Here is a 55,448-nt window from a genome sequence, read left to right as displayed (position 1 = left end):
CTACGTCGCCGCGTGGATGCTGAAGCGCAAGATGGTCCGCTACGGGAACACCTGGCAGGCGATCGGTGCGTATCACTCGGAAACGCCGCGCTTGCGGGACGAGTACGCGCGAAACATCCATGCGGTGCTCGTGTCGTGGGGCGTGCACGAGTGAGCCGCGCACGTTCGTATGCGTTGAAGGCTGGGAGTAAGGATTGCCGCGGGCGTGGGCGATCCGCCGGACATGCGGCGGTTTGTCGTTTTCCCTGATGCGTCGCGTCGTATCCGCCACGCAAACGTTTCGCTGCCGATGACGTGTCCGGAGCCCATGCGATGACGTTAAAGAACCCCTCAGCTCGTGTCGTAAACGGGAGCACGGGGAACGGCGATGATCGCGCATGAAGCGCGGCGCAGCCGGACAAAAAAAGTCAGCGCAGCAGGGGAATCGACTTGAATCGTCAGCAATCGTGGACGCGTACGGCGGCGCCAGGAGAAATCATTTACGCCGAGGGTTTCGCGGGTGAGCCCGTGATCTTTCTGATCACCGACGGCAAGGTCGAGCTCTCCACGCGATGCGAAGACAAGCGCGTCGTCGTCGCGACGCTCGGCCGTGGCGAGTTCTTCGGGGAATCCGCCTTGCTCGCCGCCGAGCCGCGTGCGCATACCGCGAAGGCGCTTTCATTCTGTCAGCTCACGGTCGTGCCGGCCGGCATCCTCGACGATGAAATCGAGCGCGTGTCGGCGCTGCTGCGCCATATCGTGCGGACCATGATCCGGCGCGTGAAGCGCAAGGACGATCAGCTCGCGACCTATACGCATGCCGACTTCATGCCGGGCGTGCTGTCGTATGCGCATGTGCTCGCGCTGATGGCGGGCGCCGATGCGCGCGAATCCGGCGATTCGTGGGCACGCCGGCCGATGCAGGCCCATGCGGCCGAGACCTCGGTGCCGCTCGCGGAAGTGATCCGCAAGTGCCGCGCGATTGCCGGCCATTCGCGGCCGCACGTGCTCGCGATGCTGCGACGCATGGAGAAGCTCAACCTCGTCACGATCGAATCCGCGCAGGCCGACCTGGCCGGCGGGGCATCCGACTATGCGGCTTCATCGGACGCGCGCCAGGTCGTCACGTTCGATGCCGCGCGCGTGATCGACCGCGCGCAGCAGGTTGCCGATCACGATCTCGACGTGTCGATCAACAGTGAACTCGAACTCATCGAGCTGGCCGATCTCGAATCGCTGATCGGCGTCGAGAAGACGCTGTTGCTCAACAAGCTGTCGAACGGCGAGATTGCCGAAGAAGTGTTCGCGTTCCGCAAATCGAAGGTGCTCAGCTACGTCGAGCAAAAAGGCGTCGCGTACTTCTCGAGGCGCGCGCGCCGCGGCGGCGACGTGCAGGCGCTGGAGGATCTCGTGTGGGTCGACCAGCGCACGTTGTTCGACGTGATCAGCGGGTTCGATACGTACGATCTCGCGAAGCTGATCGCGAACCTCGACGATCGCGCGGTGGCCGACAAGCTGTTTTCCGTGATGACCGAGGCGCGGCGCAACGAGGTGTCGTGGGTGATGCGCCGCGAACTCAAGCTCGACCCGATCGAGATCGAGGACATCGAGCGACGTGTGCTGGATGCCGTTCGTGCGGCCAAGGCACCTGCGACGGGCACCGTGTCCGTCGCATCGGCATCGGATGCATGACACGGAGGCGCGTATGGATCTGTTGACCCTGGCCGGTGTGCTGCTCGGCGGCGCGGCGATCGTGTTCGGATTTTCGCTGGAAGGCGGGCATTTCTCGATGCTGTTCCAGTTCGAAGCGCTCGTCATCGTGCTCGGCGGCACGCTCGGCGCGGTGATGATCCAGAACACCTGGGCGCGCTTCTTCGATGCTGTGAAGCAGTTGCGGCTCGCGTTCGTGCGTGCGCGCGAGGTCGATCGCAAGAACCTGTCCGACCTGCTCGAATGGGGCGACCGCGCGAAGCTCGACGGGCTGCTCGCATTTGAATCGATGGACGTCAGCGGCATTCATCCGTTCGCGCGCCGCGGGCTCGAATTGCTGGCCAATGGTGTGTCGACCGCCGTGCTCGAGGATGCACTGCAGCGCGAGCTCGACGCGTACGAGCGCAGCCGCCTGGCCGCCGTGCGCGTGTGGCAGCAGGCCGGCGGATATGCGCCGACGTTCGGCATTCTCGGCTCGGTGCTCGGGCTCGTGCAGGTGACGAGCCATATTCTCGAACCCGCGCAGCTCGGGCCGGGCATCGCGGTCGCGTTCGTCGCGACGCTGTACGGGCTGGCGTTCGCGAACCTCGTGTTTCTGCCGCTCTACGGCAAGCTGCGCGCACAGATCGATAGCGAGCTGCGGTTCCGCAAGCTGTATCTCGACGGCTTGCTGGCGATTTCGCGCAAGGAGTCGCCGCATACGATCGAAACGCGCCTCACCGGCGACGTGCGCGGACGCGCGGCGGAATCGCTCGCGTGATGGGCTGCGTATGCGGGTCGACGAACAGGGATCTTCGGCATGACAGCCCGAACTGATGGTGCGACCGCCGCCGATCGCGACGGCGATGAACTCGACGGCGCGCAGTCCGGACGCTGGCTGATTTCGTACGCGGATCTCATCACGACGCTGATGGTGCTGTTTCTCGCGCTGTACGTGCTCCAGCTCGCGAAATACAACGCGCTCGACGCGCGATATCAGACGCTTGCGCGGCACGCCGGTGGTGCGGCGAGTAGTGCCGTGCCCGAACGCGCGCCGGCCTGGCTCGCGTCGCTCGATTCGTTGAAGACCAACGGGCGGATATCGCTGGTGAAAGCGCCGCACGGTGTCGAGATCGGCATCGACGCGAAGATCCTGTTCAACGTCGGCGATGCGCGCTTGCTGCCCGATGCGTCGCCCGTGCTGAACCAGATCGCGCAGGCACTGAGCGCGCATGCGACGGGCGACATCCTCGTCGAGGGACACACGGACAGCGTGCCGATCGCGAATGCGAAATACGAATCGAACTGGGAGCTTTCGTCGGCGCGGGCGGGGAGCGTCGTGCGCTACCTGACCGAACGCGGCGTGGCGCCGCACCGGCTTGCTGCGATCGGGCGGGCCGATACGCAGCCGCTCGTGACGGGCGACGATGCCGCCGCGCGGGCGCGGAATCGCCGCGTGACGATCTTCGTTGCGTACTGATTTGCACTGATCCTGCGCGTATAGGCGGCCGCATATGCCCGCCTGTCAACGACATAACGAATCTCGAATGATCGATATCTGAAATCAGCGATGCGCTTCCGCGCGTGCATGCCGATATCCCAAACTGGCTCAGACCGAGCGGTTATCGAGGGTTCCCCATGCATTTCTGGCGCAAGCTTTCCATTCAGAACAAGCTGATTCTCAGCATGACGAGTTGCCTGCTCGTGTTCGTCGCGATTTCGAGCGGACTCAGCATCCGTCTGATCGGCAACGCGGTGCGCGACCGCGTCGTGCGCGAAGAGTTGCCGACGGCAGTGAACGGCATTCGCGCCGACGTGCAGCGGCAGATGGCCGGGCCGATCGCCGCGTCGCGCATTCTCGCACGCGATGCGTTCCTGCTGCAGTGGGAAGCCGACGGTGAACCTGATGCCGGCACGCGCAACTGGATCCAGCTCGCGAAGAACGTCAAGGACGAGCAGAAGGCGGCGTCCGTGCAGTGGGTGTCCGTGAAGAGCGGCAACTACTACAACGAAGCCGGCCTGCAGCGGAAGGTCACCGACAAGGATCAGTGGCTGACCAGCTTCCTGTCGTCCGGCAAGGCGTTCGACGTGAACATGGATCGCGAGGTGACGCTCGGCGGCTACATGATGTTCATCAACAGCCGCGTCGAAATCGACGGCGTACCGATCGGCGCGGCCTGCATGAGCTTGTCCGTCGATGCGCTCGCGAAGGGCATTGCCGCTTACCGGATCGGCGAGACCGGGTTCGCGTATCTCGTGCGACCCGACGGCGCGATCATGATGCATCGCGATACGTCGCTGATCGACGGCAAGCATTTCATGAAGGACCAGCCGGGCCTGCCGGGCGATGCGTCGTCGACGCTGCTCGCCGGCAAGCCGTACGCGTACCTCAGCTACAACGGCGACGGCGGCGCGCGCTTCATCGCGACGTCGTTCATTCCCGAACTGAATGCGTATGTCGTCGTCGAGGTGCCGGAGGCGGAACTGCTTGGGCCCGTGACGCGCGCGATCCGCAGTGCGGCGCTGGTCGCGGCGGTGGTCGGCCTTGGTGTCGCGCTGCTCGTGATCTGGCTCGTCGGGCGCGCGATTGCCGCGCCGATCCGGCGTGCGGCGACGCTGCTGTCGGAGATCGCCAGCGGCCAGGGTGACCTGACACGCCGCATGACGGTCGAGAGCCAGGACGAGATCGGGCAGCTGTCGGACGCGTTCAATCGGTTCGTGTCGTCGCTGTCGACGCTGGTTCACCGGATTCGCGCGGCGTCCGCGTCGATTGCGACCGGCTCCGCGCAGATCGCGTCGGGGAATGCCGATCTCAGCGAACGCACCGAAGGGCAGTCGAGCAACCTCGAGCGCACGGCTTCGTCGATGGAAGAGATCACGGCCGTGGTGCGGAACAACACCGAGACGGCGACGACCGCCGCGAAGATGATCAACGGCGCGTCGGATACCGCGGCGCGCGGTGGGCAGGTGGTGGGCGAAGTGGTGAGCACGATGGAGCAGATCAGCAACGCGTCGCAGCGGATCTCCGAGATCATCGTGATGATCGACAGTATTTCGTTTCAGACGAACATTCTTGCGTTGAATGCGGCGGTGGAAGCGGCGCGGGCAGGGGAGCAGGGGCGCGGGTTTGCTGTCGTTGCTTCGGAGGTGCGGAATCTGGCGCAGCGTAGTGCGCAAGCGGCTAAGGAGATCAAGGCGCTGATCGAGCATAGCGCGGGGACGGTGAATACCGGGTCGCGGTTGGTCAGCGAAGCCGGGAAGGTGATGAGTGATGTCGTTTCGCAGGTTCAAGGCGTCAGCGCGATGATGAGCGAGATTGCCGAGGCTAGTCTGGAGCAGAGTGCCGGGATCGATCAGATTGGGGATGCGGTGCAGTCGCTCGATCAGATGACGCAGCAGAATGCGGCGCTGGTGGAAGAAAGCGCGGCGGCGGCGGCGAGTTTGAAACAGCAGGCGGCGGAATTGACCAAACTGGTGTCGGCTTTCAAGGTGGATGAATAAAGTCTGTTTGGCGTTTTAGAATGAGGCGTTTGTGAGGGACGGCTGCCGTGGGGTCACGGCAGCCGTTTTTGCATATCGGCGCGGGATTCGGTGACGTCAATAAAAATGAAACGCATTTCCAGATTGAAGATTGGGGTGGGGGCGATGGTGCTCGTCGCGGTGATTGCTGCGGTGGGGGCGAAGGTGATTGTGTCGCCGACTGATTCTTATCTTGCTTATCGGAAGAAGGTTGCTGCGGAGGTTAGTGCGGCCAGGATGGAAGATCAGGCGGATCTGAATAAGAAGTATGCGGCTGAGGTGAATGCGCGGCTCGTAAAGCTTGTCGGGACGGTCAAGGTGAAAGGGTTTTCCGGGAAAGCGGGGAGTACCGTGCAAAGCGTTGTGGCCGATGACGGGATGACGCCGGGGCCGGATGGACTGTTCCTCAAGTCGGATGACGGGAAGGTGAAGCTTGTTGTCACGACGGTTCCGCTTTTGAAGGCTTGGGCGAAGACGGCGGATGCGGGGCTTAAGTCGACGGATGATGTTGCCGTTATCTTCGATAACGAGACGCTTTATACGGATGTGTTTGGTGACGACGCTGCGGCGTTTCGGTTCGCCGAGTTGCCGGTGAAGCGGAAGCCGGGTGATATGGTGGTGAAGGCGCTGCTGCTGGGGGAAAGCCAGGATGGGGTGCCGGATGGGCCGAATACGTTGGCGGTGTCGGTCAGGCAGGGGGAGCGGGTTTATATCCTCTGGAGGAATGTGACGGTTCGTGATATTGCGGCTTGCCGTTTGAGATCTGTCCCCGAGGAGCATCGGCGAGCTTGTTACGAGACGCACTTACCGGCACAAGGGAACTATGCGCAGCTAGTGTCAGAAGCTCAAGCTACAGTTGCGGCGGTTGTCTTATGATCGAGACATTGCTGTCAAGCGGCTGATTCGTCCGCAATATTCCGCAGCGAGTGACATGATAGATTGCCTGCTCTCTTTCAGTTGACGAGTTTAGGCAATTGCCCGATGGTAGCCTCATCTAAGGCGTCTTGCAGTTGTTTGAGCTATCAATTGCCGATCACGCCCGAGGTTCGCTTGTGGCGTGATGGCGGGTGTAATTTTTCCAATTGATTTTTCAATTGTGAGATAATGTGGTAGTTGTGACTGCAGGTGGTTGCGTATGTCGAGAAATCGATGAAGATTGATCAAAGTTCGTTAAGATCAAAATAATATGACCAGAATTACCGAAAGCGAACTCTTGCTTATCTCTAAAGCTAAGATCGAGAAGCTCAGGAATTTTGCGGATGGAGTTTCTCTTTCTCGTCGGGCACGGTCCTCGATTGAGCGCCTGCGAGCACGAGTGGCTAAAGATCGATTGGTGCTAGCGAAATCGAAGCTGAGGGATGCGACTCAAGCGGCAAATTCGACGCCAGCACTTTGGCGTACGGCGGTTAGTAGGGCATATTATGCAATGTATCATGCAGCCCGTGCCGCGACATATTTGTCTTATGGCGGCGACGATCATGAGGAACATTCAGCTCTCCCGGGTAAGTTGCCGGCGGATTTTCCTGATTTCGAACAGTGGCGAAATAAGCTAAAGAATGCACGATACGAACGAAATCGTGCGGACTATGACCCTTATCCGGTTGATGAGGGGGAATTTATGGATATTTGCCTAGCTCTGATTCAAGATGCAAAGGATTTTGTTCGGGCTTCGCAGAGATATATTAACCAAAAAATAAGGTTGCAAAATGGTTCTTGAATCTGATCTTAAGGGAATCATTGAGTCTGAAATGAGAAGGGCAGGAGTTTCGCCTGTTTCTGTTCAGATTAGAACTTTTCCTGGTGAGGTGATTGCGATTGTCGAGGTTGATCGCAATTATCAGAGGGCACTTATTGTTGCTCAAGAGCTCGATTCAAAAATTGAGAATGGATTTGTCACTGTCCGTCAAATTAAGTCAAATGGAAATAAACGGGCTTATAAATCTATTTCGGGTGTGCATGACGAAAGAGTCGGTGATTTGCTCGGGTTGTTAAGCACTCGCTCTAGAACATCGGAAAGCCAACCGAGTCTCCGGTACATTCAAGACGTCCAAGAAAGACTTAGTGTTGCAGTTACGCCGCGTCATCATCTTATATTCGGCCGGCGTGGCGTAGGAAAAACATCTCTCTTATTGGAGGCGAGGAGGCTGCTAGAGAACCAAGGTGCTTATGTTCTTTGGGTAAATGTGCAATCGTTACGTAGTCTAGGCGTGGGGCACGCGTTCCTAACGGTGGCTTTGAAGCTTTGCGATTTGCTTTTGGCTTCGCAGGAGGCTATTCGCTCGTCTCAAACCGGACTTGATGCGCTGAGAGCGTTGCGAGCAAGCATTGAGCAACGCTTCGTAGCCAATGGTTCAACATTGCAGGAAGTCGCAATTTTGGTTCCGCTACTTCAGCAAGAGTGCTCGCGATTTACCCTGCAAGCTCAACGCACTATTTATTTGTTTGTGGATGATATTCATTATCTTCCTAGTTCGGAGGTTCCGCATTTTCTCGACCTTCTGCATGGCGTTACTCGGGATAATTTGGTTTGGTTGAAGATTGCTGGTATCCAGCATCAAACTCGCTGGTTTATTCCGGTGCCGCCGACTGGACTTCAGACGGGGCACGACGCAACAATTATTAATTTGGATGTCACTCTCGAGCATCCGGAGCGAGCGAAGGAATTTCTTGAGAATGTGCTCCGTGGCTATGTGGAGGAGTGCAGCGCATTACCATTGAGTAATGTGTTAAGTGCCGCGGCGCTGGATCGACTTGTTTTGGCATCGGGCGGTGTGCCTCGCGACTTTTTGACATTGTGTGCGGCATCTATTCAAACCGCTCGTCAGCGACCAAACGCGAAGACGGTAGGGGTGCAGGATGTAAATAATGCAGCCGGCGTTGCAGGACAAACGAAGCTTCAAGAGCTCGAGGACGATGCGGCCGCGACATCTGGCCGTTCGGGTGTTCTGATTGCTTCGTTGAATTCGGTGAGAGAGTTTTTGCTCACGGATGAAGAGATTACATACTTTAGAATTGATTTTCGTGATAAAGAATCCCGTTCTCAGGAGTATCGTGTGTTGCAAGCGCTGGCGGATCTGCGCATGCTTCACCTGATTAATCCCAGTCTTTCCGATCAGCATCAAGCGGGGCAAAGGGCCGAGGTGTATTTGCTCGATTTGAGCCAATACTCAGGATCTCGTTTCAAGCAAGGTATTCATGTATTGGATTTTGAGCGCGGTCATATGGTGTTGAAGAGAACGCGCAGTTTGGAGCCGGCGCGAATAGGTGATACGGTGTTGAAGTTGGTTTCGCTCCTGCGTCGAGCTCCAACATTTGAGCTTTCTAAGTTAACTGATAGCGCAAAATCATCAGATCTATGAGAATGTAATGTAAAATCTACGTGCGTTACCCAAGTTTTTTATGAGTAACGCACGTGAGTGGTATTTTTTAGATTCAATTGCTCGCGCTGCGATGTGATGAAAATAAGTGGCGAAATTATAAAATAATCCGGGGATTTTGTGATCTGCGGATGAGATGTCAACGCATATCAGTCCGTGCCTTTACGACTCTCCCTCGCTGTAACACACATTCGATTGCTTTATTTTTCTCAGCCACGAGCCCGATATCTTCCAGTGGATTCCCTTCCAATACAATCAAATCTGCAATCGCCCCTACGGCAACCACCCCAAGCTCCCCCGTCATATTCACAATCTCCGCCGCCACCGTCGTAGCCGACCTGAGCGCTTCCAGATTCCCGAGCACTTCCGCCCGAATCCGAAACTCGCCCGACTGAAACGCGTGCATCTCGCCAAGCAGATCCGACCCGAATCCCATCTTCACACCGGCCTTTGCATAGATCTCCAGTGACTCGCGACCTTTCTGCTGCACGGAAGCCACCTTCGCAACGGAGTCGGCAGGCATCCCGAACTCCGCCCCATGTTTCGCAAGCGCGTCATAAGTCACCAGCGTCGGCACGACAAACGCCCCATGCTCATGCATGATCTTCGCCGCCGCTTCATCCACCAGATTCCCGTGCTCGATCGTCCGCACGCCACACCGCACAGCCCGCGCAATCGCCCGCCCCGTATACGCGTGCGCCATCACATAAGTATTCGCGGCCTCGGCCTCATCGACGATGGCCCGAATCTCGTCCTCCGAATACTGCGTGTTCGCGATCGGATCAGTCGGCGAAGCAACCCCACCAGAAGCCATGATCTTGATCTGCGTCGCGCCTTTCTGAATCTCCTCACGCACCGCGAGCCTTACCCCTTCAACCCCATCCACCACCCGCGCAATCGCCCCCGTCCGAAAGCAACAAGAGCAGGGCTCCAGCAAATCCCCCCGAGGCCGAAAATCCCCATGCCCGCCGGTCTGCGACAACGCTTTCCCTGACGGAAAAATCCTCGGCCCCGAAACCAGCCCCGTCTCGACCGCCTGCATCAAACTCCAGTCCGCGCCCCCCGCATCCCGCACGCTGGTAAACCCACGGGACAACATCGCATCGAGAATCGGCAACGACCGAATCGCCGCGAGAATATTCGGCTGCGTCGCATTGGCACCGAGATTCGCATTCGAAGCCAGCACATGCACATGGCAATCGATGAACCCTGGCATCACGGTCTTGCCGCGCACGTCGATCACCTGCGCATTCGGCAAATCCACCGGCCGATCGGTGACTTCGACAATCCGTTCGCCATCGATCACGACATGATGATGTTCGAGCAACACACCTCGCTCGAGGTCGAGTACGTTGCCGCCTTGAAGCACGGTAATGGTCATGGGGAAATTTCCTTATCGAGTCGTGGAGGCAGGCCGCTTCGCATCCTTCACGAACCGCGTCCCGACGAAGCTGACTGCCGCCGCGAGGGTCACGTAGAAGGCGGGCGCCATGTTGCTGCCCGTGCGGGCGATGAGCCACGTAATCAGGAACGGTGCAAACCCACCGAAGATCGTGACTGCGAAGTTGTACGCAACGGAAAGCCCGGTCGACAGCACCTTGGTCGGGAACAGTTCCGCGAACGCCGCAAGGATCGGCCCCGTATAGACAGCGATCAACACACCGAACACGGCCTGGAACACGATCAGCGACGCGAACCCGGGCGCATGGTTGATCCACGCGAACATCGGCCACGCGAGCACGAAGACCGCGAGCGCCGAGCCGGACAGGAACACGCGTCGTCCCCACACGTCGGCGAGCCGGCCGACGATCGGCGAGCAGCACATGATCATCATCCCGCCGACCATGCCGGCCGCGAAACCGGTCGACTGCGGAAGATGCAGCGTGCGCGCGGAATAGGTCGGCATGTAGAAGAGCAGCACGTAGGTGCAGACGGTCCACAGGATGACCATTGAAAAGCTCGCGAACGTCTCGCGCGGGTAGGTGGACAGCACTTCCTTCAGCGGTGAACTCTCCTTCACCTGCGCTTCGACGGCGCTGAAAGCGGGCGTTTCGTCGATATGGCTGCGGATGAAATAACCGACGGGCCCGACGATGATCCCGAGCAGGAATGGCAACCGCCAGCCCCAGCTATGCAGCGCCTGTGCGTCGAGCGACGTCGTGACGAACGTGCCGGTTGCCGCACCGAGCAGCACCGCGAAGCCGATGCTCGACTGGATCCAGCTCGAGTAATACGCGCGCTTCTCCGGCGGTGCGTATTCGGTGAGGAATGCGGTGGCGCCGCCCATCTCGCCGCCGGCCGAGAAGCCTTGCAGCAATCGCGCGACGACGATCAGCAGCGGTGCGGCGATGCCAGCCTGCTCATAGGTCGGCGCGATCCCGATGAGCGCGGTGCCGGCCGCCATCAGCAGGATCGTGAGCGACAGCGCGGCCTTGCGTCCGGCCTTGTCGGCATAAACGCCGAGCACGATGCCGCCTACCGGCCGCATGAAGAAGCCGACGCCGAACGTCGCGACGGTCAGCAGCACGGACGTCAGTTCGTTGCCGGTCGGAAAGAACAGCTTCGCGATGATCACCGCGAAGAAACTGTAGACGGTGAAGTCGAACCATTCGAGGCCGTTGCCGATCACGGTCGCGACGATGGCGCGGCGGCGTTGCTGCACTGCCGCATCGACGGAAGGCGCGGCGCGCGGGGAAAGCGTTCCTTGCATGGTCTCTTCCTTTGTCAGAAGACGGGACGGCTGCCCCGCGTGAATCCCATGCTACGGACAGCCAGATTTTTTTCTGAAACGAAAGATTCGCATGCACGCATGCGCTGCACGCATGCATCGCGCTCAGGGTGCGGTCTGCTTCTCCGCCTGTTCGAACAGCCAGCGCGTGAAGAGGCGGGCGGCCTGATTCTGTGCGCGGTCGTTCGGCGAGATCACGTAATAACCGCCGCCGTGGCTCGCGGTCGCTTCCGTCACGCGCACGAGCAGGCCGGCCTCGATGCATGCGTCGATCATGTAGCGCCAGCCGAGCGACACGCCCTGGCCGAGAATGGTCATCTGCACGATCTGTGGATACGAATTGATCATGATGTCCTGCGGCTGTGCCTTCTGGCGGTCGACGTCATTCATGCCGAACCATTCGGACCACGACATCCATTGGCGCTGCCCGTCCTCGAGGCGCAGCAGCGTTTCGTTCGCGAGATCGGCCGCGTTCAGCGTTCGGCCGGCCAGATAACCGGGCGAGCAGACGGGAAACACTTCCTCGTCGAACAACCGGCGCGCGGTGTACTCGGCCGGCGCCTGCTGGCGCACGTAGTAGACGCCGACATCGAATTCCGCCGGCGACATCGACGCAAGGCCGTCGCGCACGATCAGGCGCAGCTTGATGTTCGGATACGCGGTGCGAAAGTCCGGCAGCCGAGGCGTAAGCCACAGCAGCGCAACACCGGACGAGCAAGCGATCGTCAGTTCGAGATCGCCGTACGGCTTCATCACGTCGTGCGTGGCTTCCGCGCATTGCGTGAGCAGGTGGTGCACCTGCGCCGCGTATTGTTCGCCGGCGATCGTCAGGCGCAACGAACGATGCTCGCGGACGAACAGCGAGCGGCCGAGGAATTCCTCGAGCTGCTGGATCTGGCGGCTGATCGCGCTTTGGGTGAGATGCAGTTCGGCGGCGGCTTTCGTGAAGCTCGCGTGCCGCACGGCGGCTTCGAACGCGACGAGGCACTGAAGGGGCGGCAGGGGTGTGATGCGCATGGCGGGGCAGGGAGTCGATGGCGCTGCAGACATGATACGGGTGGACCACACGAAGATCGCAAGCCGCGAAGGGCGCTGTCGATTTGCCATTCGCTTGACGTGTTTCTGCTGCATGCTCCGCCCCACCTATTTGGGCTGGCCTGCGACCTGCGCGCCACGGTCAAGCCAACACGCTAGGCCCATACTCTCGATCCTCTCGATGAGCACCCGAGAAACTGCCTCGCTGTGGTTTTTATAGCGCTGCGGCTGCGAGTCGTTCTGATGGGGGACGAGAGAGCAGTCCAGGTCGCACCTGGAATCACTTGTCCTGTTCGATCAATTTCCTCGCGAAGAATGAGCCGCGATCCGGGCAGCCGCCGATGTTTCGGGCAATCTCCCGACGGCGCTGCTTTGAACACATCGCCTTTGAGGCAACGTCGTATGCGCAATCAGTGCGCCCGCTCTTTCGAAGGAGCGGGCCAACGCACTGCAGAAGATGCGCTGCCTGATGATTCAGGAGCGATTCAGGAGCGGCGTGACGATACGCTCGAGGCGATCGGCGGTCCATGAGGGTTTCGGATCGTCCCAGCCATTGTCGACGAGGAGCCCGTTCCGGTCGATCGTGAAGTTCACCGGGATGCGCCAGATTCGGCCATAGCCTCCGGCGTATGCGCTGCCCAGGAGGCCGACCGGAAAGCTCAAACTGGCCGCCACTTGCCGGACGGCCGCGAGATCGTCCGGTCCGTCCAGACTGAAACCGAGCACACGCAAGCCGTTTGCCGCATGGCGCGCGGCGTACGCGGACAACAGTGGCAGTTCGGTCCGACAAGGCTCGCACCATGTGGCCCAGAAAGTCAGAATGACCACGTTCCCACGCAAATCCTCGCTGGCGACGCTTTGCCCGTCGAGCGTGTGCAGGATCAGGCCGGGCGCGGGACGACCGACTGCCAGGCCGCCGGCCTGCGCGGCCGGCAGCCATCCTCCGAGGCTGGCTCCCAGCACCACCCCGCCGGCCTTGCGCAGCCAGTCGCGCCTCGTCCCATTGAGTCCTGCGCGCGGCGATTCGTCGGCGTCAGAAAGCATAGTTTGCCCCCACCGTGCCCGACCAGCGCGGAAACAACTGATAGCCGCTGAGCCGGCTATACAGAGACTTCTGGACGAATGCGTAGACGTTCAGATTCTTCACCACGTTCACCGTCACGCCAGGCGACAGGTAGACGACCGTGCCGGCTGTGTTGCTGGTGTCGGCGAGCGCGCCTTGGTCCGCGCTCTTGCGAGTCACGTTGATCTGGAGCTGCGGGACGACCCTCGGGTTCGCCTCATAGCGCAGGCCGACGCTTACCGTCGCGAGATTGCCCGGCCGGTAGTCCTGACCGAGGCCGTGAAGATTCTCGACCACGGCCGACTGGAATTGACCGTTGATGAACGCGTCGAAGTTCTGGCTGACGGGCTGGTAGTAATAAGCACCGACGATCAGGTCCGTGCTGCCGGTGCCGGGCTGCAGGCTGGTATCCAGGGCCTGACCGTTGGCGCCGTTCGGACCTGACGAGAAGAACACCGGGCTGCGGCCGACGGTGGCGCCCGTCAGCACGTTCTGGCCGCCGTATTTTCCAGTAGGCAGCTTGACGCCGAGCTGTACGCCGAGATTGTGGGTTGGCAAGAAACCCTGATAGCTGGCGATCAGTTTGATGTCGCCCAGCCCCTTGCTCGTGACGCCGCTCAGGTTGTCGGGCGTGAGCTGATCCGGCGTGGCGTTGCCGTAGGTCGAGTGGCCGCGATCGATGAACGGAACGATCGCACCGAAGTTCCACTTGGGGTTCGGACTGTAGTTGATGCCGAGATTCCAGTAGCGGTTGATCGTCTGGTGTTCGACTTCCTGGCTACCGCCCGCTGCATTGATCGCCGCCGGCACGGTGGGCGATACCGCGCTCGTTCCGCTACGCAACTGGTTCTGTGGAAGGAAAGTGTAATCCAGGCTGATGCGCCAGCCCGGCGTGGCCGAATAACCCGCTGCGGCATCCGTGCTCAGCGAGCAGCCGCAGGTCGCGCAGGCGTGGGCTGCCACGGGCAGGGTCAGGCCGGTCAGGCAAGCAAGCGCGGCGAGTGAAACGTCAATCGTTCTCTTCGATTCGATTCGCATGTCATTCCTCGTTCATGTCTCGTGGGTGCACGCGAGCGTGCCCGCGGCGTCGCGGACGCACGGTGCGAAGTGCCCCAATTGCAGACTCGCAGCGGCGAGAGTCCCGCGTGATTCGGCGGGGCCTCTTCGCATGGCTGCGAATGATCGATTCAGACGAGGAGCGGCGAATCCCGGGGGCGTGCTGCCGGGAATATGTCTCGCCAGATGAACGTCGGCGAAGCTGAAGGTTGTTCGGCGCTGTAGTGCGCTGTCGCCTGCAGTTGCAGCAAGGCGGACGGCGGCGCAGGCGTGTGATGCGCGAGCAGGTTGCAATACCCGCAAGCATCGAGGTGGACTGCGAGCGCTTGATCGCCGGCATCCGGCTGACCCTCGGCCGAGCAGATCGATGCGAACGGCGTATTCCGATCGAGAGACATCAGGCCCTGACTCACGATCGGTGCAAAGACAATGAGCCACATGGCGAACATGCCAAGCCATGCAGTCATTCGATTGCGGTGGTGAGTGGTCATGATGTCGGGTGTATGCGAGCGCCAGGATTCTAGCTTAGACCGGTTGCGACGCAGAAGAAATACTCGGCATACCTGAGCACAAAACTCGAACATCGATCGCATCGCGCTTGACCGCCGGCGACGCGTGCCGGATCTTCGAACATAGCCGCGGTGGAGCGGACGTACCTGTCAAACAGGTCGGTCGCGGCGGCATCGACGTTCCGCTAGCGAATACCGTGTGCTGCGTACGTTCGATGTGTCGACAAGCGGGCTGCGACGGTGCGGCGGGATTGTCCCCATGAAGCTGTGGGGCATGGTCCGACTGCGCCAATAAAAACGTTGCACTAAGATCGTCCTGATGGTGGCAGGATCGTGCAAACGGTGTTGCACCAGTCCAGCGCCCTGCGCGTGCAGGGTTCCTGAGCGTGCATGGCGCAGCACCGGCGACTGTCGTTTGCCGCCCCTATCCTGGAGAAGCACATGAAACCGAATCTTGGCCGGCAGGCCCTGCTTGCCCTGACACTCGCCGGCGTGGCCGCCGCAGCCGTCGCGGCGACGGAGGAGGAAGCGAAGGTGCAGTGCTATGGCGTCGCCAAGGCCGGCCAGAACGACTGCGGGAGCAAGACCGGCGTGCATGATTGCGCGAGCAAGGCGAAGGTCGACAACGACCGAGGCGACTTCAAGATCGTGCCGATCGGTACCTGCGAAAAACTGGGCGGCACGACCGAATCCTGATGCCACGAAGCGATTGTCGCAGCACGCCGGGGTTCTCATGACCGCGACCCGTCCGGGTGCCGGCGCGCCATCCGGTATCGGTATCGGGCTTCGCCAGGTTCACTACGCCGACTTCGTCGAAGCACCGCCCGCGGTGGACTGGGTGGAAGTGCACAGCGAGAACTATTTCGGTGACGGCGGCTACGACCTGCACGTGCTCGGCATCGTGCGATGCGATTTCCCGGTCAGTCTGCATGGCGTCGGCCTCGGGCTCGGCTCGGGCGTCCCGCTCGACGCGGGTCATCTGGACAGGCTCAAGCGCCTGGTCGAGCGGATCGAACCGGCAGTCGTCTCCGAACATCTGTGCTGGGGTGCGACGGCCGCCGGCAGTTTGAACGACCTGTTGCCAATGCCGCTGACCGACGCGGCGCTCGCTCACCTCACGGTGCGAGTCAACGAAGTGCAGGAGGCACTGGGTCGGCCGATCCTGCTCGAAAACGTTTCTACCTGGCTTCGGTTCAACGACGACCGGTACGGTGAAACGGCATTCCTTTCCGAGCTGGCTCGGCGCACCGGATGCGGCGTGCTGCTCGACGTCAACAATCTGTACGTGAATCAGTGCAATCACGGCGAGGACGCGATGTCGGCGATGGATGCGTTGCCGCCCGGCGTGGTCGGCGAAATCCACCTGGCCGGCCATCGTGTGACCGGCGCGGCCGTCATCGATGACCACGGCTCCCGGGTTGCGCCTGCTGTCTGGGCGCTCCATGAACATGCGCTGCGCCGCTTCGGCGACGTGCCGACGCTGATCGAATGGGACACGGCCATTCCGCCGTTGAGCGTGCTGGTCGACGAAGCCCGTCTTGCGCGTGTTGCACAGGTCCGGGTGCGACAGGACGCGCGGCAGCTATCGAGCGCTATAGCGGGTGGGGTGAGTGATGGCGATGCCGCTTGAATCGCTCCAGCGAATCTTCGCGAGCGCCCTTGGCGATCCGGAGCAGGAGAAACTGCTGCTCGAATTCGTGAAGCCGCCGTCGCAGGTCACCGGCGACGCACCCGGTCGAGCCGGTGAAAATGATGTGCATGAATCGCCGCTGGTGGCCACCGCAGAACCCGACGAGGTTTTGCATCAGCGCGTGGGACTTTATCGCGGTAACGTCCGTTCGCACTGGCGTGGCGCGCTCGCGAACGCCTATCCGGTGTTGCTGGCGCTGGTTGGCGATGCATATTTTGATGCGTTGTCGCTTGCGTACGCTCGCGCGCATCCGTCCCGAAGCGGCGACCTCAATCGCTTTGGCGATGCGTTGCCGGTCTTCATTGGAGAATACGAGCGAGATTCGCGCTTTCGATATTTTGCAGATGTTGCGCGCCTTGAATGGGCGCTGCACGTTGCCTGCTTCGCCGCTGACGTATCGGTATTCACGGCGCAGCAATGGCTCGAACTCGGTGACGAGCGTCTGCTGGATGCGCAACTCGCGATACATCCGGCCTGCACGGCTATCGCCTCCGATTTCGCCATTGCCGACATCTGGCGGGGACATCAACCGGGAGGCAACTTCCCACAACGGCCCGACGGCCCCACCTGGACGCTCGTCGTGCGTCCAGCGTGGCACCCCACGGTATGCGTTCACACCGAGGCTGCTCACGCGGCCTTCATCGCGCTGCAAAACGGAACAACCCTGGCCGATGCGCTCGACGCTGCGTTTGCGATCGATCCGGCGTTCGATTTCGCGACGCAATGGCACGCGTGGATCACCGCATCGGCGATTACCGGCGCAACTGCTGGCACGGTGTCATGATCGGCTTGACGGGTGTTTGCGTGTCGGCGTACCGATTGCCGCGACTTTTTCCTTTTCCGCAACTGTACGCCCCGGCGTATATGAGTCGATGCGTTACGCATCTATTGCCGGCCGGATCGAGTTTTTTCGGTTCCCTGATGTTAGGATTCGACGATTCCAGCCCCTTGCTCCAGCGGCTGCGAATGCGTGCTTTCAAACGTATTGTCATTGCAGTGAATTTTTTCGGAGATTCTCACATGGACAGACGTGACGCACTATTCGGTACCGGGCTGCTCGCGCTTTCCGCACTCGCGACAATTGAACGGGCCTCGGCCCAGGAAAGCTCGCCTGCGGAAACCTCTCATCAGCATCATGGCGGTCAATACGGCGCGCTCGCCAATGCGGCGGGCGAGTGTGTGTCGACCGGGCAGGTCTGCGTGAGCCATTGCATCGGTCTTTTGGGCAAGGGAAACCAGGACCTTGCCGCCTGTGCAACCAGCGTGTCGCAAATGCTTTCCATTTGCGGCGCCCTGCAAGGTCTAGCCAACCAGAATTCGCACTATCTTCCGGCGTTAGCCAAGGTCGCCCTGGATGCCTGCCGCGATTGCGAGGCGGAGTGCAAAAAGCACGCTGACAGGCACGCGCCGTGCAAGGCGTGCATGGAGTCGTGTCGCGCGTGTGCCAACGAGTGCCGCGCCGCGCTGGCAACCTGAATCGCGCTGCGGGTTCGTCCTTTCATTCCATCCACGGTCGAACCGCTTCCGCCTGGCGGCCACAGCCGGTGGCCGCCGTCTCCGATTCCGAGCTGTGCTGGTCTACGAGCGCGAGACCGATGCGTCCGCCAAACTCCGCGCGTGCATCGCGTTCGCGCTGGATCATTTCCCACCGCGAGTGGGGAATACATGAGGGATCGACCATTCGTCCAGTGCCGGCTTCCCGTTGGCGTTCGTCGTTACGCGGCATTCATGCGAAAATTGACCACAAATCGCACTCGCCCGAGAACGACGTGACCCGATTGAACCCTGAGAGCAAACCGAAAGCCGGACATCCGCCGTGGATGGCCGTCGCGCTGGCCGAACTCGGCATCCGCCGCCATCCGCCCGGCAGCATCAACCCGCGCATCGTCGAGTACAACAACCAGACGAACCTGGTCGGTTACGACGACAAAATTTCCTGGTGCTCGTCCTTCGTCAACTGGTGCATGACGCACGCCGGCATTCGCGGCACTGGCTCCGCACTCGCGCGTTCGTGGCTCGAATGGGGCCGCCCGCTGGAGCGCCCGGTCTACGGCTGCATCGCGATCCTGACGCGCGACGATCCCGCGAGCTGGAAAGGTCACGTCGGTTTCTACCTGCGTCACGACGATGAACACGTCCACCTGTTCGGCGGCAACCAACTGGAAGAAGTGCGCGAACTCGCGTACCCGTTGAACGAAGTGATCGGCTACCGCTGGCCCGACGCAGTATGTGTATAAGGCTAGACTGGACCAAACAGACAGCGTCAGATCGTCTGACTCAGTTCGGCCACATTGAGACGTTCGACAGTGCGGCTTGAATCGCTGACAATCGACGCGTTGACGCCGGAAGCCGCGATGCCAGGACGTAATATGCCAAACGATCTGAACCAGGCAGCCTATTGGGTTTCGTTTATACATGAGCACTGCCCGTTTCCAAATCGAGACGCGCTTGCGGCGCAGTTCGCGAATGCAGAGATACTCAGACTCTGTGCTTATAACGTCTTCGTCAGCGAATCGCTCACTGAGAATTAAGCGGGAATTGCGCATGCCGGTCCGGGCGGTGAATGACCGCTATTGAGCAGATCGAGTGGCTGCAATGGGTCCGGGAAGCGCCATTCGCTGGCGCGAGATGGCACGGCGACCAAGGTAGCCGCTTTACACTGCGACAAATGAGCGACCCTTCCCTGCAACCCCAGCCCCAAAACGGGCTCACCTCCTATTTCTGGAGCGGCGACGCCATCCGCAGTCGGCGCGTAAGTGACATCGTGCTGTCCGGCACGGTCGACGTGCCAGAGCCGCCGGCGCGTCTGCTCGCGGATTGGGCTAGGGAGATTTCGTCCCGCATGACCCTGGAACCTGGGGATGTTGAGGCGTTACCTCTGGCACGAGCACGAGCGCGCTGGCCGGACTACTCGCACTGCGTGCAGGCAGTGGCTGATTGGGCGAGCAAGCTTGGACTGCCCGGCGTACTTGCCTCCAGTGACGTCGCTCTCATGGCTTGCCGCGGCGCGAGGTATCACCACGACGGAGAGCAGTATGGCGGCGCGGCCTTCTGCAATCTCTTCCTGAGCGAGGATAAGGGTCAGGACGTACACTTTCCATCGTTGGGTCTTCGAATCCCCCTGACCCGGGGTTCGGTTCTGATATTCGATACCTGCCAGTCTCATGGCGTCATTCGGCGCGGCAGCAGCGGTTTTGATGTGGACGACTTCCCGCCCGACCAGGATTGCACTCAGGTATTCCTGACCTGGGAGCTTCCCGTTGAGGCTATCCATGTCAGGCAGGCGCTCAATGTCGCCTTTGACATTGATCTTTCGACCTCGCTGAAGGTCAATGAGGAGCAAGTCCGGCTGAATGATGAAAGAGTCAGCGTGTGTGACAAGTCAGGTCGGTGGCACCGAGCTGACTAATCGCCAGGACTCGTCACGATCCCACCTGGTCGGCTGCATCGATCTTGCCGTCGCCTGCCGGCCATGAAGAGACGTTCGCCGACACCTTCATCCCGACATTCAGGCGTCCCCTTCGCCCAGACCGCGGACCCCCATTAGCCTGCCGATCGCTCACAGGTCATTCTTCGTGCTTTCAGGTCGCTGTCCGTCGCCTATGCTTGGCTAGGGTTGCCGTCACACAGACGGGGCCTCCACGTCATGGCAAAACGGAGGAGTCTCATGCGAACAACGCTGCTGGCCTTGATGTTTCTATGCCTGGCCGCTTGCCGGTCTCCACTGCCAACCGCCTCGGCTACGGCGCCCACCGCACGTACCTGGGACCTCCCACCCGGCGTGAAATCGATGCCGGTGAATGGCTACGACATGGCCTACATAGAGCAGGGCTCCGGCGTCCCGGTGGTGCTGATCCCAGGAGCAGGATCCGACTACCGCTACTTTGGCGCCCAGATGGGCCCGTTTGCCCAGAAGTACCGGGTTATCTCCGTCAGCCTACGGCATTTCTATCCGGAGCCTTGGAACGGTGAAGGTGAGTTCAGCCTGGAGCAGCACGCCGATGATCTGGTCACGTTCATCCGTCAACTCAAGGCCGGACCGGTGCATTTGGTCGGCCATTCGCGCGGTGGCACCCTGGCACTGTATGTCGCCAAGGCCGCGCCTGAGCTGGTCCGTAGTCTCTCGCTGAGCGAGCCCGCGTCGGGCATGCGCGCCTTTATGCCTGCGAGTTCGACTTCTTCTGCCGGCGAAGAACGGCGGGCGCTGTACCGCGAGATGGCCGAGAAATTCAAGCAGGGCGACAAGGATGCCGGCCTGATCGCCTTTGCGACATTCGTCAACGGCCCAGGCGCCTGGGATGCAATGTCGGAGAGCGCCAGGCAGTGGTACCGGGACAATGCGTGGACTTTCATTGCCCCCGATAACGAAGGCAACCACTGGGCGCCGTACACCTGTGAGGACGCCCGGCACATCGAAGCACCGGTTCTGCTGCTGCGTTCCGAGAAGATCACACCCGCGATGAGTCAGGTCCAGGCCAACCTCCTGCCCTGCCTGAAGCATGCAGAGCAGGTGCGCATCATGAACTCCAGTCACTCCATGCCGCGGATCAATCCAACCGCGTTTAACGCTGCGGTATTGGCGTTCATCGATGCGCATTGAGTTGTCGTTCGCGTAGGAGCGCGCAATGGCCGGATTCCGCGAGGGCACCGATGGGGTGTTCAAATGACATCTGCTCACCGATCGGCGCGACCCGGCCCGCCTCGGACGTCGACTCAAGCCTGTGCAAACGGCCGGTTGAATCCGCCGGCCGAACCGGCCGCTCGCCTCGAAGCAGCCGAATGTCTCAGAAGGGTCGATCACGACCCTCGATGAAGCGACGGCCCATCGAGCTCGGGTCTGATCTGACACTGACTGAGAGATCAGGTGTCGACTTACGCGCAGTATGACCAAACGGCCACAACGCGCATGAAACCACCAACACCGCCTTTCCCACTGCTAATCTGTCGCACACGCCGCATTGATCCACCCGGAGCCCGTCGGCGGACCGCCCCGCAGTCGCCGACCTCCACCCCCAAAAGGAGCCTGCAGTGCAAACCGGTAATCTCCGTCTCTACGCGGATGCGCAATACACGAGCCCTTACGCGATGTCGGTCTTCGTCGCCCTCGAGGAAAAAGCGCTGCCTTACGAACTGGTGACTGTCGATCTCGGCAACCGCGCGCATTTCGCGCCCGACTATGCGGCGACGTCGCTGACGCAACGCGTGCCGACGCTCGTGCACGACGATTTCGCGCTGTCGGAATCGTCGGCGATTACCGAGTATCTCGACGAGACATTCCCGGGCACGCGGCTCTATCCGGTCGATTCGCGCCAGCGTGCACGTGCGCGACAAGTGCAGGCGTGGCTGCGCAGCGACCTGATGCCGATCCGCACGGAGCGGTCGACCGAAGTGCTGTTCTACGGCCCGACGAGCGAGCCGCTGTCGAATCTGGCGCAGGCTGCCGCGCAGAAGCTGTTCGTGGCCGCCGACAAGCTGCTCGCGCCGGGCGCGGCAAACCTGTTCGGCGAGTGGAGCATTGCGGATGTCGATCTGGCGGTGATGCTGAACCGTCTGGTGCTGAATGACGATCCGGTGCCGCAGCGTCTTGCCGACTATGCGCGCGCGCAGTGGGAGCGGCCGTCGGTGCAGCGCTGGGTGAAGCTGAAGCGGCCGTCGCTGTAATTCGCGGGTGCGTGGGGCGTGTCGGTGGCGCGGGCATTTGCGCCGCCCGCCGATGCGTCGTATGCCCGCGCGGGGTGGCATGCAGCATCGCTTCGTTCAACCCACCGAATCCGTGTGGGAGCGAATACCAATGAAGAAAATATGTTCGGCAGTGGTGGTCATGGCTGCCTCCATCACCGGATGGGCGGCGCCTCCGGGCGAGGCTTTGGTCAAGAGCTGCCTTCTGGCGCAGTCCGTCTCACCCTCCATCGTCATCCGTGACATCAACACGCACGAAGTGTCGCAAGAGGACGACTACGCTGACGGCTTCAACGCGAGTTACCTCGTCAGACACGAAGGTGCCGACGTGGGTTACGCCGAAGGAAAGTCGACGCAGGCGTTGATCTATTCCGGAAAGCTCTACCGATTGTCCGCGGCCATCTCCGTTGGAAACAACCGCGGAATCAAGCCCACTGCGTTCAATCCCGCGCTGGCGCAGTGGAGCATCGCAGGAGATGGCCGTCAGCGCTACCTATGCGTGAGCTTCAATTTCGACGGGCTGGGGCGAAGCGGGTCGTTTCAAAATGTTCACGGTGGGTATCTCGTGAATGCGAAAACCAAGGACCTGTACTTTGTCGTACGTGACGTCAGGAAGTGAGTGACCTTTCCTTTTGCGGAGCACGCATCGTGCAGGGGCAGCGAAGGTATTCGACGATCGGCTAACCCTGCACACCCCGGCGCTCAATTCTTCGCCACAGCCTCCGCCGCCGCGTTCCTGCTCCACCCACCTCCAAGCGATCGATAAAGCGCGACTGCCGCCAGCGCATGCTCGCGCTTGACCTGATTGAGCGAATCCGAATCCCGCAGATACACCTCCTGCGCCGACAGCACATCCAGAAAATCCGTCGCACCGCCCTTATAGAGCTGATTCGCCAACCCGAGCGCCTTGTCCGAAGCAGTCAACGCGCTATCGAGCTTCCGCGTCGCTTCATCGGAACTGACGAGATTCGCACGCGCATCCTCGACTTCCCGCAACGCCTGCAGCATCGTCTGCCTTAACCCGAGTTCCGACTCGCGCATCCGGCTTTCGCTCTGCGAGATATCGGCTGTAATACGCCCCGCGTTGAAGATCGGACTTGTCGCGCTCAACGCCGCGCTGAACAGGTTGTCGGTCAACGTAGGCAACCCGAGATACGACGCCGCCAGAATCCCGTCCGTCAAATTCAGCGAAAACTTCGGATACCGCTCGGCCTTCGCAGCACCCACTTGCGCCGCACGCCGCTCGACCTGCGCATATGCAGTCAACACATCGGGACGTCGCAGCAACGCCTGCGAAGGTAACGTACCCGGCGCACCAACCGGCGGCGCGGGAATCTCGCCCGCCTGCACCAACACGAGCCGATCGACCGATTCCGGCGTGCGCCCCGAATACACGGCAATCAGATTGAGCTGATGCGAAATCTGCGCCTGCGTCGGCGGAATCCGCGCTTCGAGCGCATCGAGCTGGTTCTGCGCGCGCGTGACGTCGAGTTCCGTTGACAGCCCGAACGCCTGCCGCTTGCGCGTGAGTTCGAGCGCATGCTGCCGGATCTTCGCGTTGTCTTGCAGGATCTTCAGTTCCTGTTGCGCCCAACGCAGATCGACATACGCGGATGCCGCATCGGCCGCGAGCGCGAGCCGCATTGCATCTTCCGCATGCTTCTGCCCGACGAGCTCGGCCTGTGCGGCGAGCAAATCGAGCCGTTCGCCGCCGAACACATCGGGTGACCAGCTCAGCGCGAGCCCCGCGCCGGCCTGCCGCACATAACCGAGCGGCGGCGGCGTGTTCTGGCGCGCGTCGGACGCATGCGCGGTCGCGTCGAGTTCGGGCAGCAGCACCGCGCGCTTCTGCACGGTCAGCGCCTGCGCCTGCTTCACGCGTTCGGCGGCGGCCTGCAGGTCGAGGTTGCCGTCGAGCACGGTCGCGATCAGCCGGTCGAGCACGGGATCGTGGAATTGCGCCCACCACGCGGCGGCGTCGATGTCCGCACGCGGCACGTCGGTATCCCATGCAGTGGGCGCGAGCGTCTGAACCGAATCGTGCAGCGCCGGATGCTGCGCGGGTTGCACCGCACACCCTGCGGCGAACGCGCTGACGGCGAGGGCGACGAGTAGCTTTTTCATGATGGGATTCTCAGTGCGCGTCCGGCGGCGGCGCGTTCAAGGTGATGGGTTTGGAAAACGCGACGGCAAGCAGCGCGACGACGAAGCACAGCGACAGCGCGTAGTACGCATCCGCGTAGGTCAGCGTCAACGCTTCGCGATAGATCAGGTGATGCAGGTTCGCGAGCCCCGCTTGCGCGGTGTTCAGCGTATTGCCTGCCACGGACGTCCAGTACGCGGCCTGGTGGTCGAGCAACGACGCGATCTGCGGTTCGCCGGCACTCACGTGCTCGTTCAGGCGCAGGTAGTGGAAGTTCAGCCGGTCGTTGAGCATCGTCGCGCTCACCGCGATGCCGATCGCACCGCCGAGATTGCGCATCAGGTTGAACAGGCCGCTCGCCGATTTGAGTCGCGACTGCGGCAACGAGCCGAGCGCCATCGTCACGATCGGCGGCACGCTGAACTGCTGGCCGATGCCGCGCAGCGCCTGCGGCAGCAGCAGTTCCCGCCAGCCCCAGTCGTGCGTGATCGGCGTGTACAGGTAGCAGCCGAGGCCGAAGCAGATCAGCCCGAACACGAGCAGCGCGCGCATGCTGACGTAGCGTGCGGCGAACGCATACGCGCACAGCGCGAGCAACTGGAACGCGCCGACCGACAGCAGCGCGATGCCGATCTGCAGCGAGCTGAACGCCCGCACCTGCGCGAGAAACAGCGGCGTCAGGAACACGGTCACGAAGATCCCGATGCCGGTCACGAACGACAGCAGGCTGCCGATCCCGAAGTTGCGCACGGCGAGCGCGCGCAGGTCGACGATCGGATCCTTGGCGGTCAGCGCATGCACGATGAACAGGAAACCGCAGATGCCGGAGATCCACGCGCAGATGACGATCGCGTCGTCGCCGAACCAGTTCTTGCGCGGGCCTTCCTCCAGCACGTATTCGAGGCAGCCGAGGAAGCCGGACATCAGCACGATGCCGAGATAGTCGCCGCGCTTGATGAGGCCGGGATCGGGTTCGTCGATGTGCACGTAGCGCGGCACGAGCGCGGCCACGGCGATGCCGGGCACGAGGTTCAGGTAGAACAGCCAGTGCCACGACCATTGGTCGGTGATCCAGCCGCCGATCACGGGGCCGATCGCCGGCGCGAGCGACGCGAGCGCGCCGATGGTCGTCGACGCGATCAGCCGCTGCTTGCCGGGGAACAGCACGAACGCGGTGGTGAACACGGTCGGGATCATCGCGGCGCCGAGCGCGCCCTGCAGCCCGCGAAACAGGATCATCGAGTTGATGTCCCATGCGAGCCCGCACAGCATGCTCGTGATCGTGAAGCCGACGGCCGAGGCGACGAACAGCCAGCGCGTCGACATCACCTTCGACAGCCAGCCCGACATCGGGATCACGATGATCTCGGCGATCAGGTAGGCCGTCTGCACCCACGACAGCTCGTCCTGGCTCGCGGACAAACCGCCGCCGATGTCGCGCAGCGACGACGCGACGATCTGGATGTCGAGCGTCGCCATGAAGAAGCCGACGCACATCAGCGCGAACGCGAAGACGCGCTGCTTCGTCGGTTGCGACGCGGGGTCGCCGGAAAACGCGGTGGTCATCGTCGGCTCCCGCTCAGCTCGCGTGGTCGGTATGCACGGTCACGACCGCGGACAAGCCGGGGCGCAGCACGTGCTCGAGGCCCGGCTGCGGATCGAGATGCACGCGCACGGGCACGCGCTGCACGATCTTCGTGAAGTTGCCGGTCGCGTTCTCGGGCGGCAGCACGCTGAAGGTCGCGCCGGTCGCGGGCGCGACGCTGTCGACGCGGCCGTGCAGGCGCGTGCTCGACGCATCGAGCGACACGTCGACACGATCGCCCGCGCGCATCTTGCGAAGCTGGTCTTCCTTGAAGTTCGCATCGATCCACAGCCCCGACGCGGGCACGACCGTCAGCAGCGGCACGCCGACGTTCGCGAGCATGCCGACGCGGCCCGTGCGGTTGCCGACGTAACCGTCGACCGGCGAGCGGATCGTCGTGTATTCGACGTTGAGCGCCGCGACGCGCTGCGCGGCCAGCGCGGTGTTCACGCGGGCGTGCGCATCGGCGAGCTGCGCGCCGAGCACGTCGAGTTGCCGCTTCGACGCGAGCAGCGCGGCATCGCTGCGTTCGACGGCCGCGCCTGCCTTCGAATAGTCGGCGTCCGCGCGCTCGACGATCTGGTTCGACACGGCGTCGGATTTCACGAGCTCGCGGTAGCGCACGCGGTCGGACGCGGCACGCGTCAGTTCGGCCGACGACGCGTTCTTGTCCGCCGCTTGCTGGCCGATCACCGCGTATTGCAGTTGCTGCTTCGCTTCGAGTTCGGTCACGGCGGAGCGCGCGCTGTCGACTTCGGCGCTGGCCTGCGCGAGCTTCGCATCGTAGTCGCGCGCATCGAGCTGCACGAGCACGTCGCCGGCCTTCACGCGCTGGTTGTCGGTCACGAGAATCCGGTCGACGAAGCCGTTGACCTTCGGCGCAAGCACCGTCACGTCACCGCCGACATACGCATCGTCGGTGCTTTCCTGGAAGCGCAGCACGAACAGCCAGTCGAGCGTGGCCGCGACAACCACGACGACGACGGCGCCCACCGCGATGCGCATCCACGGCACGCGGCGTTGCTGCTTCGCGGGCCGGTCGATTGTGGCTGCTTCGCGGGAGGCAGCGGCTTGGGTCGTATCCATCGATTCACCTATGTATATGCACTTATTGAGACGGTCGACGACGCGTCGTCGATCGGGAAAGGGGTTAACGTTCCGGCAGGTTGTGCGTGATCCGGAACAATTCGTCTCTCAGCCGGGCCGCCTGCGTCGGGCCGAAGCGCCGTTCGAACGCTTCCTGGGCGGCGAGCCAGTGCACGTGCGCGTCGGCGATCTTCGTTTCGCCGTGCGCGGTCAGCGCGAACGTCTGGCGGCGGTACGGCGGCTCGATCCGTCCCGTTACCAGCGCCGCGCCGACGAGCGGCTTGAGCGCGCGCAGCAGCGCGGTGCGCTCGATCACCAGCACGGACGACAGCGCCGACATCGTCAGGTCCGGCCGGTCGCGCAGCAACGCGAGAATGCTGTACTGCGACGGCGTGACGCCCGCCCGCGACAGGTAACGCTCGTAGAACTGCGAGATCCGGCGGGCGGCTTGCCGGACCGCGAAGCAATCGTCATCGGTGAGCGTAGTGTTGTGCATGTGCACATGTTAGGGGCTGCGGTGGCGCGAAGCGATGGCCGGGGCTGGATCAAATTGGTGTCGTGGCTGTACCAATCGGCGGCAGGCCGGCGCGTCCGGGCGCCGGATCAGGCGGCCGCGGGAACGATCCCGCCTTCGCGGTCGCAATAGGCGGCCGTGTAGTCGATGAACGCCTTGACCTTCGCGGGCAGCAGCGCGCGGTTCGCGTACGCGAGCTTGATCTCGACGAACGCATCGACGAGATCGGCGTTCGCGAGCAACTGCACGAGCGCGCCCGACGCGAGTTCGGCTTCGACGAGCGTTTTCGGGACGACGCCGATGCCGAAGTCGTGCTTCACCATTTCGCGGTTGAAGACAGGGCTGTTCGACGAGATGTCGAAGCGGTACGGCAGGGTCAGCGTGTCGCCGTCGACGCGGAACGACAGCGCGGGCCGGCGCAGCGACGGCGACAGCGGCACGAACGGATGATCGGCCAGGTCGGCCGGCGTCTCGGGGCGCGCATGCGCGCGCAGATACGCGGGCGTCGCGACGATCACGACCGGAATGCGCTCGACCAGCCGCACGACGGTCGTTTCGCTCGTCAGCATGTACGGCACGACGATGCCGATGTCGTAGCCTTCGCCGACGAGATCGACCGGGCGCTCGGTCAGCGTGACGTCGAGACGGATCTTCGGATGCGCGCTCTTGAAGCCGGCGATCAGCGGCACGAGCCGGTTCAGCGCGGCGGTGGTATGCGCGACGAGGCGCAGCAGGCCTTCGGGCTCGCGGGTCTGCGACTGCGCTTCCACTTCGAGCGCGTCGAGCTCGTCGAGCACGGCCGCGCAGCGCTCGTAGATACGCTCGGCCGTTTCGGTCAGCGACACCTGACGCGTGGTCCGGTGCAGCAGCCGGCTGCCGAAGCGCGCCTCCAGATCCGCGACCGCACGCGACACGACAGGCCGCGCGAGGCCGTGCATGTCGGCGGCGCGCGTGAAGCTGCGCATCTCGACCACCGACCGGAAGATCCGCAGCTTGTCGATGTAGTCCATGTCCGTCTCCTTGACGCGATGGCGGGGCGCCGGATGCGTTCGGCCGGCCGCCGGCCCTGTTACGGCGGAGTGTACATTGACTTTATGCATATGCACATATAAATTGCGAAGCATGAACGACATCAAGATTGCCCAAGCGTGCAACTGCCTCGCGCTGCGTCAGGCGGCGCGTTTCGTCACGCAGCTGTACGAACGCCATCTGGCCCCGGTCGGCGTCACGCCCGCGCAGTTCTCGATCATGGTGAACCTCACGCATCGGCCCGGCCTGTTGATGAGCGAACTCGCCGAGGCGCTCGTGATGGATCGCACGACGCTGCTGCGCGCGCTGAAGCCGCTGCAGCGCGATGGTTTTGTCGCGACGGCCGCGTCCGAACACGATGCGCGCGCGCATGCGTTGAGCCTCACGAAGCTCGGCGAGCGCACGTTCGCGCAAGCGAAGGTCGCGTGGCAGGCCGCGCAGGACGAATTCGAGACGCAGTTCGGTCAGGGCCGCGCGAAGGCGCTGCGCGACGAACTGTTCAGCCTCACCGCGCAACGCTAGACGGGCAGGCTGCTGCATCCGGCGCCGCACGTTGCAGAGAACTGGAGCGGAATTCGAGCCATCCGCCGCTTTGAGCAGGCCGGAGTGTGGAGGTCAACGCCTTCTGGATCGTAAATTGGTTTCGAATCTGCCCGGATTGATGGTGATCTGGACAGGTTTTATTTCCAGTTGTAGAGTCCTCTGACGGATTTCACGGGCCGGCGCCGCCGGTACGAGTCACGAGGAGCAATCGATGCTGCAGTTGAGTGACCGCGACGACGCGATGTTGCGCGGGGATTTCGGCGACGGCGTCGCCCGCGCGATGCGGATCGTCGCGCGCACGGCGCACGTGATGTCCGCGCCGCACCTGATCGACATCACGTCCGCGCATATCGACGGCTGTCTTTACCACGGCCAGACCAGCCTCGATTTCGTCGAATATTTCGTCGACACGGGCGCGAAGGTCGCGGTGCCGACCACCTTGAACGTCGGGTCGCTCGACCTGATCCATCCCGAGCTGTACCACGGCGACCGCACGATCCAGCGCGACGCGCAGCGCCTGATGGACGCGCATCTGCAGCTCGGCTGCGAATCGAGCTTCACGTGCGCGCCGTATCAGTTGAAGCATCGTCCCGCGAAAGGCGAGCAGATCGCGTGGGCGGAATCCAATGCGATCGTGTTCGCGAACTCGGTGCTCGGCGCGCGCACGAGCCGGTATGGCGATTTCCTCGATCTGGCCGCCGCGATCACCGGGCGGGCACCGTATGCGGGGCTGCACGTCGAAGCGAACCGCGCCGCGCGGATCGTGTTCAACGCGCCGGATTTCAGCCACCTGCCGTCGCGCGATATCCATTTCGCCGCTCTCGGCCTGGCTGTCGGCAGGATCGCGGGCGCGGTCGTGCCGGCGATCGTCGGGTTGCCGGCGGACACCACCGAAGACGAACTCAAGGCGCTGGGCGCGGCCGCCGCATCGAGCGGGGCCGTCGCGCTGTTCCATGCGGTCGGCGTGACGCCCGAGGCGTCGACGCTCGACGCCGCATTGCACGGCCGCGCGGCGCAACGCACGGTCGATGTTTCGATGGCCGATCTCGACGAGATTCGCCGCACGCTGAACCACGGCGCGGACGGCGATGAACTCGTCGCGGTGGCGCTCGGCACGCCGCATTTCTCGCTCGCCGAATTCCGCACGCTCGATGGGTTGCTCGACGCATTCGACGGTAAGCCGGCCTGCGATTTCTATGTGAACACGAGCCGGTTCATTTTGTGGGAACTGGGCGAAACCGGCCTCGCGGACAAGTTCGCCGCGCGCGGCATCCAGATCGTCGTCGACACCTGCACGTACATCACGCCCGTGATGAAGCAACTGTCGGGGCTGGTGATGACCAACTCGGGGAAATGGGCGTCGTATGCGCCCGCGAACATCGGCGTGACGGTGGCGTACGGCAGCATGCGCGAATGCGTGCGATCGGCATTCGAAGGAAAGGTGCGATTCGATGACTGAAGCGACGGGCAAGGGTTTGACGGGCGATACGCTCGTGCCGGGCAGCGCGTGCGCGCGCCCGTTCGTGCTCGACAAGCCGCTCAGCTTCTGGGGCGGTTACGACTCGGGCGCGGGCAGGATCGTCGATCGCGGGCATCCGCAGGCCGGCGCAAGTCTCGCCGGCAAGGTGATGGTGATGCCGCATGCGAAGGGTTCGAGTTCGAGCAGCAGCGTGCTCGCGGAAGCCGTGCGCAACGGCACGGGGCCGGTTGCGATCGTGCTGAAGGAGCGCGACCTGATCATCTCGATCGGCGCGATCGTGGCCGCCGAGCTGTATGCGATTGCGGTGCCGGTGGTGTGCGTGGCCGATGACGTTTACGACGCGATCGCCGCCGCAACGGGTGACGTGCGGATCGAGGCGGGCGAGGGGGATGGCGGCGCGCGGATCTATCTCGGCGACGATGCGCAGTCGCGCGGATCCGATTTGACCTGAACGAGCGGCGCGCGCTGACGGCGAGTCAGGCGGTGACCGCTGCACTGCGATCCGCGGTGTGCTTCGTTCGCTCGCGCAGCGGCCGCGCCCGGCACGATCAGATGATGCGCACGTGCCGGGTTTCTTCCTGCGTGAGCGAGAGCGCCGTCGTTGCCGCGTTCATTTCGCGTTTGCCGCCCGGCTGCGCCAGTCTTCTGATTTCGGGCCACAGGATCACGCCGAACAGGATGCGCAGGATCGCACTCAGCACGCCCAATCCGATTGCACACGCGCTGATCAGCGCGAACACGTCGAACATCGATTCCGTGCTGAGCGTCACCACGGATACGATCCCGCTGACCACGGCGGCGGCGACCACGCAGCCGAGCATGACGGTGACGTCGGCCCGGGCGCTGGCGACTTTGGCGGGGCGCAGCAAATAAGCCGAACCGTCGGTCATGTTGCGGATGCCGTAGACGATCTGGCGATCCTGGCCGTCGACACAGGCGATGTTCAATCGATCGCCATTGGCGATGAATAGACGCGTCGTCCCGTTGGTCCTGAACATGAGCGGAGACGCGAGCGAATCGAGGTGAAGCGTGATTTCCTCGATGCTTTGCGTGGTCCAGCCCAGGTTGTTGCTCCAGACCTTCGTCTCGATCGATTGCTGGCCGATTGCCGTCACGCGGCCCGAGACGGTCTGCATCGCGTGGTTCGTCATGGGCGGCTCCGCTCCACGTCGAAACCGGACGGTGCGCCGGGCCAGCTCTGCTGGGCTTCGCGTCGCTGCGGCTGGAAGATCAGGTCGGACAAGCCGGCGATGGCGAGCAGGGTGCCCATCAGCGTCACGATGCCCGCGAAAGTGGCCAGTGCCGAGACGAACGCCCAGCCCGAATGAAGTGCCGCGGCAGCGAGCCCAAAGCTCAGCACGAGCAGGCACGACGCCCAGGCTAGAAGCGACAGGTTCCGCCGCGTTTGCGCGACCACGTCGTAGGGCGCGATCGCCAGCTTGTCGCTCCTGATCCAAGCGATCCGGCGACGGCCGCGATGCTCGAATGTGCACGCGCGCACCGGCATGCCGGGCTTCAGTTGTTCGATCTGCTTGAACGCGTCCTCGTCGACGTCGTTGGCCGTGACGAAGTAGCAGACGTTCTGCATCGTCACGCGGTATGACGGGGAGTTCCTGACATCGGCCTTGACTCGGATGAGGTTGGTATCGACACGGTCGATCGTGGCCTCGATCAGGGTGGTGCGATTGGGCATGGGTCGGAGCGGGCGCCGGTTCGCGCAGCGTCGTTTTGATGTGGCGCCCATCATACGCCAACGCTTTCGGCGGATCGTCCGGTATTGTCGGGCGACGGGTTGCCCGGCGTGTGATGCTGACGTTCCCGGGCCGCCGCACCGGGCCGCGGATATTCCAGCGTTATTCGCTCACCGGTGCTTTGGTCGACGTCGGCACGGTCACGCCCGCCGCCGCTTCCCGATACGCACTCGGCGTCTGCCCGGCCCAGCGCCGGAACGCGCGCGTGAAATTCGCCGGGTCGGTGAATTGCAGCCGCTCGGCGATCGTTTTCAGATCGAGATCCGACGCGGCGAGCAGCTGCTTCGCGTCGCGAAACCGCGCTTCGTCGAGCAATTGCCGGTAGCTCGAACCGGCTTCCTCCAGCCGCCGCCGCAGCGTGCGCGTCGAGACGAGCAGCGCGTCGGCGAGCGTTTCCGGCCCCGGGTAATCGCCGGCCCGGCGCGCCAGTTCCGCGCGTACGCGCTCGACCAGATCGCCTTCCTCCTGACGCACCTGCGCATATTCGCGCTCGACCTGCACGAGCGCCTGCCGGTGCGCGACTTCATCGGCGAGCGGCAGCGGCCAGTCGAGCACCTCCCGCGCGATCCACAGCGCGTTCGCCGCGCAGCCGAATTCGACCGGCGGCAACTGGTCGCGATAGCGCGCGAAATACGCGGGCTCCGGCCACACGAACCGCAGTGCGATCGGCGGCGACGCGCGCCCGGCCCATTGCGAGATGTTCTGCGCGAGCCCCGTCAGCACGAACTCGAACATCACGTGATGCTGCAGCACCGGGCTGGCCTGCACGCCGTGCAGTTCGAGCGTCGCGCCGCGTTCGTCCTCCGCGTAGGTCAGGCGATATTGACGGTTGCGCATCCGGAAGTAGCGTTGCGTGACCGACAGCGCTTCGCGGATGTCCCGCGCGGTCAGCGTCGCGTAACCGAGAAAGCCGTGCACGGTCGGCTTCAGCAGCAGCCCGAACGCGAGCCCGATGCCCGGATCGCCGCCGATCTCGATCGCATTGAGCACGAGCCGCCCCCATTGCGACGGCGCGACGCGCGCGTCCGGTTCGGCCAGCACCGCGTCGCGCAGGCCCGTGCCGGCGCGCACCGCGGCCAGGTCGACGCCGCGCGCGGCCAGCGCCTGCAGCAGCAGGCGCGTATAGGCGACCGGAATCGTCGGCCGGCGCAGCCCGAGGCGGTCCTTGGCGAGGGGGGAGGTCATGTCGTTTTGGCCGGAAATGACAAGCATTATGGCTGTTTGCCCCCTCACGTTCAAGGCGGCGCGAGCCTACGATGGCAGGCATCGCTTATCAGGCAGGATCATCATGACGACAACCTTTCCCCACCTGCTCGCGCCGCTCGATCTCGGCTTCACGACGCTGAAGAACCGCGTGCTGATGGGCTCCATGCACACGGGCCTCGAGGACAGCCGCAAGACGCTGCCGCGGCTCGCCGAATATTTCGCCGAACGCGCGCGCGGCGGCGTCGGCCTGATCGTGACGGGCGGCTTCGCGCCGAACGTGGCCGGCTGGACCAAGCCGTTCGGCGGCACGCTGATGACGTCGGGCGCCGCGCGGCGGCATCGCGTGATCACCGATGCCGTGCACGCCGACGACGGCAAGATCGCGCTGCAGATCCTGCACACGGGCCGTTACGGTTATCACCCGTTCGCGGTCGCGCCGTCGAAGATCAAGTCGCCGATCTCGCCGTTCGCGCCGCACGAACTGAGCGCGCGCGGTGTCGAGCGGCAGATTCGCGCGTTCGTCCGCTGCGCGCAGCTCGCGCGCGAAGCCGGCTACGACGGCGTCGAGATCATGGGCTCCGAGGGTTACCTGATCAACCAGTTCATCTCGATGCATACGAACAAGCGCACCGACCAGTGGGGCGGTTCGTACGAGAACCGCATCCGGCTGCCGATCGAGATCATCGAGCGCACGCGCGAAGCGGTCGGCCGCGATTTCATCCTGATCTACCGGCTGTCGATGCTCGACCTGATTCCGGACGGCAGCGACTGGAACGAGACAGTGCAGCTCGCGAAGGCCGTCGAGCGCGCGGGCGCGACCATCATCAACACGGGGATCGGCTGGCACGAGGCACGTGTGCCGACGATCGCGACGTCGGTGCCGCGCGGCGCGTTCGCCTGGGTCACGAAAAAGATGAAGGGCGAGGTCGGCATTCCGCTCGTGACGACCAACCGGATCAACCGGCCCGAGGTGGCCGAGCAGATTCTCGCGGACGGCTGCGCGGACATGGTGTCGATGGCGCGCCCGCTGCTCGCGGATGCCGAGTTCGTCGTCAAGGCCGCGCAGGGCCGTGCCGACGAGATCAACACCTGCATCGGTTGCAACCAGGCGTGTCTCGATCACGCGTTCAAGAACAAGATCGCGTCGTGCCTGCTGAATCCGCGCGCGTGCCACGAGACGGAACTGAACTATGCGCCCGCGCAGCAGCCGAAGCGCATCGCCGTGGTCGGCGCGGGGCCGGCCGGGCTCGCGTGTTCGACCGTGCTCGCGCAGCGCGGCCATCAGGTCGACCTGTTCGACGGCGCAGCCGAGATCGGCGGCCAGTTCAACATGGCGAAGCAGGTGCCGGGCAAGGAAGAGTTTCATGAAGCGTTGCGCTACTTCGGCCGCCAGGTCGAGCTGACCGGCGTGCACCTGCACCTGAACCGCCGCGTCGACGCGAGCGACCTGATCGCGGGCGGCTACGACGAGATCGTGCTTGCGACCGGCGTGGCGCCGCGCGACCCGAAGATTCCCGGGCAGGACGGGCCGAACGTGCTCAGCTATATCGACGTGCTCGCGGGCAAACAACCGGTCGGCCGGCGGGTCGCGGTAGTTGGCGCGGGCGGGATCGGCTTCGATGTTGCCGAGTATCTGGTGCAGGACGGCGAGTCGCCGGCGCTCGACCTGGAAGAATGGAAGGCCGAGTGGGGCGTGACCGACCCGGCCGCGACGCGTGGTGGCGTGACGCGTGCGCAGGTGGCGGCGCCCGCACGTGAAGTGACGCTGCTGCAGCGCAAGGCCGCGCCGCTCGGCAAGGGGCTTGGCAAGACGACCGGCTGGATCCACCGCGCGACGCTGAAGATGAAGCAGGTGAAGATGATCGGCGGCGTGAACTACGAGCGGATCGATGCGCGCGGGCTGCACGTGTCGTACGGCGAGCAGCGCACCGATCACGCGCTGATCGAAGCCGACACGATCGTGCTCTGCACGGGGCAGGAGCCGCAGCGCGCGCTGCTCGCGCCGCTGCAGGCGGCCGGGCGCTCGGTGCACCTGATCGGCGGCGCGGAACTGGCGGCCGAACTCGATGCGAAGCGCGCGATCGATCAGGGTTCGCGGCTCGCGGCGCGGCTCTGATGGCTCGACGGCGCGGCTGCGCATGGCCGCGATGGCATGCGCTGTCCCGGGGTTCGGCGCTTGCGCCGGCGCGGCCTGACCGGAAGGCCGCGCCGGCCGCCGGGTTCATTCCATCTCGACGCGCTGTGCCTCTGTCTCTTCCGCTTCGAGCATCGCCTTGACGATCAGATAGACGGCAGGCAGATCGTCGTCGTCGCGCTTCCAGTCGACGGCTTCCTCGATGTCTGCCGCGACCATTCGGCTGTCGCGCAGCCGGATGAATGCATCGACGACGGTCGGATCGTTGCGGTTCAGGAAACCGGGGTTCGAGAACGCAAGCTCCTCGACATTCAACAGCGCCTCCCAGCTCATCGTGCGGACCGCGGCCGGATGGCTGCGCCGCTTCAGGCCGAGCGCCCGCTGCGCGGGGGCGCCGACGACGCGTTGAAGATCGACGACCGCCTGCCGCGCGGCGCGCTCGAAGTGGATCGGGTTGAAACCGGGTTGCTCGGGATCGAATGCGGATGACTGGAACATGGTCGCCTCACAAAAATCCGTCCGTCGATGGGTGACGGAATTCGGGTCAAATGGTGCAAAAGCACTGTAAATATATACAGTGTTCGAGGCGGTTTCAAGTCCCGAATGAAGAATCTTGCAGCAGGGCCGGGCGGCCCGGGCGAAGGCGACCGAAACCGGTAATCGCGCGCCGTCCGGCACGCCGTTCCCCGCCGCGCCGAATCCGGCTGCCGTCGTTGGCTTATACCGATGCCGCAATCGTCTCCCGCAGCCACCGATGCGCCGGATCGCGATGCACGCGTTCGTGCCACAGCATCGACATTTCATAGCCGGGCACCTCGACCGGCGCTTCCACCACACGCAGCGCAGGCACGTCGCGCACCAGCCGCTCGGGCAGCATTGCGACAAGATCGGTGCTGGCGACGGCCGACATCACGAACAGGAAATGCGGCACGGACAGCACGACGCGCCGCGTGGCGCCGACTTTCGCGAGCGCTTCGTCCGTTACGCCGAAGAAGCCGCCGCCGTCGGGCGACACGATCACGTGTTCGAACGTGCCGAACTGCGCGAGCGTGGGGCGCCGCTTCAATTTCGGATGATCGTTGCGGCCGATGAGCACGTACCGCTCGGCGAACAGCGGCAGGCGCCGCATGCCGGCCGGCGAACCCTCGGTCGTATGGAATGCGAGGTCGATGCCGTTGCGCTCCGCATCCTGCTCGATGCGCGGCGGCACGAGCTCGACGACGGCCAGCCGCGTGCCGGGGGCGGCCGACCGCAGCGTGTTCAGCGCCGGCAGCACGATCGTCGATTCGCCGTAGTCGGTCGCGGCCACGCGCCACGTGTTCGTCGCGGTCGCGGGATCGAACGGCGCGGCGGGGCTCACCGCGCGTTCGACGGCTTCCAGCGCGTCCCGCACCGGCTCGCGCAGCGCTTCCGCGCGCGCGGTCGGCCGCATCCCGCGCGGCCCCGGCAACAGCAGCGGATCGCCGAACAGGTCGCGCAGTTTCTGCAACTGCACGCTGACCGACGGCTGCGACAGGTTCAGCTTGTCGGCCGCGCGCGTGACGTTGTGCTCGGCGAGCAGCACGTCCAGCGTGACGAGCAGGTTCAGATCGAGCCGTCTGAGATTATTCATGGCTATACTTGGAATATCAGGAATTCATTTCAAATATACCTTCGACGACGGCATCCTGCAGTCATTCAATCAACGGAGTGACGAACATGAATGTGCTGATTGTTTATGCCCATCCCGAACCGCGTTCGCTGAACGGCGCGCTGCGCGACTTCGCCGTAGAGCATCTCGAAGCGGCCGGCCACACGGTGCAGGTGACTGACCTATATGCGATGAGCTGGAAGGCGACGTTTGACGCGAATGACGTGACCGATCGCGAGGCCGGTGCGCGCTTCAATCCGTCGCTCGACTCGAAGCATGCGTTCGCGACCGGCACGCAGCGCGAGGACATCGCGCGCGAACAGGACAAGCTGAAGTGGGCCGACGCAGTGATCCTGCAGTTTCCGCTGTGGTGGTTCTCGATGCCGGCGATCATGAAGGGCTGGGTCGAGCGTGTGTATGCGTACGGCTTTGCTTATGGTGTCGGCGAGCATTCGGACACGCGCTGGGGTAACCGCTATGGCGAAGGGTCGCTGGCCGGCAAGCGGGCGATGGTGATCGTCACGGCGGGCGGGTGGGAGTCGCACTACAGCCCGCGCGGCATCAACGGCCCGATCGACGACGTGCTGTTCCCGATCCAGCACGGGATGCTGTATTACCCGGGTTTCGACGTGTTGCCGCCGTTCGTGATCTACCGGACGGGAAAGATGAACGAAGCGCGCTTCGACGAAACGCGCGCGGCGCTCGGCAGGCGTCTCGACGATCTGTGGACCACACAGCCGATTCCGTTCCGGCGGCAGAACGCGGGCGATTACGAGATTCCGGCGCTGACGCTGAAGGACGAGATCGCGCCGGGGAGGGTGGGGTTCGCGGCGCACATGGCATGAATTCCGCCGCTCGCCGGGGTGTCGTCGGCTCGGGCGCGCGGTGACCCGCGAGCCCCGCGTCGTGCCGCTGCGATGACGACGCTCATGCGGGCGGCAGGGAGAAGGTAAAGGTCGAACCGCGATCCGCGTTGTTGGTCGCCCATACGCGTCCGTAGTGCGCTTCGATGATCGACTGGCAGATCGACAGGCCGATGCCCATGCCGGCCGGCTTCGTCGTGAAGAACGCGTCGAACAGCCGGTCGATATCTTCGTCGCGAATGCCTGTTCCCGAATCCCGCATCGCGACGGCGACGTAGCCGTTTTCGTCCAGGCGCGACGAGACCAGGAGGCGGCGCAAACCATCGGGTACGCCGGCCATGGCCTGCATCGCGTTCACGAGCAGGTTCATCAACACCTGTTGAAGCTGGATCCGGTTGCCCGATATCGGCGGAAGGTCGGTCGCGAGGTCGACGCGCAATTCGATGCCGTGATGGGCCATCTCCCGGTTGAGCAAGGCGACGGTTTCCTCGACCACGTCGTTCAACGCCAGCATGTCGCGCTGCACGGTGGCGGAGCGTGTCGTGAGATCCCGCACCCGTTGCACGATGCTGGAGGCCCGCGTGCTGCTGGCGATCACGCCGTCGAGGCAGGCGCGCACTTCGTCGAGTTCCGGCGGTTCGCGCCCGATCCAGCGCTGGGCGGTCTGCCCGAAGGTCAGTATCGCCGACAGCGGTTGACCGACTTCATGAGCGATCGACGCGCTCAGCGCACCCAATACCGTTGCACGCGCAACGCGTTCGAGCTCGGCGCGGGTCGAGCGGATCTGCTCCTCGGCCAGTCGCGCAGCACTGACGTCCATCACCGCGCCGACGTACTGCGCACTGTGATGCGCATCGTCGAGCGGATGGGCGACCAGATGAACATGCTTGACGGTTCCATCGGGCATCAGCAACCGGGCATGGACATCGAGGTAGCTTCTCGTCGTCGTGGCTGCCGTCATCGCGACCTGGAAGGCGCCGGCGTCGTCGGGATGCAGGCGGGCCGCGAACAGCGCGATGGAGGGCGTGGTCGCGGTGTCGTACTCGAGAATCCGGAATGTCTCCGCCGACCAGGAGACGGCGGCGGTTGCGATATTCCAGCCGAAGCTGCCGGTACGGCTGAGCCGTTGCACTTCGGCCAGGAATTCAGCCTCGCTGCGGCGCAGCGCCTGTTCGGCGAATTTGCGCCGCGTGATGTCCGTGTTGCTTTCGAGAATGCCGTACGGTTTGCCGCCGGCATTGACCTGCATGGACCATCGGCTGGCGAGGACGAGTTTCTTGCCGTTGCGGTTCGTATGGACGAGTTCGCCTTCCCAATGACCGGTGCGCATCAGGATGCCGATGATCTCGTCGAGCGGCGCGGGGAAGACCGTTTCAAGCAGCGTATGCGCGTGCTGGCCGATCGCCTCGGCGCGTTTCCATCCGTACAGGGTTTCCGCGGCGCGATTCCAGTACTTGATCGCATCGTGCTCGTCGCGCACGAAAATGCTGTCGTTCGTGAGATCCAGCAGACGCGCCTGTTCGTGCTGGATGTGCCCAAGCACACGGATATACCGAATCAACGCGGCGACGATGAGCGTTGTGACCAGGAATGTCGCGAGCGCGATGACGTCTTGTGTCCGGGCGACCTTCAGGCCGAAAAGGGGCGCCGTGAAATAGTAGTCCAGCAGCGCGCTGCCAAGAATCGAAAAGAGGACCGACGACAGAAAAGGGCCGAATATCGCCAGGACGACAATCACCAGCCTCAACACCAGGCTGGCGGTCGGATATTCGAGGCGCCACGCCAGGCATGCCCACGTGGCAGCGGCAAGGGCAAGGCTGCCGCCGACGCAGAACAGCGCGGCGTGCATCATCCGCGTGGGCGTAACGGGCTGCCACGTCCGGAACAGACGTGTGCCGGACAGGATGCCACGCGAGCGCGTCGCGCGAGAATCGGGCTTGATGGTTGAGCGCATGGCAATGGAAGGGGGGGCGACCTCGGGTATGCGATGCCGAGCGATGTTTGTCCTGTAGAGAGGGCGCCGTGCGCGATGCGGCGAACCATTCAACCGGTATCTCGATCGCTCGCGCAGACGGCGACGGGACGGGGCAGTACGGAGACCGGACGCTGTCAGGCTCGCGGCAATTGCGCTGCGGGCTGACGAGCAAGATGCGATGGATTTCCGTGCCGACACGACACGAGAGAGGCTGCCACGATGCGCCTGAATAGTCCTGAATCTGCCGCTAATTCTTCTTCGCTGCAGGGGGAAATCGCCAGTGCTTGGCGGCGTCAGGCGGGGATGAAGCGCTGCGGGAAGCGCAGGCTTGGGGGAGGGGGCGACGGGGCGCCTGGATCAGGCAGGCTTGCCGGAGGCAAAGCGTTGAAACGTATTAAGGGCAGCACCGATACGTGCGCCGCGAACACCCGGCGCGATCGCATCGGAATCCCGCGGTACACCGTCCGCTTCGATCGGGACGATGCACCGCGAATTCCACGGCTTATCGGCAATTACCGATCGTCTTCCCGTACCGAAGACGGATGCCGGCACAGTGCCCGCACCTCGAGCTCCATATACGGAAACAGCGGCAGCTGACTCAGCAGGTCATGCAACTGCTGCACGCTGTCGACATCGAAAATACTGACGTTCGCGTACCGCCCCGCGATCCGCCACAGATGTCGCCAGATCCCTTCGTTCATCAGCCGCTGGCACATCGCCTTCTCTTCCGCCTTCAGCGTCGCCGCCTTGACCGGATCCATGTCCGCCGGCAGACGGACCGTCATTTCCACATGAAACAGCATCCTGCACTCCTTGCGTTATCGATTCGTCGAACGGGGAGGCCGCTCAGGCCTGCGCGCGGGCCCGCTCGACTTCGCTCGCCGGCACGTCCTGCTTTTCCTTGAGCAGCGAGAAATCGAAGTCGATCAGCGCGAACTGCCCGTCGACACCATACGGCTTGCCTTCCGCGCCTTCGGCCTGCTTGATCTTCGGGATCAGCCCTTCGCGGGTCGCGAATGCGAAGTCGTCCCAGATGTGCGGATCGCCTTCGATGTTGATCTGCGTCGTCAGCTTACGATAACCGTCCGCCGAAACGAAGAAGTGAATGTGCGCGGGACGATGGCCGTGGCGGCCGAGCTGGTCGAGCAACTGCTCGGTCTTGCTGCCCGGCGGCACGCTGTAGCCGACCGGCAGCACGCTGCGGAAGCTGTAGCGGCCTTCGGCATCGGTGCGGATCGAGCGGCGCAGGTTGAACGCGGGCTGCGATTGATCGAAGTACGAGTAGTTGCCGAGATGGTTCGCGTGCCATACCTCGACGAGCGCGTTCGCGATCGGCGCGCCGTCCTTGCCGAGCACCTGGCCGCGCATGATGAGCGTCTGGCCCGGATCGTTGCCGTCGTCGAGGCGCGCATGGCCGACCGACTCCGGCGCACCCGCGACATACAGCGGCCCTTCGATCGTGCGCGGCGTGCCGCCCTGGATGCCGGCCTTCTCTTCGGCTTCGTCCATCCGCACGTCGAGGAAGCGCTCGAGGCCGAGGCCTGCTGCGATCAGCCCGAATTCACGGCCGGCTTCGTTCAGGTAGTTGAGCGCCGTCCAGAACTCGCTCGGCTGCACGTCGAAATCCTCGATCGTGTAGCAGATGTCCTTCACGATCCGGTTGACGATCGCGCGCACGCGCGGGTTGCCGGGTTTCTCGGCGGCGTCGTCGAAGGATTTCAGCAGTGCGTCGATGGCTTGCTTGTTCATCTGTGTCTCCGGTTTCGGTTGTCGTGTGGGGATCAGCGGGCGTCGCGTCGCATCCGTTCGATGCGGGCCCAGTCGAAGGTGATGCCGAGGCCGGGCGTCGCCGGCAGGTGCAGCTTGAAATCCTGGTAACGCAGCGGCTCGACGAGGATTTCCTCGGTGAGCAGCAGCGGACCGAACAGCTCGGTGCCCCATTTCAGCGAGTCGAACGTGCTGAACAGTTGCGCGGATGCCATCGTGCCGGCCGCACCCTCGAGCATCGTGCCGCCGTACAGTTCGATGCCGGCCGCCGACGCGATCGACGCGACGCTCGCCGCGCCCTGCAGGCCGCCCGATTGCGCGATCTTCACCGCGAACACGTCGGCCGCGCGTTCTTGCGCGAGCGCGAATGCATCGACCGGGCCGTGCAGCGCCTCGTCGGCCATGATCGGTACCTGCGCGAGCTGCGTGAGTCGTTTCAGTCCCGCGCGGTTGGTCGCGGCGATCGGCTGCTCGACGAGGCTCACGCCGGCTTCCGCGAACCGCGCGCCGGCCCAGATCGCATCGGTTTCGGTCCACGCCTGGTTGACGTCAACGCGCACGTCGCCGCGCTCGCCGAGCGCGCGCTTGATCGCGATCACGTGCGCGACGTCGTCGGCAACCGCGTTCGAGCCGATCTTCAGCTTGAATGCGCGATGGCGGCGTGCGTCGAGCATCGCTTCGGCTTCCGCGATGTCGCGCTGCGTGTCGCCGCTCGCGAGCGTCCATGCGACATCCACCGCGTCGGTCCGGCGGCCGCCGAACAGCTCGGACAGCGGCACGCCGAGACGGCGCGCCTGCGCATCGAACAGCGCGGTTTCGATCGCGCACTTCGCGAAACGGTTGCCCTGGAACAGCTTGCGCGCACGCGCCATCGCGGCGCCCGGGCGCGTCGCGTCCATGCCCTGCAGCAGTGGCGCGAAGTAGGTGTCGATGTTGACCTTGATGCTCTCGGGGCTCTCCTCGCCGTACGCGAGACCGCCGATGGTCGTCGCCTCGCCGACACCTTCGATACCGTCCGTGCATCGAATTCGGACCAGTACGAGCGTCTGGCAATTCATCGTGGCGACCGACAATTTGTGGGGCCTGATCGTCGGCACGTCGACGAGCAACGTCTCGATGCGTTCGATGGTGGCGGCAGTTGCTATCATGCGATTCCTCCTGTTGGTGCACATGGTAGGAATTCCCGCCCCGCGTCGTCCAACACTCTTTCCGACTACTTCCATACCTTTGAGGCATGAAATGGAATTGCGTCAGCTCCGCTACTTCATCGCCGTCGCCGAGGAAATGAACATCACGCGGGCTGCGGAGCGTCTGCACATGACGCAGCCGCCGCTGAGCCGCCAGCTCCAGGCGATCGAGGACGAGATCGGGTTGCCGCTGTTCGAGCGCGGCGCGCGGCCGCTGAAGCTGACGGATGCGGGGCGCGTGTTCTATGCGCAGGCGAAGCGCCTCGTCGACCAGGCCGACGAGCTCGGCCCGCTGACGCGGCGGCTCGCGCAGTCGTCGGAACGGATCGTGATCGGCTTCGTGCCGTCGACGCTGTACGGCGCGCTGCCGGACGTGATCCGCGCGTTTCGCGAGGCGCAGCCGGACGTCGAGCTGTCGCTGATCGAAATGTTCACGCTCGAACAGCTCGGCGCGCTGAAGGGCGGGCGGATCGACGTCGGGTTCGGCCGCCTGCGTTTCGACGACGACCAGGTCGTGCGCGAGGCGTTGATCGAGGAAAAGCTGATCGCGGCGCTGCCGGTCGGGCATCCGCTCGCCGATCCGGCCCGGCCGCTGACGCTCGCGGATATCGCGAACGAGACGCTGATCGTCTATCCGAGCACGCCGCGGCCGAGCTTCGCCGATCAGCAACTCTCCGCGCTGCGCGACGGCGCGCTGGTGCCGGCCGCCGTTCATGAGGTGCGCGAATTGCAGACGGCGCTCGGGCTCGTGGCCGCGCAAGTCGGCGTGTCGCTGGTGCCGGAGAGTGTGGAGGGTGTGCGTGTGAAGGGGGTCGTCTACCGGCGCTTGCCGGAACCGGCCGCGACGTCGCCGATCATCATGAGTCGCCGGCTGCACGGCGAAAGCGCGGCGACGGCCGCGTTCTGCGCGATTGCGCGGGAGATGATCGTGCCGGGGGCGTAAGGGCGGTCGTTGGTGCTATGAATCGCAACTAACGGTCTGTTTCCGCGTGCCCGGACGAATTCGGAGAGGGCGGCGCGATCTGATGCTGTTCCTTCCCGTCTCACGGCCAGCCGTCAGGCTTCCGGGTGCGCCAGCCTGACGACGTTAACGCTTCCCGTCGAGCGTCTCCGACGGCGATTCGCCGAACTTTTCCCGGTAAGCGATCGCGAACCGGCCAAGGTGCGTAAACCCGCAATCGAGCGCGACATCGGCGATCCGCCGGTCGGACGCCGTGCCGCGCAGCAGCTCGCGTGCATGGTCGAGCCGCGTCGCGCGCAGGTATTGCATCGGGCTCATCCCGCGGAACTGCAGGAACGCGTCGCGCAGCGTCCGTTCGGGCACGTTGGCGGCCTGGACGATATCGGCGAGCTGCAGCGGCTGCGCATAGTGCGCGTTCACGAACTCCTGCGCGCGCCGCACGAAGCCCGGCGCCGGGTCGCGGTGCGATGCGCGCAGCACGGACGGCGGATGGCCTTCGATCAGCAGGTCGATCAGCAGATGTTCGAGCTGCGATGCAACGCGCGGGTTCGCGTTCGCGCGTTCGAGCAGTTCGGGAGAGCGGGCGACGAGCATCAGTTGCTGACGCCACGCGGAGAGCGCCGCGTCGCTGATGTGCAGCACGGGGTCGAGCGTCGCGCGCGGGTCGCCGGTCAGCGAGCCGACGGTTGCCGCGTCGATGCGCAGCACGAACTGCTCGCAATCGGCCGACAGTACCGCGTCGAAGCGCTCGCCGGGCGCGCACAGCACGCCGGTCTGGCCGTCGACGCCGAGCTGCCGCCCCATTGCGCGCACCTCGGCCTGGCCGGACAGGCAGAACATCAGCAGGTAATACCCGTCGACCGCGTCGACCTGCACGCGCATCGCGTCGCCGAACGCGATCGTGCCGATCCCGAGCCCGCCGAGCTTGACGAAATCCATGTGCGACGCACCGTGCACGCGCCCGTTCGGCAGCAGCGCATGCGGCTGCATCACGCGCGAGATCCGCTCGCGCGTCTCGTCGAGATCGTGGGATTCGAACAGCCGGTGCGCGCGCAGCGCGAGCGGCTCGAACGACGTTGGGGACATGGGCATCAGCCTAATTGGGGACGCCGCGTTTCGATCCGACGAATGGGTCGCGACCGGACGCGGCATCGTGTGTGCCGCCATGCTAGCTCAGAAATCCGCCGAAAGTGGATATTGCACCGCCGCAATCGCACTTTCCGGATAGACGGCGAATATTAGCTTTTCAAAAATGGGCTCCATGCATTCAACGAAACAGATCGACAAGGAGTCCGACATGGAGCAGACAGAATCGCCCGTCGTGTTCGCCGCCCGCGGCGATGCATCCGACGTGACCTTTCCGCACGACGACGGCTCGCGCGTGCCATACAAGGTGTTCAGCTCGCAAGCGGTCTACGAGCGCGAGCAGGAACGCATCTTCCGCGGGCCGACGTGGAACTTCGTCGCGCTGGAAGCGGAAATCCCGAACGCCGGCGACTTCAAGAGCACGTTCGTCGGCGACACGCCGGTGGTCGTCACGCGCACCGAGGACGGCACGCTGTCCGCGTGGGTGAACCGTTGCGCGCACCGCGGCGCGCAGGTGTGCCGCAAGTCGCGCGGCAACGCGAGCTCGCACACCTGCGTCTATCACCAGTGGAGCTTCGACAACCAGGGCAACCTGCTCGGCGTGCCGTTCCGGCGCGGCCAGAAGGGCATGTCGGGGATGCCTGCCGATTTCGATCCGAAGCAGCACGGGCTGCGCAAGCTGCGCGTCGACAGCTATCACGGGCTGGTGTTCGCGACCTTCAGCGATGAAGTGATGCCGCTGCCCGACTATCTCGGCGAGCAGATGCGCCCGTGGATCGACCGGATCTTCCACAAGCCGATCGAGTATCTCGGCTGCACGCGCCAGTATTCGAAGTCGAACTGGAAGCTGTACATGGAGAACGTGAAGGATCCGTATCACGCGAGCATGCTGCACCTGTTCCATACGACCTTCAACATCTTCCGCGTCGGGATGAAGGCGCGTTCGATTCCGGACGCGAACCACGGGCTGCACAGCATCATCACGGTGACGAAGACGAACGACGACACGTCGGCCGCGTACAAGCAGCAGAACATCCGCTCGTTCGACGAGGGCTTCCACCTCGAGGACGAATCGATCCTCGATCTCGTCTCGGAATACGACGAGGACTGCACGAACCATATCCAGCCGATCTTCCCGCAGCTCGTGATCCAGCAGATCCACAACACGCTGGTTGCGCGGCAGATCCTGCCGAAGGGCCCGGACAACTTCGAGCTGATCTTCCACTTCTTCGGCTACGCGGACGACACGCCCGAGCTGCGCGCGCTGCGCATCAAGCAGGCGAACCTCGTCGGGCCGGCCGGCTACATCTCGATGGAAGACACGGAGGCGACCGAGCTGGTGCAGCGCGGCACGGTGCGCGACGGCGACGCGACGTCGGTGATCGAGATGTCGCGCGGCAATCCGGACCAGCAGGACACGGTGATCACCGAAAGCCTGATCCGCAAGTTCTGGGTCGGCTACCAGAAGCTGATGGGCTATTGAAGCGGGAGCGCGAAATGACGGAAGACATGAAGACGTGGTTCGAGATTTACATGCTGCAGAACCGCTACATCAGCCATCTCGACAACGACCGGATCGAGCAGTGGCCGGAGATGTTCACCGAGGACTGCCTGTACGAAATCGTGCCGAAGGAAAACGCCGACCTCGGGCTGCCGGTCGGGATCGTCCACTGCACGAACCAGCGGATGCTGCGCGACCGCGTGGTGTCGTTGCGGCACGCGAACATCTATGAAGAGCATACGTACCGGCACATGACGTCGGGCCTGACGATCGTCGCCGAACGCGACGGCGAGATCGACACCGAGAGCAACTACGTCGTCGTGCAGACGCGCAGCAACGGTGAATCGAACGTGTACCAGGCCGGCAAGTACTACGACACGGTCGTGCGCACGCCGGACGGGCTGCGCTACAAGACCAAGCGGGTGATCTACGACACGTCGCGCGTGCAGACGCTGCTCGCCACCCCGATCTGACGAAGCAAGGAACCGACATGACCGAAGCAACGCTGGCCGAGTGGCATCCGCTCGGCACTTTCGACGAATTCTCCGAAGACGAACCGGCGGCGCGCGTCGCCGGCCAGAAGCCGATCGCCGTGTTCCGGATCGGCGATGAACTGTTCGCGATGCACGACCTCTGCACGCACGGCCATGCTCGGCTGTCCGAAGGTTATGTGGAGGATGGTTGCGTCGAATGCCCGCTGCACCAGGGGCTGATCGACATCCGCACCGGCGCGCCGAAATGCGCGCCGATCACGGAGCCGGTGCGGACCTATCCGATCCGGATCGTCGACGGGCAGGTGGAAGTCAATGTCGGCTGACCCGTTCGTGATCGTCGGCGCGGGTCACGCGGCGCGGCGCACGGCCGAAGCGCTGCGCGAACGCGACGCCGCGGCGCGCATCGTGATGATCGGCGCGGAGCGCGAGCTGCCGTACGACCGGCCCGCGCTGTCGAAGGATGCGCTGCTGAGCGATGGCGGCGAGCAGCGCGCGTTCATTCGCGATGCGGCGTGGTACGACGCGCAGCGTATCGAGCTGCGGCTCGGCACGCGGGTCGACGCGATCGAGCGCGCCGCGCAGCGCGTGCGGCTCGACGACGGCACGACTCTGCCGTACGCGCGGCTCGTGCTCGCGACGGGCTCGCGGGTGCGCACGTTCGGCGGCGCGATCGACGAAGGTGTCGCGCCGCATTATGTCCGCACGGTCGACGATGCGCGTGCGTTGCGCGCGCAACTTGTTCCGGGCCGCCGCGTCGCGGTGCTCGGCGGCGGCTTCATCGGCCTTGAGGTCGCGGCCGCGGCGCGCCAGCTCGGTTGCGACGTCACGGTGATCGACCCGGCGCCCCGCTTGCTGCAGCGTGCGTTGCCGGAAGTCGTCGGCGCTTATGCGCATCGGTTGCATGATGCGCGCGGCGTGATCTTCCAGATGGCGACGCTGCCGCGCGCGATTCGCCGTGCGCCGGCCGGCGGCGCGATCGTCGAGACCGATCGCGGCGACGTGCAGGCCGACCTCGTCGTGGTCGGCATCGGCGTGGTGCCCAACGTCGAGCTTGCCCACGCGGCCGGACTCGACGTCGACAACGGGATACGCGTCGATGCGGGCTGCCGCACGGCCGATTCCGCGATCTTCGCGACGGGCGAAGTGACGATGCACTTCAATCCGTTGCTCGGGCGTCACGTGCGGATCGAATCGTGGCAGGTTGCCGAAAACCAGCCGGCCGTCGCGGCCGCGAACCTGCTCGGCGCCGACGAAACCTATGCGGAGCTGCCGTGGCTGTGGTCCGATCAGTACGACTGCAACCTGCAGATGCTCGGGCTGTTCGGCAGCGAACGCACGATCGTCGTGCGCGGCGATCCGGCGAGCGGGCCGTTCACGGTGTTCGGGCTGGGTGACGATGGCAGGATCGTCGCGGTAGCCGCGGCCAACCTCGGGCGTGACATCGGCGCATCGCGCCGGCTGATCGCGGCGGGGGCGGTGCCCGATCCCGTGAAACTCGCCGATCCGGCGGTGAACCTGAAGACGTTCATGTAACGGCGGGTGAGCGGCGCACCTGCGGCGCGCGGGCCGGCTCGGCGCGCGCGTTTGTCGGTTGACGCGAAATCGGGGATATTAGCGGCATCGCCGATTCGCCGGTCCTCCATGACGCCAGACAAAGCCCTCGAACTGAAACGAAGCAAGCGCCGCGCGCTGTGGCTGCTGCTGGCCGCGGTCGCGGTGTTCGTCGCGACGATCCTGCTGCCGCGCGGCCCGTGGGTCGACGGCGTCAAGGCCGTGGCCGAGGCCGCGATGGTCGGCGCGCTCGCCGACTGGTTCGCGGTCGTCGCGCTGTTCCGCCGCGTGCCGATTCCGTTCGTGTCGCGCCATACCGAGATCATTCCGAAGAACAAGGACAAGATCGCCGACAACCTCGCGGTGTTCGTGCGCGAGAAGTTCCTCGGCCCCGATGCGCTCGCCGCGCAGATCCGCCAGCACGATCCCGCGCAGAAACTCGGCACGTGGCTCGGCGAGCCGGCGAACACCGACGCGCTCGGCGGCTACGTGACGAAGCTGATGAGCTTCGCGCTCGACATGACCGACGATGCGCGGATCCAGTCGTTCGTCCACGACGCGTTCCGCGCGGTGATCGACCGGGTCGACCTGTCGCAATCGGCCGGTGCGATCCTCGACACGCTGACGAAGGACGGCCGCCACCAGCAGTTGCTCGACGACGCGATCGAACAGGTGGTCGACGTGCTCGACAAGGAGGAGAACCGCGAGGTGATCGCGGGCTTCATCGTCGAATGGCTGAAGACGCAGTACCCGAAGGTCGAGAAGATCATGCCGACACAGTGGTTCGGCGAGAACGGGGCGCGCATGCTCGCGAGCGCGGTGAGCCGCGTGCTGGAAGGCGTGGCGGCCGACCCCGAGCACGAATTGCGGCAGCGCTTCGACCGGACGGTCGTGCGGCTGACCGAGCGGCTGAAGCACGATCCCGCGTTCATCGAAAAGGGCGAGGAGATCAAACGCTACATCCGCGACGGCGACGCGTTCAACACGTATGCGCGCGACTTGTGGGACCAGTTGCGCGCGTGGCTGAAGGCGGATCTCGCGCGCCCCGATTCGGCGTTGCACCGCCAGGCCGCGACGCTCGGCGGCTGGCTCGGCGCGCGGCTCGCGGAGAGCCCGGCGCTGCGCGCGTCGCTGAACGAGCATGTCGAGAAGGCCGTGCACGAGATGGCGCCGGATTTCGCCGATTTCCTGATGCGCCACATCCGCGACACGGTGCGCAACTGGGATGCGCGCGAGATGTCGCGGCAGATCGAGCTGAACATCGGCAAGGATCTGCAGTACATCCGCATCAATGGCACGCTGGTCGGCGGGCTGATCGGGCTCGGGTTGTATCTGGTGTCGCTGGTGCCGCGCTGGGCGGCCGGCTGGCTGCATTGATGCGGTCGCGCCGGCGAACGGCGGCCGCGGTGCCTACGCGTGCGAGCGCTCGCGCGGTTCGACCTTGCGATCGATTTCGCTGCGCGTCGGCAGTGTCTTGAGATCGTAAGCGGTCTGCAGGTTCAACCAGAATTCCGGCGACGTCTCGAAGTAGCGCGCAAGCCGGTAAGCCGTATCGGCCGTGATTCCACGCCGTTCCTTGACGATTTCGTGCAAGCGTGTCGCCGGCACGTTCAACGCGAGCGCCAGTGCGTTGACGCTCATTTCCAGCGGAACGAGGAATTCTTCCCGCAGGACTTCGCCCGGATGAATCGGGCGCATTCCATTCTTGAGCATGCAAAGCTCCAGTCAGTGATAGTCGACGATCTCGACCTGGGTCGGACCATCGTCGCTCCATACGAAACAGATCCGCCATTGTTCGTTGATGCGAATGCTGTGCTGACCTTCCCGATCGCTTTGCAACGCTTCGAGCCGGTTGCCGGGCGGCGCCCGCAAGTCACGCATGCGCTTTCGAGCCGTGCAGTTGCAGGCCGAGCGCCTTGATGACCTTCAGGATCGTGCCGAAGCTCGGGTTGCCGTCGTGCGACAGCGCCTTGTACAGCCCTTCGCGCGACAGGCCCGCATCGCGCGCGACCTGCGACATGCCGCGTGCGCGCGCGATCACGCCGAGCGCGTGCGCGATGAAGGCCGGATCGTCGCCGGCCTCTTGCAGGCACGCTTCGAAGTAGTCGGCCATGTCGTCTTCGGTCTTCAGATGGTCGGCCGAATCCCACGGCCGGGTCCTGATTTTGTCCATCGATCACTCCATGTCGAGATGCGCCAGCATCGCGTGCGCGGCGCGTATGTCGGCCTGTTGCGTCGATTTATCGCCGCCGCAGAGCAGGATGACCCAGATCGTGCCGCGCCGGACGTAGTAGACGCGATAGCCGGGGCCATGGTCGATACGCATCTCGACAACAGGCGAGCCGGCCGATTTCCAGTCGCCCGGATTGCCCATCGACAGGCGGTCGATGCGTGCCTGGATGCGACGCTTCGCGACGCGATCCTGCAGGCCGGCGAACCATGCGTCGAACACGTCGGTGGTCCGGATGCTGTACGTAGGCGCAATGTAGGGCATTAATTTCAATGTGTCAACCATGGTTCACAGGTGTGGCGTGTTGAATTCCATGGCCGCTACAGTAGGGCCGCCTGCTTCGTTTGCGTGCGGAATGGCCGTTCGGCCGAAGTCGAAATCTTCCGAATCCGTCTACAATCAAAAACATCTTTGCTGCCCGTGCGCGCTTGCCGTGCGCGGGCAGGTCCGTTCGTCCTCCTGTCTCGGGAGGCACCGCCGCGCGTTGCAGGTCGCGCGGCGGGCAGTGCCGTGGTTTGTGTCCAGTAGGTAAAGCGTCCGCGTGCCGTAGGCCGGCGCGCGTCATGTACGCCGCGCGTCCGTATACCGGGCAGGCGGCATCAACCGAGAGTCCCCCATGAAAGCATCGGATCTGTTCGTGAAGGCGCTGGAAGCCGAAGGCGTCGAGTACGTGTTCGGCATTCCCGGCGAAGAAAACCTCGATCTGCTCGAATCGCTGCGGCGATCGAAGATCAAGCTCGTGCTGACCCGGCACGAGCAGGCGGCCGGGTTCATGGCCGCCACCTATGGCCGCCTGACGGGCCGCACCGGCGTGTGTCTCGCGACACTCGGGCCCGGCGCCACGAACTTCGTGACGGCCGCTGCGTATGCGCAGCTCGGCGGGATGCCGATGCTGATGATCACCGGGCAGAAGCCGATCAAGTCCAGCAAGCAGGGCCACTTCCAGATCGTCGACGTGGTCGACATGATGCAGCCGCTCACGAAGTTCACGCGGCAGATCGTGTCGATCGGCAACATCCCGTCGGCCGTGCGCGAGGCGTTCCGCCGCGCGGAGGACGAGCGCCCGGGTGCCGCGCACCTCGAACTGCCGGAAGATATCGCGCACGAGGAGGGCGACGGCAAGCCGATCCCGCGCAGCTACAGCCGGCGGCCGGTGGCCGAGGAGAAGGCGATCGCGCATGCGGTCGACGCGATCCAGGCCGCGCGCCATCCGCTGCTGATGATCGGCGCGGGCGGCAACCGCAAGACCACCCGCAAGATCCTCGTCGAGTTCGTCGACAAGACCGGCATCCCGTTCTTCACGACGCAGATGGGCAAGGGCGTGATCGACGAGTCGCACCCGCTGTGGCTCGGCAACGCGACGCTGTCCGACGGCGACTTCGTGCACCGCGCGATCGAGCATGCGGACTGCATCATCAACGTCGGCCACGACGTGATCGAGAAACCGCCGTTCTTCATGCGCGCGGACGACAAGACCGTGATCCACGTGAACTTCCTCGGCGCGCAGGTCGATCCGGTCTATTTCCCGCAGATCGAGGTGGTCGGCGACATCGCGAACGCGGTGTGGCAGATGACGGAGGCGATTGTTCCGCAGCCGCACTGGGATTTCGTGCGTTTCGCGATGATCAAGGAGCATTTCGACGCGCATCTGGAGAAGGGCCAGCACGACCCGCGCTTCCCGATATACCCGGTGCGCATCGTCAACGACCTGTACAACGCACTGCCGGCCGACGGGATCGTCTGTCTCGACAACGGGATGTACAAGATCTGGTTCGCACGCTACTGGCGCGCGCACGAGCCGAACTCGCTGTTGCTCGACAACGCGCTCGCATCGATGGGCGCGGGCCTGCCGTCGGCGATCGCGACGAAGATCGTGCATCCGCAGCGCAAGGTGATCGCCGTGTGCGGCGACGGCGGCTTCATGATGAATTCGCAGGAGCTCGAAACGGCGGTGCGGCTGAAGCTCGACCTCGTCGTGATGATCCTGCGCGACGACGCGTTCGGGATGATTCGCTGGAAGCAGGAGAACATGAACTTCCCCGATTTCGCGATGACGCTGCAGAACCCCGATTTCGTGTCGTATGCGCAAAGCTACGGCGCGCACGGGCATCGCGTCGAATCGGCCGACGATCTCGAGCCGCTGCTGCGCGAGTGCTTCTCGTCGCCGGGCGTGCACGTGATCGACGTGCCGATCGACTACTCGGACAACGAGCGCGTGCTGAACCGTGAGATCAAGCGCCTGTCGGCGCAACTCTGAATTCCCCGTTCACAGGAAGGAGTCGTTCCATGTTGAAGGAAACCTATCCGTACTACCTCGCCAACGAAGCCGTCTACGCGAACACCGATCTGGACGTGACGGACAAGTTCAGCGGCAAGGTGGCGACGCGCGTCGCGCTGGCCGACGCGAAGGCGATCGACGCGGCGATCGGCGCGGCGGTCGACGCCGCGAAGCCGATGCGCGAGTTGCCGGCCTACAAGCGGCAGGCCGTGCTCGACCATTGTGTCGCGCGTTTTCGCGAGCGCTTCGACGAGCTGGCCGAGGCGCTGTGCATCGAGGCCGGCAAGCCGATCAACGATTCGAAGGGCGAGGTGACGCGGCTGATCGACACGTTCCGCGTCGCGTCCGAGGAATCGGTGCGCATCGACGGCGAGATCATCAACCTCGAGATCTCCGCGCGCGCGCAGGGCTATTCGGGCTACACGAAGCGTGTGCCGATCGGCCCGTGCTCGTTCATCTCGCCGTTCAACTTCCCGCTGAACCTCGCCGCGCACAAGGTCGCGCCCGCGCTTGCGGCCGGCTGCCCGTTCGTGCTGAAGCCCGCGAGCCGCACGCCGATCGGCGCGCTGATCATCGGCGAGGTGCTGGCGGAAACCGACCTGCCGAAGGGCGCGTTCTCGGTGCTGCCCGCGCATCGCGACGGCGCCGATCTGTTCACGACCGACGAGCGTTTCAAGCTGCTGTCGTTCACGGGCTCGCCGGCCGTGGGCTGGGCGCTGAAGGAGAAGGCCGGCAAGAAGAAAGTCGTGCTGGAACTCGGCGGCAACGCGGCCGCGATCGTCGATGCGGACCAGCGCGACCGGCTCGACTACGTGGTCGATCGTCTCGCGTTCGGCGCGTACTACCAGTCGGGTCAGAGCTGCATCGGCGTGCAGCGGATCCTCGTGCATGCGGATCTTTACGACGTGCTGCGCGAGAAGCTGATCGCGAAGACGCGTTCGCTGAAGATGGGCGATCCGAAGGATCCGTCGACGTTCGTCGGCCCGATGATCTCCGAATCCGAATCGCGCCGGCTGTCGGGCTGGATGGATGCGGCCGTCGCGGCGGGCGCGAAGATCGTCGCGGGCGGCAAGGTCGACGGCGCGATGTTCGAGGCGACGCTGCTGGAAAACGTCGGGCATGAGCAGGACCTGTACCGCAAGGAGGCATTCGGCCCCGTCGCGATCCTCGAGAAATTCGACCGGTTCGACGACGCGCTCGCGCGCGTGAACGACAGCGATTTCGGGCTCCAGGCCGGCGTGTTCACCGATTCGCTCACGCATGCGCAGCGCGCGTGGGACGAGCTGGAGGTCGGTGGCGTCGTGATCAACGATGTGCCGTCGTTCCGCGTCGACAACATGCCGTATGGCGGCGTGAAGGATTCGGGCCTCGGCCGCGAAGGGATCCGTTATGCAATCGAAGACATGACCGAGCTGCGGCTGATGGTCGTGCGGCGCCGCTGACGCGCCAGCGGGCAGCGCGGTGCCGCGACGGCACGCGGGCGGGCGATCGTGCCGGCCCGCGTGCCGTTTTTCATGGTGGCGCGCGCACCGGGCCGGCGTCGGGCCGGCATCGCGCCCGCACCGTGCGACGGGGCCCAACGCGCTCGACTGCGGGCATGGCATCGTGATGTAATCGCGCCAAACTGCCGACCGGGGTACGACACCGGAAAGCGCGAATTCATTCTTCACGAGGTCGATTCATGTCTCCCGTCTCGGCATTCAAGCTGGTTTTGTTGTCATTCCTGGCGATCGTCGCGCTCGAATACCTCGCCAAGCGGCTGCGGCTGCCGCCCGCGGCCGCGCTGCTGATCGGCGGTATCGGCATCGCGTTCGTCCCCGGCCTGCCGCCGGTCAACCTTGATCCCGAACTGGTGCTGCTCGTGTTCCTGCCGCCGCTGCTGATGGACGGCGCGTACTTCACCGTGTGGGAGGAGTTCAAGCGCAACGTCGGCGGCATCCTGCTGCTCGCGATCGGTGCGGTCGTGTTCACGACGTTCGCGGTCGGCTTCGCCGTGCACTGGGTGGCGCCGGCGCTGCCGTGGGCCGCGTGTTTCGCGCTCGGCGCGATCGTGTCGCCGCCCGACGCGGTTGCCGCGAAGGCCGTGCTCGAACGCGTCGCGCTGCCGCGTCGGCTGATGGTGCTGCTCGA

55 protein-coding genes and 1 pseudogene (2 of these 56 running past the window's edge) are annotated in these 55,448 nt (G+C 64.0%); 31 read left to right on the top strand and 25 right to left on the bottom strand.

Annotated elements, in window-relative coordinates; translation table 11 throughout:
- From ACTRWB_RS01280 to ACTRWB_RS01245, 8 genes are all read left to right on the top strand, one after another.
- Positions 1–154, top strand: partial view of a lytic transglycosylase domain-containing protein gene (locus ACTRWB_RS01280; protein ID WP_446901394.1) — the 3' end only. 275 nt of this gene lie to the left of the window's left edge; the window shows 154 of its 429 coding nt (coding positions 276–429); the start codon falls outside the window, past its left edge; it ends in the stop codon at positions 152–154.
- A 275-nt stretch (positions 155–429) separates the two neighbouring features.
- Positions 430–1,671, top strand: coding sequence for a Crp/Fnr family transcriptional regulator (locus tag ACTRWB_RS01275; RefSeq protein ID WP_412025060.1), 1,242 nt, complete (start codon positions 430–432; stop codon positions 1,669–1,671).
- Between the two features lie 13 nt (positions 1,672–1,684).
- On the top strand, positions 1,685–2,449 hold the full coding sequence (locus ACTRWB_RS01270) for a flagellar motor protein (RefSeq protein ID WP_048250109.1): 765 nt from the start codon (positions 1,685–1,687) through the stop codon (positions 2,447–2,449).
- 39 nt (positions 2,450–2,488) lie between these two features.
- A complete protein-coding gene (locus tag ACTRWB_RS01265; protein ID WP_446900640.1) occupies positions 2,489–3,148 on the top strand; it encodes an OmpA/MotB family protein in 660 nt (219 codons plus the stop codon).
- Between the two features lie 158 nt (positions 3,149–3,306).
- Positions 3,307–5,169 (top strand): methyl-accepting chemotaxis protein, encoded by a 1,863-nt coding sequence (locus ACTRWB_RS01260; protein ID WP_419687640.1) that lies wholly within the window; start codon positions 3,307–3,309, stop codon positions 5,167–5,169.
- A gap of 105 nt (positions 5,170–5,274) precedes the next feature.
- Positions 5,275–6,063 (top strand): hypothetical protein, encoded by a 789-nt coding sequence (locus ACTRWB_RS01255; protein ID WP_446900639.1) that lies wholly within the window; start codon positions 5,275–5,277, stop codon positions 6,061–6,063.
- A 310-nt stretch (positions 6,064–6,373) separates the two neighbouring features.
- A complete protein-coding gene (locus ACTRWB_RS01250) occupies positions 6,374–6,904 on the top strand; it encodes a HEPN domain-containing protein (RefSeq protein ID WP_446900638.1) in 531 nt (176 codons plus the stop codon).
- The gene (locus ACTRWB_RS01245) at positions 6,894–8,546 is read left to right on the top strand and encodes an ATP-binding protein (RefSeq protein ID WP_446900637.1); all 1,653 of its coding nucleotides are present in this window, start codon (positions 6,894–6,896) and stop codon (positions 8,544–8,546) included. The genes ACTRWB_RS01250 and ACTRWB_RS01245 overlap by 11 nt, the downstream gene beginning before the upstream one ends.
- 157 nt (positions 8,547–8,703) lie before the next feature.
- Here ACTRWB_RS01245 and ACTRWB_RS01240 read toward each other — a convergent pair whose 3' ends face one another.
- From ACTRWB_RS01240 to ACTRWB_RS01215, 6 genes are all read right to left on the bottom strand, one after another.
- On the bottom strand, positions 8,704–9,945 hold the full coding sequence (locus tag ACTRWB_RS01240; RefSeq protein WP_446900636.1) for an amidohydrolase family protein: 1,242 nt from the start codon (positions 9,943–9,945) through the stop codon (positions 8,704–8,706).
- A 12-nt stretch (positions 9,946–9,957) separates the two neighbouring features.
- On the bottom strand, positions 9,958–11,274 hold the full coding sequence (locus ACTRWB_RS01235) for an MFS transporter (protein ID WP_446900635.1): 1,317 nt from the start codon (positions 11,272–11,274) through the stop codon (positions 9,958–9,960).
- A 123-nt stretch (positions 11,275–11,397) separates the two neighbouring features.
- Complete coding sequence (locus tag ACTRWB_RS01230; protein WP_446900634.1) at positions 11,398–12,309, bottom strand: LysR substrate-binding domain-containing protein; 912 nt, start codon at positions 12,307–12,309, stop codon at positions 11,398–11,400.
- A gap of 492 nt (positions 12,310–12,801) precedes the next feature.
- Entirely contained in the window at positions 12,802–13,371 is a 570-nt protein-coding gene (locus ACTRWB_RS01225; protein ID WP_446900633.1) for a TlpA disulfide reductase family protein, read from the bottom strand.
- Positions 13,361–14,428, bottom strand: coding sequence for a transporter (locus ACTRWB_RS01220; RefSeq protein ID WP_446900632.1), 1,068 nt, complete (start codon positions 14,426–14,428; stop codon positions 13,361–13,363). The genes ACTRWB_RS01225 and ACTRWB_RS01220 overlap by 11 nt, the downstream gene beginning before the upstream one ends.
- A gap of 149 nt (positions 14,429–14,577) precedes the next feature.
- Positions 14,578–14,937 carry a DUF2946 domain-containing protein gene (locus tag ACTRWB_RS01215; RefSeq protein ID WP_446900631.1) on the bottom strand — a complete coding sequence of 120 codons (360 nt, stop codon included), beginning with the start codon at positions 14,935–14,937 and terminating at the stop codon, positions 14,578–14,580.
- Between the two features lie 459 nt (positions 14,938–15,396).
- Here ACTRWB_RS01215 and ACTRWB_RS01210 point away from each other — a divergent pair, with 459 nt between their 5' ends.
- The 9 genes from ACTRWB_RS01210 to ACTRWB_RS01170 all read left to right on the top strand — a co-directional run bounded on the left by ACTRWB_RS01210 (position 15,397) and on the right by ACTRWB_RS01170 (position 22,943).
- Entirely contained in the window at positions 15,397–15,651 is a 255-nt protein-coding gene (locus ACTRWB_RS01210; protein WP_412025044.1) for a BufA1 family periplasmic bufferin-type metallophore, read from the top strand.
- 37 nt (positions 15,652–15,688) lie between these two features.
- Positions 15,689–16,585, top strand: coding sequence for an MNIO family bufferin maturase (gene bufB / locus ACTRWB_RS01205; RefSeq protein ID WP_446900630.1), 897 nt, complete (start codon positions 15,689–15,691; stop codon positions 16,583–16,585).
- The gene (locus tag ACTRWB_RS01200) at positions 16,569–17,429 is read left to right on the top strand and encodes an HvfC/BufC family peptide modification chaperone (RefSeq protein ID WP_446900629.1); all 861 of its coding nucleotides are present in this window, start codon (positions 16,569–16,571) and stop codon (positions 17,427–17,429) included. The genes bufB and ACTRWB_RS01200 overlap by 17 nt, the downstream gene beginning before the upstream one ends.
- Positions 17,378–18,121 (top strand): four-helix bundle copper-binding protein, encoded by a 744-nt coding sequence (locus ACTRWB_RS01195; RefSeq protein ID WP_446900628.1) that lies wholly within the window; start codon positions 17,378–17,380, stop codon positions 18,119–18,121. Before ACTRWB_RS01200 ends, ACTRWB_RS01195 begins: the two co-directional genes overlap by 52 nt.
- 344 nt (positions 18,122–18,465) lie before the next feature.
- Positions 18,466–18,882, top strand: a complete 417-nt coding sequence (locus ACTRWB_RS01190; protein ID WP_419689833.1) for a TIGR02594 family protein — start codon at positions 18,466–18,468, stop codon at positions 18,880–18,882.
- Positions 18,883–19,313: 431 nt separating this feature from the next.
- On the top strand, positions 19,314–20,054 hold the full coding sequence (locus ACTRWB_RS01185) for a hypothetical protein (protein ID WP_446901393.1): 741 nt from the start codon (positions 19,314–19,316) through the stop codon (positions 20,052–20,054).
- A 258-nt stretch (positions 20,055–20,312) separates the two neighbouring features.
- On the top strand, positions 20,313–21,245 hold the full coding sequence (locus ACTRWB_RS01180; protein ID WP_446900627.1) for an alpha/beta fold hydrolase: 933 nt from the start codon (positions 20,313–20,315) through the stop codon (positions 21,243–21,245).
- Between the two features lie 428 nt (positions 21,246–21,673).
- Positions 21,674–22,306, top strand: coding sequence for a glutathione transferase (yfcF, locus tag ACTRWB_RS01175; RefSeq protein WP_412025038.1), 633 nt, complete (start codon positions 21,674–21,676; stop codon positions 22,304–22,306).
- Between the two features lie 160 nt (positions 22,307–22,466).
- Positions 22,467–22,943 (top strand): hypothetical protein, encoded by a 477-nt coding sequence (locus tag ACTRWB_RS01170; RefSeq protein WP_446900626.1) that lies wholly within the window; start codon positions 22,467–22,469, stop codon positions 22,941–22,943.
- An 83-nt stretch (positions 22,944–23,026) separates the two neighbouring features.
- Here the strand turns inward: ACTRWB_RS01170 and ACTRWB_RS01165 are convergent, their stop codons facing one another.
- From ACTRWB_RS01165 to ACTRWB_RS01145, 5 genes are all read right to left on the bottom strand, one after another.
- Positions 23,027–24,448 carry an efflux transporter outer membrane subunit gene (locus tag ACTRWB_RS01165; RefSeq protein ID WP_446900625.1) on the bottom strand — a complete coding sequence of 474 codons (1,422 nt, stop codon included), beginning with the start codon at positions 24,446–24,448 and terminating at the stop codon, positions 23,027–23,029.
- Between the two features lie 10 nt (positions 24,449–24,458).
- Positions 24,459–26,033 carry a DHA2 family efflux MFS transporter permease subunit gene (locus ACTRWB_RS01160; RefSeq protein ID WP_343490480.1) on the bottom strand — a complete coding sequence of 525 codons (1,575 nt, stop codon included), beginning with the start codon at positions 26,031–26,033 and terminating at the stop codon, positions 24,459–24,461.
- 13 nt (positions 26,034–26,046) lie between these two features.
- Positions 26,047–27,138, bottom strand: coding sequence for an HlyD family secretion protein (locus tag ACTRWB_RS01155; RefSeq protein WP_048250125.1), 1,092 nt, complete (start codon positions 27,136–27,138; stop codon positions 26,047–26,049).
- Between the two features lie 64 nt (positions 27,139–27,202).
- The gene (locus ACTRWB_RS01150; RefSeq protein ID WP_193101091.1) at positions 27,203–27,634 is read right to left on the bottom strand and encodes a MarR family winged helix-turn-helix transcriptional regulator; all 432 of its coding nucleotides are present in this window, start codon (positions 27,632–27,634) and stop codon (positions 27,203–27,205) included.
- A 107-nt stretch (positions 27,635–27,741) separates the two neighbouring features.
- Positions 27,742–28,662 carry a LysR family transcriptional regulator gene (locus tag ACTRWB_RS01145; RefSeq protein ID WP_419687616.1) on the bottom strand — a complete coding sequence of 307 codons (921 nt, stop codon included), beginning with the start codon at positions 28,660–28,662 and terminating at the stop codon, positions 27,742–27,744.
- 112 nt (positions 28,663–28,774) lie between these two features.
- On the opposite strand from ACTRWB_RS01145, the gene ACTRWB_RS01140 reads away from it, so the two are divergent.
- The 3 genes from ACTRWB_RS01140 to ACTRWB_RS01130 all read left to right on the top strand — a co-directional run bounded on the left by ACTRWB_RS01140 (position 28,775) and on the right by ACTRWB_RS01130 (position 31,155).
- Positions 28,775–29,203, top strand: a complete 429-nt coding sequence (locus ACTRWB_RS01140; protein ID WP_048250128.1) for a MarR family winged helix-turn-helix transcriptional regulator — start codon at positions 28,775–28,777, stop codon at positions 29,201–29,203.
- Positions 29,204–29,435: 232 nt separating this feature from the next.
- Positions 29,436–30,683: an aconitase X gene (locus tag ACTRWB_RS01135; RefSeq protein ID WP_446900624.1), complete on the top strand. Its 1,248-nt coding sequence runs from the start codon at positions 29,436–29,438 to the stop codon at positions 30,681–30,683.
- Positions 30,676–31,155, top strand: a complete 480-nt coding sequence (locus ACTRWB_RS01130; protein ID WP_446900623.1) for an aconitase X swivel domain-containing protein — start codon at positions 30,676–30,678, stop codon at positions 31,153–31,155. Before ACTRWB_RS01135 ends, ACTRWB_RS01130 begins: the two co-directional genes overlap by 8 nt.
- 97 nt (positions 31,156–31,252) lie before the next feature.
- Here the strand turns inward: ACTRWB_RS01130 and ACTRWB_RS01125 are convergent, their stop codons facing one another.
- From ACTRWB_RS01125 to ACTRWB_RS01115, 3 genes are all read right to left on the bottom strand, one after another.
- Positions 31,253–31,855: a hypothetical protein gene (locus ACTRWB_RS01125; protein WP_446900622.1), complete on the bottom strand. Its 603-nt coding sequence runs from the start codon at positions 31,853–31,855 to the stop codon at positions 31,253–31,255.
- Entirely contained in the window at positions 31,852–32,397 is a 546-nt protein-coding gene (locus ACTRWB_RS01120; RefSeq protein ID WP_446900621.1) for a hypothetical protein, read from the bottom strand. The genes ACTRWB_RS01125 and ACTRWB_RS01120 overlap by 4 nt, the downstream gene beginning before the upstream one ends.
- 160 nt (positions 32,398–32,557) lie before the next feature.
- Entirely contained in the window at positions 32,558–33,667 is a 1,110-nt protein-coding gene (locus ACTRWB_RS01115; protein WP_446900620.1) for an AraC family transcriptional regulator, read from the bottom strand.
- A 76-nt stretch (positions 33,668–33,743) separates the two neighbouring features.
- Here ACTRWB_RS01115 and ACTRWB_RS01110 point away from each other — a divergent pair, with 76 nt between their 5' ends.
- Positions 33,744–35,777 carry an oxidoreductase gene (locus tag ACTRWB_RS01110; protein WP_446900619.1) on the top strand — a complete coding sequence of 678 codons (2,034 nt, stop codon included), beginning with the start codon at positions 33,744–33,746 and terminating at the stop codon, positions 35,775–35,777.
- 105 nt (positions 35,778–35,882) lie between these two features.
- Here the strand turns inward: ACTRWB_RS01110 and ACTRWB_RS01105 are convergent, their stop codons facing one another.
- A complete protein-coding gene (locus ACTRWB_RS01105; RefSeq protein ID WP_129516786.1) occupies positions 35,883–36,293 on the bottom strand; it encodes a DUF2471 family protein in 411 nt (136 codons plus the stop codon).
- Positions 36,294–36,513: 220 nt separating this feature from the next.
- Complete coding sequence (locus ACTRWB_RS01100; protein ID WP_446900618.1) at positions 36,514–37,407, bottom strand: LysR family transcriptional regulator; 894 nt, start codon at positions 37,405–37,407, stop codon at positions 36,514–36,516.
- An 86-nt stretch (positions 37,408–37,493) separates the two neighbouring features.
- Between ACTRWB_RS01100 and ACTRWB_RS01095 the strand changes: the two genes are divergently transcribed.
- Complete coding sequence (locus ACTRWB_RS01095; protein ID WP_446900617.1) at positions 37,494–38,270, top strand: NAD(P)H-dependent oxidoreductase; 777 nt, start codon at positions 37,494–37,496, stop codon at positions 38,268–38,270.
- A gap of 82 nt (positions 38,271–38,352) precedes the next feature.
- On the opposite strand, the gene ACTRWB_RS01090 is transcribed toward ACTRWB_RS01095, so the two are convergent.
- The 4 genes from ACTRWB_RS01090 to ACTRWB_RS01075 all read right to left on the bottom strand — a co-directional run bounded on the left by ACTRWB_RS01090 (position 38,353) and on the right by ACTRWB_RS01075 (position 43,178).
- Positions 38,353–40,242, bottom strand: a complete 1,890-nt coding sequence (locus tag ACTRWB_RS01090) for an ATP-binding protein (protein WP_446900616.1) — start codon at positions 40,240–40,242, stop codon at positions 38,353–38,355.
- A gap of 533 nt (positions 40,243–40,775) precedes the next feature.
- Positions 40,776–41,066, bottom strand: a complete 291-nt coding sequence (gene catC / locus ACTRWB_RS01085; RefSeq protein ID WP_048250140.1) for a muconolactone Delta-isomerase — start codon at positions 41,064–41,066, stop codon at positions 40,776–40,778.
- A gap of 43 nt (positions 41,067–41,109) precedes the next feature.
- Positions 41,110–42,012 carry a catechol 1,2-dioxygenase gene (catA, locus tag ACTRWB_RS01080; RefSeq protein WP_446900615.1) on the bottom strand — a complete coding sequence of 301 codons (903 nt, stop codon included), beginning with the start codon at positions 42,010–42,012 and terminating at the stop codon, positions 41,110–41,112.
- Positions 42,013–42,044: 32 nt separating this feature from the next.
- Positions 42,045–43,178 (bottom strand): muconate/chloromuconate family cycloisomerase, encoded by a 1,134-nt coding sequence (locus ACTRWB_RS01075; RefSeq protein ID WP_446900614.1) that lies wholly within the window; start codon positions 43,176–43,178, stop codon positions 42,045–42,047.
- A gap of 91 nt (positions 43,179–43,269) precedes the next feature.
- Between ACTRWB_RS01075 and ACTRWB_RS01070 the strand changes: the two genes are divergently transcribed.
- A complete protein-coding gene (locus ACTRWB_RS01070) occupies positions 43,270–44,160 on the top strand; it encodes a LysR family transcriptional regulator (RefSeq protein WP_048250143.1) in 891 nt (296 codons plus the stop codon).
- Positions 44,161–44,304: 144 nt separating this feature from the next.
- Here the strand turns inward: ACTRWB_RS01070 and andR are convergent, their stop codons facing one another.
- On the bottom strand, positions 44,305–45,264 hold the full coding sequence (andR, locus tag ACTRWB_RS01065) for an anthranilate 1,2-dioxygenase regulatory protein AndR (RefSeq protein ID WP_446900613.1): 960 nt from the start codon (positions 45,262–45,264) through the stop codon (positions 44,305–44,307).
- A gap of 211 nt (positions 45,265–45,475) precedes the next feature.
- Between andR and andAc the strand changes: the two genes are divergently transcribed.
- The 5 genes from andAc (at position 45,476) to ACTRWB_RS01040 (ending at position 50,187) form a co-directional block, all read left to right on the top strand.
- Positions 45,476–46,747, top strand: coding sequence for an anthranilate 1,2-dioxygenase large subunit AndAc (gene andAc, locus ACTRWB_RS01060; protein WP_193101063.1), 1,272 nt, complete (start codon positions 45,476–45,478; stop codon positions 46,745–46,747).
- Positions 46,748–46,761: 14 nt separating this feature from the next.
- A complete protein-coding gene (andAd, locus tag ACTRWB_RS01055) occupies positions 46,762–47,238 on the top strand; it encodes an anthranilate 1,2-dioxygenase small subunit AndAd (RefSeq protein ID WP_048250146.1) in 477 nt (158 codons plus the stop codon).
- A 17-nt stretch (positions 47,239–47,255) separates the two neighbouring features.
- Complete coding sequence (gene andAb, locus ACTRWB_RS01050; protein WP_129516794.1) at positions 47,256–47,582, top strand: anthranilate 1,2-dioxygenase ferredoxin subunit AndAb; 327 nt, start codon at positions 47,256–47,258, stop codon at positions 47,580–47,582.
- Entirely contained in the window at positions 47,572–48,792 is a 1,221-nt protein-coding gene (gene andAa, locus ACTRWB_RS01045; RefSeq protein WP_446900612.1) for an anthranilate 1,2-dioxygenase system ferredoxin--NAD(+) reductase, read from the top strand. The genes andAb and andAa overlap by 11 nt, the downstream gene beginning before the upstream one ends.
- 108 nt (positions 48,793–48,900) lie before the next feature.
- Positions 48,901–50,187 (top strand): DUF445 domain-containing protein, encoded by a 1,287-nt coding sequence (locus ACTRWB_RS01040; protein ID WP_446900611.1) that lies wholly within the window; start codon positions 48,901–48,903, stop codon positions 50,185–50,187.
- Between the two features lie 33 nt (positions 50,188–50,220).
- Here the strand turns inward: ACTRWB_RS01040 and ACTRWB_RS01035 are convergent, their stop codons facing one another.
- From ACTRWB_RS01035 to ACTRWB_RS01020, 4 genes and pseudogenes are all read right to left on the bottom strand, one after another.
- On the bottom strand, positions 50,221–50,523 hold the full coding sequence (locus ACTRWB_RS01035) for a HigA family addiction module antitoxin (protein ID WP_193101060.1): 303 nt from the start codon (positions 50,521–50,523) through the stop codon (positions 50,221–50,223).
- A 12-nt stretch (positions 50,524–50,535) separates the two neighbouring features.
- Positions 50,536–50,682, bottom strand: a pseudogene (locus ACTRWB_RS01030) (type II toxin-antitoxin system RelE/ParE family toxin); the annotation flags it as partial.
- A 1-nt stretch (position 50,683) separates the two neighbouring features.
- Positions 50,684–50,983: an addiction module antidote protein gene (locus tag ACTRWB_RS01025; RefSeq protein WP_048250151.1), complete on the bottom strand. Its 300-nt coding sequence runs from the start codon at positions 50,981–50,983 to the stop codon at positions 50,684–50,686.
- Positions 50,984–50,986: 3 nt separating this feature from the next.
- The gene (locus tag ACTRWB_RS01020) at positions 50,987–51,304 is read right to left on the bottom strand and encodes a type II toxin-antitoxin system RelE/ParE family toxin (RefSeq protein ID WP_346654751.1); all 318 of its coding nucleotides are present in this window, start codon (positions 51,302–51,304) and stop codon (positions 50,987–50,989) included.
- Positions 51,305–51,656: 352 nt separating this feature from the next.
- On the opposite strand from ACTRWB_RS01020, the gene ACTRWB_RS01015 reads away from it, so the two are divergent.
- The 3 genes from ACTRWB_RS01015 to ACTRWB_RS01005 form a co-directional block, all read left to right on the top strand.
- A complete protein-coding gene (locus ACTRWB_RS01015; RefSeq protein ID WP_446900610.1) occupies positions 51,657–53,297 on the top strand; it encodes an acetolactate synthase large subunit in 1,641 nt (546 codons plus the stop codon).
- 29 nt (positions 53,298–53,326) lie between these two features.
- On the top strand, positions 53,327–54,760 hold the full coding sequence (locus ACTRWB_RS01010) for an aldehyde dehydrogenase family protein (RefSeq protein WP_446900609.1): 1,434 nt from the start codon (positions 53,327–53,329) through the stop codon (positions 54,758–54,760).
- A gap of 239 nt (positions 54,761–54,999) precedes the next feature.
- A protein-coding gene (locus ACTRWB_RS01005; protein WP_446900608.1) for a Na+/H+ antiporter crosses the window boundary here: on the top strand, positions 55,000–55,448 show its start. Its footprint extends 1,135 nt past the window's final position; the window shows 449 of its 1,584 coding nt (coding positions 1–449); the start codon lies at positions 55,000–55,002; its stop codon lies beyond the right edge, outside the window.

Source organism: Burkholderia sp. YIM B11467, from assembly GCF_052952715.1.
Note: the sequence above shows the minus strand (reverse complement) of the source record. Positions and strands in the feature narration are given on the sequence as shown.

Coding starts and splice junctions, on each gene's coding strand:
- ACTRWB_RS01270 (WP_048250109.1), top strand. CDS start 1,685: ATGGATCTGTTGACCCTGGCCGGTGTGCTGCTCGGCGGCGCGGCGATC.
- ACTRWB_RS01265 (WP_446900640.1), top strand. CDS start 2,489: ATGACAGCCCGAACTGATGGTGCGACCGCCGCCGATCGCGACGGCGAT.
- ACTRWB_RS01260 (WP_419687640.1), top strand. CDS start 3,307: ATGCATTTCTGGCGCAAGCTTTCCATTCAGAACAAGCTGATTCTCAGC.
- ACTRWB_RS01255 (WP_446900639.1), top strand. CDS start 5,275: ATGAAACGCATTTCCAGATTGAAGATTGGGGTGGGGGCGATGGTGCTC.
- ACTRWB_RS01250 (WP_446900638.1), top strand. CDS start 6,374: ATGACCAGAATTACCGAAAGCGAACTCTTGCTTATCTCTAAAGCTAAG.
- ACTRWB_RS01245 (WP_446900637.1), top strand. CDS start 6,894: ATGGTTCTTGAATCTGATCTTAAGGGAATCATTGAGTCTGAAATGAGA.
- ACTRWB_RS01240 (WP_446900636.1), bottom strand. CDS start 9,945: ATGACCATTACCGTGCTTCAAGGCGGCAACGTACTCGACCTCGAGCGA.
- ACTRWB_RS01235 (WP_446900635.1), bottom strand. CDS start 11,274: ATGCAAGGAACGCTTTCCCCGCGCGCCGCGCCTTCCGTCGATGCGGCA.
- ACTRWB_RS01230 (WP_446900634.1), bottom strand. CDS start 12,309: ATGCGCATCACACCCCTGCCGCCCCTTCAGTGCCTCGTCGCGTTCGAA.
- ACTRWB_RS01225 (WP_446900633.1), bottom strand. CDS start 13,371: ATGCTTTCTGACGCCGACGAATCGCCGCGCGCAGGACTCAATGGGACG.
- ACTRWB_RS01220 (WP_446900632.1), bottom strand. CDS start 14,428: ATGCGAATCGAATCGAAGAGAACGATTGACGTTTCACTCGCCGCGCTT.
- ACTRWB_RS01215 (WP_446900631.1), bottom strand. CDS start 14,937: ATGACCACTCACCACCGCAATCGAATGACTGCATGGCTTGGCATGTTC.
- ACTRWB_RS01210 (WP_412025044.1), top strand. CDS start 15,397: ATGAAACCGAATCTTGGCCGGCAGGCCCTGCTTGCCCTGACACTCGCC.
- bufB (WP_446900630.1), top strand. CDS start 15,689: ATGACCGCGACCCGTCCGGGTGCCGGCGCGCCATCCGGTATCGGTATC.
- ACTRWB_RS01200 (WP_446900629.1), top strand. CDS start 16,569: ATGGCGATGCCGCTTGAATCGCTCCAGCGAATCTTCGCGAGCGCCCTT.
- ACTRWB_RS01190 (WP_419689833.1), top strand. CDS start 18,466: ATGGCCGTCGCGCTGGCCGAACTCGGCATCCGCCGCCATCCGCCCGGC.
- ACTRWB_RS01185 (WP_446901393.1), top strand. CDS start 19,314: ATGAGCGACCCTTCCCTGCAACCCCAGCCCCAAAACGGGCTCACCTCC.
- ACTRWB_RS01180 (WP_446900627.1), top strand. CDS start 20,313: ATGCGAACAACGCTGCTGGCCTTGATGTTTCTATGCCTGGCCGCTTGC.
- ACTRWB_RS01170 (WP_446900626.1), top strand. CDS start 22,467: ATGGCTGCCTCCATCACCGGATGGGCGGCGCCTCCGGGCGAGGCTTTG.
- ACTRWB_RS01165 (WP_446900625.1), bottom strand. CDS start 24,448: ATGAAAAAGCTACTCGTCGCCCTCGCCGTCAGCGCGTTCGCCGCAGGG.
- ACTRWB_RS01160 (WP_343490480.1), bottom strand. CDS start 26,033: ATGACCACCGCGTTTTCCGGCGACCCCGCGTCGCAACCGACGAAGCAG.
- ACTRWB_RS01155 (WP_048250125.1), bottom strand. CDS start 27,138: ATGGATACGACCCAAGCCGCTGCCTCCCGCGAAGCAGCCACAATCGAC.
- ACTRWB_RS01150 (WP_193101091.1), bottom strand. CDS start 27,634: ATGCACAACACTACGCTCACCGATGACGATTGCTTCGCGGTCCGGCAA.
- ACTRWB_RS01145 (WP_419687616.1), bottom strand. CDS start 28,662: ATGGACTACATCGACAAGCTGCGGATCTTCCGGTCGGTGGTCGAGATG.
- ACTRWB_RS01140 (WP_048250128.1), top strand. CDS start 28,775: ATGAACGACATCAAGATTGCCCAAGCGTGCAACTGCCTCGCGCTGCGT.
- ACTRWB_RS01135 (WP_446900624.1), top strand. CDS start 29,436: ATGCTGCAGTTGAGTGACCGCGACGACGCGATGTTGCGCGGGGATTTC.
- ACTRWB_RS01130 (WP_446900623.1), top strand. CDS start 30,676: ATGACTGAAGCGACGGGCAAGGGTTTGACGGGCGATACGCTCGTGCCG.
- ACTRWB_RS01125 (WP_446900622.1), bottom strand. CDS start 31,855: ATGACGAACCACGCGATGCAGACCGTCTCGGGCCGCGTGACGGCAATC.
- ACTRWB_RS01120 (WP_446900621.1), bottom strand. CDS start 32,397: ATGCCCAATCGCACCACCCTGATCGAGGCCACGATCGACCGTGTCGAT.
- ACTRWB_RS01115 (WP_446900620.1), bottom strand. CDS start 33,667: ATGCTTGTCATTTCCGGCCAAAACGACATGACCTCCCCCCTCGCCAAG.
- ACTRWB_RS01110 (WP_446900619.1), top strand. CDS start 33,744: ATGACGACAACCTTTCCCCACCTGCTCGCGCCGCTCGATCTCGGCTTC.
- ACTRWB_RS01105 (WP_129516786.1), bottom strand. CDS start 36,293: ATGTTCCAGTCATCCGCATTCGATCCCGAGCAACCCGGTTTCAACCCG.
- ACTRWB_RS01100 (WP_446900618.1), bottom strand. CDS start 37,407: ATGAATAATCTCAGACGGCTCGATCTGAACCTGCTCGTCACGCTGGAC.
- ACTRWB_RS01095 (WP_446900617.1), top strand. CDS start 37,494: ATGAATGTGCTGATTGTTTATGCCCATCCCGAACCGCGTTCGCTGAAC.
- ACTRWB_RS01090 (WP_446900616.1), bottom strand. CDS start 40,242: ATGCGCTCAACCATCAAGCCCGATTCTCGCGCGACGCGCTCGCGTGGC.
- catC (WP_048250140.1), bottom strand. CDS start 41,066: ATGCTGTTTCATGTGGAAATGACGGTCCGTCTGCCGGCGGACATGGAT.
- catA (WP_446900615.1), bottom strand. CDS start 42,012: ATGAACAAGCAAGCCATCGACGCACTGCTGAAATCCTTCGACGACGCC.
- ACTRWB_RS01075 (WP_446900614.1), bottom strand. CDS start 43,178: ATGATAGCAACTGCCGCCACCATCGAACGCATCGAGACGTTGCTCGTC.
- ACTRWB_RS01070 (WP_048250143.1), top strand. CDS start 43,270: ATGGAATTGCGTCAGCTCCGCTACTTCATCGCCGTCGCCGAGGAAATG.
- andR (WP_446900613.1), bottom strand. CDS start 45,264: ATGTCCCCAACGTCGTTCGAGCCGCTCGCGCTGCGCGCGCACCGGCTG.
- andAc (WP_193101063.1), top strand. CDS start 45,476: ATGGAGCAGACAGAATCGCCCGTCGTGTTCGCCGCCCGCGGCGATGCA.
- andAd (WP_048250146.1), top strand. CDS start 46,762: ATGACGGAAGACATGAAGACGTGGTTCGAGATTTACATGCTGCAGAAC.
- andAb (WP_129516794.1), top strand. CDS start 47,256: ATGACCGAAGCAACGCTGGCCGAGTGGCATCCGCTCGGCACTTTCGAC.
- andAa (WP_446900612.1), top strand. CDS start 47,572: ATGTCGGCTGACCCGTTCGTGATCGTCGGCGCGGGTCACGCGGCGCGG.
- ACTRWB_RS01040 (WP_446900611.1), top strand. CDS start 48,901: ATGACGCCAGACAAAGCCCTCGAACTGAAACGAAGCAAGCGCCGCGCG.
- ACTRWB_RS01035 (WP_193101060.1), bottom strand. CDS start 50,523: ATGCTCAAGAATGGAATGCGCCCGATTCATCCGGGCGAAGTCCTGCGG.
- ACTRWB_RS01025 (WP_048250151.1), bottom strand. CDS start 50,983: ATGGACAAAATCAGGACCCGGCCGTGGGATTCGGCCGACCATCTGAAG.
- ACTRWB_RS01020 (WP_346654751.1), bottom strand. CDS start 51,304: ATGCCCTACATTGCGCCTACGTACAGCATCCGGACCACCGACGTGTTC.
- ACTRWB_RS01015 (WP_446900610.1), top strand. CDS start 51,657: ATGAAAGCATCGGATCTGTTCGTGAAGGCGCTGGAAGCCGAAGGCGTC.
- ACTRWB_RS01010 (WP_446900609.1), top strand. CDS start 53,327: ATGTTGAAGGAAACCTATCCGTACTACCTCGCCAACGAAGCCGTCTAC.